General features: G+C 39.4%; 49 protein-coding genes (1 of these 49 running past the window's edge). 22 read left to right on the top strand and 27 right to left on the bottom strand.

Translation table 11 applies throughout. The features are described from left to right. The 3 genes from ACWIT3_RS00245 to ACWIT3_RS00235 form a co-directional block, all read right to left on the bottom strand. Positions 1-329 carry the 5' portion of a TIGR04211 family SH3 domain-containing protein gene (locus ACWIT3_RS00245; protein ID WP_457160857.1) on the bottom strand. Its footprint begins 283 nt before the window's first position, so 329 of the gene's 612 nt are visible here — the first part of the coding sequence; it begins with the start codon at positions 327-329; its stop codon lies beyond the left edge, outside the window. A 75-nt stretch (positions 330-404) separates the two neighbouring features. Beyond that, the gene (locus ACWIT3_RS00240) at positions 405-1667 is read right to left on the bottom strand and encodes an inorganic phosphate transporter (RefSeq protein WP_046339329.1); all 1263 of its coding nucleotides are present in this window, start codon (positions 1665-1667) and stop codon (positions 405-407) included. A gap of 27 nt (positions 1668-1694) precedes the next feature. After that, entirely contained in the window at positions 1695-2375 is a 681-nt protein-coding gene (locus tag ACWIT3_RS00235) for a TIGR00153 family protein (RefSeq protein WP_457160856.1), read from the bottom strand. Positions 2376-2549: 174 nt separating this feature from the next. Between ACWIT3_RS00235 and ACWIT3_RS00230 the strand changes: the two genes are divergently transcribed. Both ACWIT3_RS00230 and radA read left to right on the top strand, forming a co-directional pair. Then, positions 2550-3623 carry a CYTH domain-containing protein gene (locus ACWIT3_RS00230; RefSeq protein WP_457160855.1) on the top strand — a complete coding sequence of 358 codons (1074 nt, stop codon included), beginning with the start codon at positions 2550-2552 and terminating at the stop codon, positions 3621-3623. Continuing rightward, positions 3623-5002 carry a DNA repair protein RadA gene (gene radA, locus ACWIT3_RS00225; RefSeq protein ID WP_457160854.1) on the top strand — a complete coding sequence of 460 codons (1380 nt, stop codon included), beginning with the start codon at positions 3623-3625 and terminating at the stop codon, positions 5000-5002. The genes ACWIT3_RS00230 and radA overlap by 1 nt, the downstream gene beginning before the upstream one ends. 18 nt (positions 5003-5020) lie before the next feature. On the opposite strand, the gene ACWIT3_RS00220 is transcribed toward radA, so the two are convergent. Next, positions 5021-5362, bottom strand: coding sequence for a hypothetical protein (locus tag ACWIT3_RS00220; RefSeq protein WP_457160853.1), 342 nt, complete (start codon positions 5360-5362; stop codon positions 5021-5023). Positions 5363-5543: 181 nt separating this feature from the next. On the opposite strand from ACWIT3_RS00220, the gene lrp reads away from it, so the two are divergent. The 5 genes from lrp to serS all read left to right on the top strand — a co-directional run bounded on the left by lrp (position 5544) and on the right by serS (position 12284). Next, on the top strand, positions 5544-6008 hold the full coding sequence (gene lrp, locus ACWIT3_RS00215) for a leucine-responsive transcriptional regulator Lrp (protein ID WP_046339324.1): 465 nt from the start codon (positions 5544-5546) through the stop codon (positions 6006-6008). A 4-nt stretch (positions 6009-6012) separates the two neighbouring features. Further along, on the top strand, positions 6013-8787 hold the full coding sequence (locus ACWIT3_RS00210) for a DNA translocase FtsK (RefSeq protein ID WP_457160852.1): 2775 nt from the start codon (positions 6013-6015) through the stop codon (positions 8785-8787). A gap of 10 nt (positions 8788-8797) precedes the next feature. Beyond that, complete coding sequence (gene lolA / locus ACWIT3_RS00205; protein ID WP_457160851.1) at positions 8798-9412, top strand: outer membrane lipoprotein chaperone LolA; 615 nt, start codon at positions 8798-8800, stop codon at positions 9410-9412. 12 nt (positions 9413-9424) lie between these two features. After that, positions 9425-10762 (top strand): replication-associated recombination protein A, encoded by a 1338-nt coding sequence (locus ACWIT3_RS00200; protein ID WP_457160850.1) that lies wholly within the window; start codon positions 9425-9427, stop codon positions 10760-10762. A 232-nt stretch (positions 10763-10994) separates the two neighbouring features. Beyond that, positions 10995-12284 carry a serine--tRNA ligase gene (gene serS, locus ACWIT3_RS00195; protein ID WP_457160849.1) on the top strand — a complete coding sequence of 430 codons (1290 nt, stop codon included), beginning with the start codon at positions 10995-10997 and terminating at the stop codon, positions 12282-12284. A gap of 153 nt (positions 12285-12437) precedes the next feature. Here the strand turns inward: serS and cdd are convergent, their stop codons facing one another. The 6 genes from cdd to potA all read right to left on the bottom strand — a co-directional run bounded on the left by cdd (position 12438) and on the right by potA (position 18643). Beyond that, positions 12438-13334: a cytidine deaminase gene (gene cdd, locus ACWIT3_RS00190; RefSeq protein WP_457160848.1), complete on the bottom strand. Its 897-nt coding sequence runs from the start codon at positions 13332-13334 to the stop codon at positions 12438-12440. Between the two features lie 103 nt (positions 13335-13437). Next, positions 13438-14484 carry an extracellular solute-binding protein gene (locus tag ACWIT3_RS00185; RefSeq protein WP_457160847.1) on the bottom strand — a complete coding sequence of 349 codons (1047 nt, stop codon included), beginning with the start codon at positions 14482-14484 and terminating at the stop codon, positions 13438-13440. A 259-nt stretch (positions 14485-14743) separates the two neighbouring features. Then, positions 14744-15790, bottom strand: coding sequence for an extracellular solute-binding protein (locus tag ACWIT3_RS00180; RefSeq protein WP_457160846.1), 1047 nt, complete (start codon positions 15788-15790; stop codon positions 14744-14746). A 129-nt stretch (positions 15791-15919) separates the two neighbouring features. Continuing rightward, the gene (gene potC, locus ACWIT3_RS00175; protein ID WP_457160845.1) at positions 15920-16687 is read right to left on the bottom strand and encodes a spermidine/putrescine ABC transporter permease PotC; all 768 of its coding nucleotides are present in this window, start codon (positions 16685-16687) and stop codon (positions 15920-15922) included. Then, positions 16687-17541, bottom strand: coding sequence for a spermidine/putrescine ABC transporter permease PotB (gene potB / locus ACWIT3_RS00170; RefSeq protein WP_457160844.1), 855 nt, complete (start codon positions 17539-17541; stop codon positions 16687-16689). Before potB ends, potC begins: the two co-directional genes overlap by 1 nt. Then, a complete protein-coding gene (gene potA / locus ACWIT3_RS00165) occupies positions 17531-18643 on the bottom strand; it encodes a spermidine/putrescine ABC transporter ATP-binding protein PotA (RefSeq protein ID WP_457160843.1) in 1113 nt (370 codons plus the stop codon). Before potA ends, potB begins: the two co-directional genes overlap by 11 nt. 323 nt (positions 18644-18966) lie before the next feature. Between potA and pepT the strand changes: the two genes are divergently transcribed. Next, positions 18967-20205: a peptidase T gene (gene pepT, locus ACWIT3_RS00160; protein ID WP_457160842.1), complete on the top strand. Its 1239-nt coding sequence runs from the start codon at positions 18967-18969 to the stop codon at positions 20203-20205. A 74-nt stretch (positions 20206-20279) separates the two neighbouring features. Here the strand turns inward: pepT and ACWIT3_RS00155 are convergent, their stop codons facing one another. Continuing rightward, on the bottom strand, positions 20280-22934 hold the full coding sequence (locus ACWIT3_RS00155; protein ID WP_457160841.1) for an MlaD family protein: 2655 nt from the start codon (positions 22932-22934) through the stop codon (positions 20280-20282). Next, a complete protein-coding gene (locus ACWIT3_RS00150; RefSeq protein WP_457160840.1) occupies positions 22912-24165 on the bottom strand; it encodes a PqiA/YebS family transporter subunit in 1254 nt (417 codons plus the stop codon). Before ACWIT3_RS00150 ends, ACWIT3_RS00155 begins: the two co-directional genes overlap by 23 nt. Positions 24166-24385: 220 nt before the next feature. Between ACWIT3_RS00150 and proQ the strand changes: the two genes are divergently transcribed. From proQ to ACWIT3_RS00125, 5 genes are all read left to right on the top strand, one after another. Then, positions 24386-25021, top strand: coding sequence for an RNA chaperone ProQ (gene proQ, locus ACWIT3_RS00145; protein WP_457160839.1), 636 nt, complete (start codon positions 24386-24388; stop codon positions 25019-25021). A gap of 96 nt (positions 25022-25117) precedes the next feature. Continuing rightward, positions 25118-27163, top strand: a complete 2046-nt coding sequence (gene prc, locus ACWIT3_RS00140; protein ID WP_457160838.1) for a carboxy terminal-processing peptidase — start codon at positions 25118-25120, stop codon at positions 27161-27163. Between the two features lie 75 nt (positions 27164-27238). Then, positions 27239-28750 (top strand): L,D-transpeptidase family protein, encoded by a 1512-nt coding sequence (locus tag ACWIT3_RS00135; RefSeq protein ID WP_457160837.1) that lies wholly within the window; start codon positions 27239-27241, stop codon positions 28748-28750. A gap of 143 nt (positions 28751-28893) precedes the next feature. Continuing rightward, positions 28894-29454 carry a DUF882 domain-containing protein gene (locus ACWIT3_RS00130; protein WP_457160836.1) on the top strand — a complete coding sequence of 187 codons (561 nt, stop codon included), beginning with the start codon at positions 28894-28896 and terminating at the stop codon, positions 29452-29454. Positions 29455-29534: 80 nt separating this feature from the next. After that, positions 29535-30164, top strand: a complete 630-nt coding sequence (locus ACWIT3_RS00125) for an MBL fold metallo-hydrolase (RefSeq protein ID WP_457160835.1) — start codon at positions 29535-29537, stop codon at positions 30162-30164. 69 nt (positions 30165-30233) lie between these two features. Here ACWIT3_RS00125 and dctM read toward each other — a convergent pair whose 3' ends face one another. The 4 genes from dctM to ACWIT3_RS00105 all read right to left on the bottom strand — a co-directional run bounded on the left by dctM (position 30234) and on the right by ACWIT3_RS00105 (position 34789). Further along, positions 30234-31517, bottom strand: a complete 1284-nt coding sequence (dctM, locus tag ACWIT3_RS00120; protein ID WP_457160834.1) for a C4-dicarboxylate TRAP transporter large permease protein DctM — start codon at positions 31515-31517, stop codon at positions 30234-30236. Further along, positions 31514-32140, bottom strand: a complete 627-nt coding sequence (locus tag ACWIT3_RS00115; RefSeq protein ID WP_457160833.1) for a TRAP transporter small permease — start codon at positions 32138-32140, stop codon at positions 31514-31516. The genes dctM and ACWIT3_RS00115 overlap by 4 nt, the downstream gene beginning before the upstream one ends. Before the next feature lie 69 nt (positions 32141-32209). Further along, positions 32210-33208: a TRAP transporter substrate-binding protein gene (locus ACWIT3_RS00110; protein WP_457160832.1), complete on the bottom strand. Its 999-nt coding sequence runs from the start codon at positions 33206-33208 to the stop codon at positions 32210-32212. Positions 33209-33496: 288 nt separating this feature from the next. Beyond that, the gene (locus tag ACWIT3_RS00105) at positions 33497-34789 is read right to left on the bottom strand and encodes a citrate synthase (RefSeq protein ID WP_457160831.1); all 1293 of its coding nucleotides are present in this window, start codon (positions 34787-34789) and stop codon (positions 33497-33499) included. Positions 34790-35107: 318 nt separating this feature from the next. On the opposite strand from ACWIT3_RS00105, the gene sucA reads away from it, so the two are divergent. From sucA to sucD, 5 genes are all read left to right on the top strand, one after another. Then, positions 35108-37903, top strand: a complete 2796-nt coding sequence (gene sucA / locus ACWIT3_RS00100) for a 2-oxoglutarate dehydrogenase E1 component (RefSeq protein WP_457160830.1) — start codon at positions 35108-35110, stop codon at positions 37901-37903. A gap of 70 nt (positions 37904-37973) precedes the next feature. Next, entirely contained in the window at positions 37974-39194 is a 1221-nt protein-coding gene (gene odhB, locus ACWIT3_RS00095; RefSeq protein WP_457160829.1) for a 2-oxoglutarate dehydrogenase complex dihydrolipoyllysine-residue succinyltransferase, read from the top strand. An 88-nt stretch (positions 39195-39282) separates the two neighbouring features. Continuing rightward, the gene (locus ACWIT3_RS00090; RefSeq protein WP_457160828.1) at positions 39283-39663 is read left to right on the top strand and encodes a VOC family protein; all 381 of its coding nucleotides are present in this window, start codon (positions 39283-39285) and stop codon (positions 39661-39663) included. Positions 39664-39771: 108 nt separating this feature from the next. Then, positions 39772-40938 carry an ADP-forming succinate--CoA ligase subunit beta gene (gene sucC, locus ACWIT3_RS00085; RefSeq protein ID WP_457160827.1) on the top strand — a complete coding sequence of 389 codons (1167 nt, stop codon included), beginning with the start codon at positions 39772-39774 and terminating at the stop codon, positions 40936-40938. A gap of 1 nt (position 40939) precedes the next feature. After that, positions 40940-41809 (top strand): succinate--CoA ligase subunit alpha, encoded by an 870-nt coding sequence (sucD, locus tag ACWIT3_RS00080; protein ID WP_457160826.1) that lies wholly within the window; start codon positions 40940-40942, stop codon positions 41807-41809. 66 nt (positions 41810-41875) lie between these two features. On the opposite strand, the gene adk is transcribed toward sucD, so the two are convergent. The 3 genes from adk to galE all read right to left on the bottom strand — a co-directional run bounded on the left by adk (position 41876) and on the right by galE (position 44978). Further along, on the bottom strand, positions 41876-42520 hold the full coding sequence (adk, locus tag ACWIT3_RS00075) for an adenylate kinase (RefSeq protein ID WP_046339295.1): 645 nt from the start codon (positions 42518-42520) through the stop codon (positions 41876-41878). Between the two features lie 155 nt (positions 42521-42675). Continuing rightward, on the bottom strand, positions 42676-43959 hold the full coding sequence (locus ACWIT3_RS00070) for an AmpG family muropeptide MFS transporter (RefSeq protein ID WP_457160825.1): 1284 nt from the start codon (positions 43957-43959) through the stop codon (positions 42676-42678). A 2-nt stretch (positions 43960-43961) separates the two neighbouring features. Further along, positions 43962-44978 carry a UDP-glucose 4-epimerase GalE gene (gene galE / locus ACWIT3_RS00065; RefSeq protein ID WP_457160824.1) on the bottom strand — a complete coding sequence of 339 codons (1017 nt, stop codon included), beginning with the start codon at positions 44976-44978 and terminating at the stop codon, positions 43962-43964. A 210-nt stretch (positions 44979-45188) separates the two neighbouring features. Here galE and ACWIT3_RS00060 point away from each other — a divergent pair, with 210 nt between their 5' ends. Together ACWIT3_RS00060 and ACWIT3_RS00055 are read left to right on the top strand one after the other, a co-directional pair. Continuing rightward, entirely contained in the window at positions 45189-45593 is a 405-nt protein-coding gene (locus ACWIT3_RS00060; RefSeq protein WP_457160823.1) for a DUF805 domain-containing protein, read from the top strand. Between the two features lie 152 nt (positions 45594-45745). Beyond that, positions 45746-47059, top strand: coding sequence for an NCS2 family permease (locus ACWIT3_RS00055; protein ID WP_457160822.1), 1314 nt, complete (start codon positions 45746-45748; stop codon positions 47057-47059). A gap of 61 nt (positions 47060-47120) precedes the next feature. On the opposite strand, the gene tilS is transcribed toward ACWIT3_RS00055, so the two are convergent. The 4 genes from tilS to accA are packed head-to-tail and all read right to left on the bottom strand — an operon-like array spanning position 47121 to position 51069. Next, positions 47121-48428, bottom strand: a complete 1308-nt coding sequence (gene tilS / locus ACWIT3_RS00050; RefSeq protein ID WP_457160821.1) for a tRNA lysidine(34) synthetase TilS — start codon at positions 48426-48428, stop codon at positions 47121-47123. A 55-nt stretch (positions 48429-48483) separates the two neighbouring features. Beyond that, entirely contained in the window at positions 48484-49344 is an 861-nt protein-coding gene (pdxY, locus tag ACWIT3_RS00045) for a pyridoxal kinase PdxY (protein ID WP_046339289.1), read from the bottom strand. Position 49345: 1 nt separating this feature from the next. Continuing rightward, entirely contained in the window at positions 49346-50062 is a 717-nt protein-coding gene (locus ACWIT3_RS00040; RefSeq protein ID WP_457160820.1) for a DUF4850 domain-containing protein, read from the bottom strand. A gap of 53 nt (positions 50063-50115) precedes the next feature. After that, on the bottom strand, positions 50116-51069 hold the full coding sequence (gene accA, locus ACWIT3_RS00035; RefSeq protein WP_046339288.1) for an acetyl-CoA carboxylase carboxyl transferase subunit alpha: 954 nt from the start codon (positions 51067-51069) through the stop codon (positions 50116-50118). Between the two features lie 268 nt (positions 51070-51337). Between accA and ACWIT3_RS00030 the strand changes: the two genes are divergently transcribed. Beyond that, positions 51338-51691: an MliC family protein gene (locus ACWIT3_RS00030; protein WP_457160819.1), complete on the top strand. Its 354-nt coding sequence runs from the start codon at positions 51338-51340 to the stop codon at positions 51689-51691. 62 nt (positions 51692-51753) lie between these two features. Here ACWIT3_RS00030 and guaA read toward each other — a convergent pair whose 3' ends face one another. The 3 genes from guaA to guaB form a co-directional block, all read right to left on the bottom strand. After that, a complete protein-coding gene (guaA, locus tag ACWIT3_RS00025; RefSeq protein WP_457160818.1) occupies positions 51754-53325 on the bottom strand; it encodes a glutamine-hydrolyzing GMP synthase in 1572 nt (523 codons plus the stop codon). Between the two features lie 66 nt (positions 53326-53391). Further along, positions 53392-54015, bottom strand: a complete 624-nt coding sequence (locus ACWIT3_RS00020; RefSeq protein ID WP_457160817.1) for a DUF1919 domain-containing protein — start codon at positions 54013-54015, stop codon at positions 53392-53394. Positions 54016-54089: 74 nt separating this feature from the next. After that, positions 54090-55553, bottom strand: coding sequence for an IMP dehydrogenase (gene guaB, locus ACWIT3_RS00015; protein ID WP_046339284.1), 1464 nt, complete (start codon positions 55551-55553; stop codon positions 54090-54092). Between the two features lie 170 nt (positions 55554-55723). On the opposite strand from guaB, the gene birA reads away from it, so the two are divergent. Then, positions 55724-56659 (top strand): bifunctional biotin--[acetyl-CoA-carboxylase] ligase/biotin operon repressor BirA, encoded by a 936-nt coding sequence (birA, locus tag ACWIT3_RS00010; RefSeq protein WP_457160816.1) that lies wholly within the window; start codon positions 55724-55726, stop codon positions 56657-56659. A 57-nt stretch (positions 56660-56716) separates the two neighbouring features. On the opposite strand, the gene ACWIT3_RS00005 is transcribed toward birA, so the two are convergent. Further along, positions 56717-57556 carry a DUF5718 family protein gene (locus tag ACWIT3_RS00005; RefSeq protein WP_457160815.1) on the bottom strand — a complete coding sequence of 280 codons (840 nt, stop codon included), beginning with the start codon at positions 57554-57556 and terminating at the stop codon, positions 56717-56719. Positions 57557-57671: the final 115 nt, after the last annotated feature.

Below are 57671 nucleotides of genomic sequence, written 5' to 3'. Positions count from 1 at the left end.
AAACGATTTAACTTCATCGTGAGTTCTTGGATTTGCATTTTTAGTTTTGGGTTTTCTTCGCGACTACTTGGTGTTGAGGTTAACTCACTGGTTAAAATCCAAGCATCACGGTTTTTGTTATCACGGATTAAAGTATATTTCTCTTTTTGATCTAATACGGTAACGAGTTCACCAGCACGAATAGCACCAGCAATTTTATATTGTTCGCCTGCACCTTTGCGCAAGAACGTACTTAAATTTTCAGTCACGTACTTTGTTTCAGCGTGTACTGTTTGGATAGATATGCCGAAGAAAAGGCAAGAAAGTAGAATGTTAGCGATTTTCTGCATAAAAAAATAGTATCCTATGAAATCAAAAATATAAAAAAGTGCGGTGAGAATTACACCGCACTTTAAGCAAAAAGATTAGTGGAAAATCAGGCTTAACACATAATAAATGATAATCGAGAAAAATGCACCTGCAGGTAAGGTGACAATCCACGATGCAATAATGTTACGGATGACATTTAAGTTTAATGCGGCAATACCTCGAGCAAACCCAACGCCTAACACGGCACCGACTAAGGTTTGTGTCGTCGAAATCGGTAGACCTGTGCCTGAAGCAAGTACAACCGTAATAGCAGTTGCAAATTGTGCAGCAAATCCACGGCTAGGGGTTAAATCTGTAATACCCGTACCAATCGTTGCCATCACTTTGTAGCCCATGACAATAAGACCAACTACAATTCCCGCCGCACCTAGAGGTAAGATCCACCAAGCAAGTTGTGTTTTGGGTAGAATTTGACCGCCGTGTTCAACAATAGAGACGACAGCAGATAGCGGTCCAATGGCATTGGCAACGTCGTTTGAACCATGAGCAAATGCCATTGCACAAGCGGTTAATAACATTAAGATACTAAATACTTTTTCTACCGCACCGAAGGTACCTTTTTGAACTTTTTGGATGAAATTCGGGCTTCTAAAATAGAAATGACAGATAACAATCGAAATAATGCCAATGACTAAAGAGATTAAAAAGACTTCAAAACCATTTAAGTGTAACCCAATGTGTTTTAAGCCCTTTGTTAGCGTTACGATACAGAGAATGAATGCCGTGATCCCCATATAGTAAGGACCATATTTTTGTGCATTTTTAAGGGGTTCATCAGTATCAAAAATCAATTTCTGCGTGCTTGCAAAAATGCCGTAAGCAACAATTCCCGCAATGACAGGCGTAATAAACCAGCTGCCAACGATATTTTTGATGGTTCCCCATTCTACTGCTTCTTTACCCACTGTCACGCAAGCAAACCCAACAACGGCTCCAACAATTGAGTGAGTGGTTGAGACAGGCCATCCCATGCGTGAAGCAATAAGAAGCCATATACCAGAGGCAAATAATGCTGCCATCATACCTAACACAAGTACATCTGGCGTTGCGGCAAATTGCATTGGGTCGATAATACCGCTTTTGATCGTTTCTGTGACTTCTCCACCCGCTAAATATGCACCAGCAGATTCAAAAATCATTGCAATAATAATGGCTTGCTTGGCAGTGATGGTACCCGAACCAACGGAGGTTCCCATTGCATTAGAAACATCATTGGCACCAATACCAAATGCCATGAAGAAACCGAAAACGGCAGTAATGAAAACGAGTACGGTACCATATTGATTAAGTAGTTCCATTTTTGTTCTTCCTATAAAACCAATGGGTTATGAACGAGCTAACATTAACTCTATCCGTGAGCCTACACGCTGTGCTTGATCAGCTAAAACACCCACCCATTCGAGTGTTTTGTATAAAAACATGACATCAATCGGGTTATAGCGTGATTCAATACCAAGCAGCATTTTTCTTAGCTGGATCTGCATTTGATCTGTGTCATCTTCAATCGCATCTAGCTCATTGATCATACGATTGACCAAATCGAGCTCACGACCTTTGAAACCTGTTTCAAGTAGTTGTTCCATTTCATCAATAACGCGATGTGCTTGGATAATTGCATCTAAACTGCGTTTTAAATATTTTTCAAACTCAGGTTGCATCTCTTCTGGGATCGCAAAGTGACGACCAATCATCCGACCCGAAATGTCTTTCGCAAAGTTAGCTAATTTATCTTGTTGGGTGACGAGCTCTAATAAGTCCGTACGATCAATCGGCATGAATAACCCACGAGGTAATTTCAAACGAATTTCTCGTTTTAATGTGTCAGCTTGACGCTCACACTCCGAAATTTTGGCGCGTAATTCTTCTGCTTTATCCCATTCTGAACGGAAAGTGTGTTCAAAGAATGGAATCAGCAAATTACAACATTCAGTCACTTTTTCTGAATGCTTTTGTAATGGTTTGAGTGGCGAATGTGCAAATAATCCAAGGATATTATTGATTGCCATAGGAGACTCCCCGATAGAGATTGATGTAATTTTCAGGCGAATATTACCCTATGTGAGTTAAAAATTCACGATTTTAATCGAAAAAGTTCAGCATTTATTAGATAATGCAAAAAGTAGGGTACTGTTCTCTTTCTGATATTTTTTCTAATTATTTGAAACAAAAGGAATTTTATCATGCCTAATGAAGTGGAGTTAAAGTTATCTGTTGAACCTCAGTTTATAGACTTTTTACACCAAGAAATCACACATTTTCGTGTTTTACATACCGATACACAATTTTTAGGAAATTGTTATTACGATACGCGTGATCGTACGTTGGCAAAACAAAAAATGGGCTTACGCGTACGCCAGCAGAATGAACGCTATACTTTGACATTAAAAACAGATGGTGAAGTAAAAGGTGGGTTGCATATTCGTCCTGAATATAATGTAGATTTGCCTAATTCGCAGCCTAATGTAGCATTGTTGGCTGAACAGTGTGGTCTCAATTTGGATCATTTGACACAACTGACGTTGCAGCCTGTTTTTAGTACGGATTTTGAGCGGCAATTGTGGTTAGTTGAATGTGGCAATGGTACATTGATTGAAATTGCATTTGATTTAGGCAGTATTATTGCTGGTGACAAACGTGCACCAATTTGTGAAGTTGAATTTGAACTGAAATCAGGTAAAACGCATGATCTTTTACGTTTTGTCAGCACTTTTACATTAGAAAATGGGGTACGTTTGGGATCAGCATCAAAAGCTCGGCGTGGTTACCTATTAGCAAGTGAACAACCGCTTGTGCCAAGTGATTGGTTGGAAAAGTGGCGTGATTTTTTACAGTTTGCCCAACATGAGACGGATGCGTTACAGAAATTAGATGCCCTATTTCAATTAGAACAAGCATTAATCGAAGAAACTTTTCTTGTTGAGACGGAATATTTTGCAACAGACTTTTTACGTACTGTGGCACAAATTGGGGCATTCTTTAATCTCTATCATTATTATCAAGATAACGGAAAGTTACTGGAAGCATGTGTAAATCAAGCTTCATCTCAATACGTGCGACATGATAATACGCAAGTATTGGCAGATTTACTGGAGAGTAATCAGCAGCTATTTGCACAAATTCGTGACATTATCCGTTTACATAGTGAAACAAAAGACAATGTGCTGGCGTTACAACGATTAAAACAAGTATTACAAACGGGACAGTACGTAAAACGGATGATTCAATTAATTTCATTAACAGTGAGTGAACTATAATGGCAAAGGCAGTAAAAACCGCTTATGTTTGTCATGATTGTGGCGCGGAGTTTTCACGTTGGCAGGGACAATGTGCTGCATGTAAAGCGTGGAATACGATCAGTGAAGTGCGTTTAGTTTCAAGCGCAACAACCGCAAAAGGTGATCGCTTCAGTGGTTATGCAGGCGAAACGCGCGCCAAAATTCAAACATTATCTGATATTTCTTTGCAAGAAACCCCGCGCTTTTCCAGTGGGTTTAATGAGTTAGACCGAGTGCTAGGCGGTGGCGTGGTACCAGGAAGTGCGATTTTAATCGGGGGGCATCCTGGCGCAGGTAAAAGTACTTTATTGTTGCAAGTCATGTGTGGTCTTGCACAACATATGACCGCACTTTATGTGACGGGGGAAGAGTCCCTACAACAAGTTGCTATGCGAGCCAACCGCTTGGGGTTGCCCGCAGATAAGTTACATATGTTATCTGAAACTGCGGTAGAACAAATTTGTTCTTTAGCCGATCAATTAAAGCCCCAGATTATTGTCATCGATTCCATTCAAGTCATGCACTTAGCAGATATTCAGTCTTCGCCTGGTAGTGTAGCCCAAGTTCGTGAATGTGCTTCTTTTTTAACGCGTTATGCCAAAACAAGACAAGTTGCTATTGTGATGGTTGGTCATGTGACTAAGGATGGTACATTAGCTGGACCGAAAGTATTAGAACATGTGATTGACTGTTCTTTATTACTTGAAGGGGAAGCTGATTCACGCTACCGCACTTTGCGTAGTCATAAAAATCGCTTTGGTGCAGTGAATGAATTAGGGGTTTTCGCGATGACGGAGCAAGGCTTGCGTGAAGTCAAAAACCCATCAGCGATTTTTTTAAGCCGTGGCGAAGAACAAACATCAGGCAGTTCGGTGATGGTCATTTGGGAAGGTACACGCCCATTATTGGTAGAAATTCAAGCGTTAGTTGACCACTCCCTGTTAGCGAATCCCCGCCGTGTTGCTGTCGGGCTCGACCAAAACCGTTTGGCACTTTTATTGGCTGTGTTACATCGACATGGTGGTTTACAAATGGCGGATCAAGATGTGTTTGTCAATGTCGTCGGGGGGGTAAAAGTGAGCGAAACCAGTGCGGATTTAGCGTTGTTATTGGCATTAATTTCGAGTTTCCGTAATCGTCCATTGCCACAAGATCTTGTTGTTTTTGGAGAAGTGGGGTTAGCGGGCGAAATTCGTCCTGTACCAAGTGGGCAAGAGCGAATTAGCGAAGCAGCTAAACATGGATTCAAACGTGCCATTGTGCCATTCGCGAATCGGCCTAAACAAGCGTTACCTAATATGCACGTGTTTACCGTGAAAAAATTAGCAGATGCGTTATCCCTTTTAGATACTTTTTAAGTATCGCTTACGTGGCGGTTACATACAGCCGCCACAGCTGCCACAACGCCAATCTTCTTGATTGACAGCTTGATAGAACTGGCGAAATAAGGATTCTTCGAGTGGAATATTGGCATTGATAAAGACGTTAGAAAGCCAATCAATATTTGCCAGAATCCAATCATCTTCCTCTAAACCTTCTAAATAAAGCGTATCGTCTGGATCAATAAAATTATAAATTCCTCGTGTTCCCATGTCTTTTTCAGCACGCTCTGTTGGCAGTACAATTAATTTATCGAAATAGTGAATTTCCCAGTGTCCTAAACATAGCGTATTACCTTTGGCTGTCCAATTCGCACGAAAGGGGTTCGTCGCATGCATTGTGTGCTCCTGTAATTTGATATGTGGATAGTGTAGAAGGTTTAAAGATGGAAAGCGATATAGAAAGTAGGAAAGCATCATTTAAGGCAAAGAAAACAAATTAAATTTTGAAAAATGGTGTAAAATTAGTTAATCTCACTGGCATAGGTAGCGTTTGACGGCTTAGGACTTAGGAAAATTCATGAAAGCACTTGATAATATTGATATAAACATTTTGAATGAACTACAACGTAATGGAAAAATCTCAAATATTGAGTTATCCAAAAAAGTGGGGTTATCGCCAACACCTTGCTTAGAACGGGTGAAACGTCTTGAGAAGCAAGGCATTATCATGGGTTATCGTGCGTTATTAAATCCTGAGCTATTGGATTCGCCACTTTTAGTGATTGTAGAAATTACGTTAATTCGTGGTAAACCAGATGTGTTTGAAGAATTTAATGCCGCCGTTCAACAGCTCGATGAAATTCAAGAATGCCATTTAGTTTCAGGTGATTTCGATTATTTACTGAAAACGCGTGTAGCCGATATGGCAGCCTATCGTAAGTTACTTGGGACAACGTTGTTACGTTTGCCTGGTGTGAATGACACTCGCACTTACGTTGTGATGGAAGAAGTTAAACAAACGAATTTTTTGCAATTGAAGTAAGAGCATGATTAAACGAATTTCTGAAAAGTTTAGCCCAAAGCAGTATTTATTGGGATTTTTCTTTATGTTAACCGCACTTTTCGGTCTTTATTTGATCGTAGCGTGGTCAAGTTATTCCCCATTAGATAGTTCATGGGCATCATCAAGTTATATTGAGAAAACTATCAATAAAGCAGGTGCTTTCGGCGCTTGGTTTATTGATTTATTTTTTGTGCTTTTGGGACATATTGGACACTTGATTCCTTTTGTGATTTTTATCACATCTGTTTATTTTCTGCGGAGTAAAGCAAGAACTTCCTTCCATTTCTGGCGTTTTAATCTAGGCTTATTTGGTTTTGTTGTTTTTTTGTGTGGCGCTTCGATCATGGCAACTTTATTGTTATCTAATACACCTTATTATTTAGCGGGAGGGGTGTTAGGGGGATATTTAGTGGCTACATTTTTCCCTGTCTTAGATTTTGTCGGGTTAATGCTAATAGGTGGGGGACTAAGTGTCGTTGGATTTATGCTTTGTTCAGGCACCTCGCTAATTCGTTTCGTCATGGCATTTTTTGCTTGGCTGGCGATGAAAAATCATGATAAAGCCGAAGATGCTCCCCCACAATCTGTACCTGTTCAACAGGAGTTGGCGTTACCACTGGAAGAGAATGAGCGTCAATTATCGGAAATTGCACAAAGTATGGAAGAGACCCACCTTACCGCTGATTCTTCACCTGCGCTCGTAAATGTTGAAAATTTTATTCATATTAATGGGTTAACACCTGAAACAAACTTAACAGAGCAGAACATTGACTCCGTTGAATCTATTGAATCGACATTGGACCGTGCGGAAGTTGCACAATTAGGTGGATATGCGGTTGAGCAGGATATATCCTTACCTACAGTGAGTGTTCAGCACAATGAGATTGAACCAGAGCGTTTAAATGCGCTCGTACCAGAAACTGTTACGACGACAGCATGGCAAAATAGTACGGACGTGTTATCTCCCGATTTGGTAAATATTCCCACTGTATCGTTATCGCCTTTACCAACACACACTACTGAGCAATTGAGTGTACTGGATGAGGGAAATGATTTAGCTCGTCAATTTGCTGCACAGGAACAACAGCGTTTGGATGAAATGGCATTACGTGCCAAAGAACTGAATGCGGAAGACGCATTACAGACCATTTTTGCGGAACCCGTTGCGGCAGATGATGCGTTGCTCTCCGCTACGCCAACCTATAAACCATATGGTGATTCACTGATTCACCCCGCGTTACAGCAAAAAGTCACGACAAAAGTAAAACCCACGACACCGATGCCAAGTCTCGACTTATTGGAGTATCGTCCAAGCCAAGCACACCGTATTACACAAGATGAGATTATTGATACATCGCAACGTATTGAACATCAATTACGTAATTTTGGGGTGAAAGCCAGTGTAAAAGATGTATTAGTCGGTCCTGTAGTGACGCGTTATGAACTTGAGCTACAACCCGGTGTCAAAGCTGCCAAGGTCACCAGTATTGATACGGATTTAGCACGTGCGTTGATGTTTCGTTCTATTCGTGTGGCAGAGGTGATTCCTGGTAAGCCATATATCGGTATTGAAACACCAAATGTCAATCGTCAAATGGTGACCTTACGCGAAGTCCTCGACAGTGATGAATTTCGTCAATCTCATTCCGTATTGTCGATGGCGTTAGGTAAAGATATTAGTGGTAAGCCTGTTGTAGTTGATTTAGCCAAAATGCCACATTTATTAGTGGCGGGATCCACTGGCTCAGGTAAGTCCGTTGGGGTGAATACCATGATTTTGAGTTTGCTCTTTAGAGTGAAGCCTGAAGAAGTCAAATTCATTATGATTGACCCTAAAGTTGTTGAATTATCTATCTATAATGGGATTCCTCATTTGTTAACTGAGGTCGTGACGGATATGAAAAAAGCCGCGAATGCATTGCGTTGGTGTGTGGATGAAATGGAACGTCGCTATCAACTTCTTTCTGCATTACGTGTGCGGAATATTGAAGGTTACAATGAAAAAATTGATGAATATGACGCCATGAATATGCCGATCCCGAATCCTTTATGGCGACCTGGTGACACAATGGATGCGTTACCCCCACCATTAGAGAAACTGAGTTATATTGTGGTGATAGTGGATGAGTTCGCTGATTTAATGATGGTGGCAGGCAAACAAGTCGAAGAATTAATTGCTCGTTTAGCACAAAAAGCGCGTGCAATTGGGATTCACTTAATTTTAGCGACACAGCGTCCTTCTGTTGATGTGATTACGGGGTTGATTAAAGCGAATATTCCAAGTCGAATCGCATTTACAGTGGCAAGTAAAATTGACTCGCGTACAATTTTAGACCAGGTGGGCGCGGAAGCGCTACTTGGACGTGGAGATATGTTATATTCTGGTGCTGGCTCATCGGATTTAGTTCGTGTGCATGGCGCATTTATGAGTGATGATGAGGTTGCACGAGTAGTGGATGATTGGAAAGCACGTGGTAAACCAAATTATATTGAGGCAATTTTAGATGGCTCAGACGAGGAGGATGAGGATTCGTTTTCTTCTGCGACCGATTCGGATGAACTCGATGACTTATTTGATGAAGTTGTTGAATTAGTTACCACAACAGGCAATGCTTCCACATCTTACGTTCAACGTAAATTCAAAGTAGGGTTTAACCGTGCGGCAAGAATTATGGAGCAATTAGAAGAACAAGGGATTGTTTCAGCGATGCAGAATGGTAAACGTGAAGTCTTAACAAGACGTTCTTCAGATTTTTAGGAAAGTAAAGATGAAACTATTATTAAAAACGACCGCGCTTTTATGGGTAGCGATGAGTTCTGTTGCTTGGGCAGATGCCGCGAAAGAGCTACAACAACGTTTAGCTAAAGTGGACATGTTAAGTGCAGATTATGCACAAACAGTGAGTGCCGCGGATGGTAAAAATGTGCAACAAGGGAGCGGAAAGCTTCAAATTAAACGTCCAAATTTATTCCGTATGGATAACAAAGAACCACAAGAAAGCCAAATTATCTCAGATGGCAAAACATTGTGGTTTTATGATCCTTTTGTTGAACAAGTTACGGCAAACTGGGTAAAAGATGCAGTGAATAATACCCCTTTTGTTTTGTTGACTACGGATGATAAAAGCCATTGGGCACAATATACAGTAGAGCAAAAAGCCGATACATTTACTCTTGTCCCTAAAGCGAAGAAAAGTCATATTAAGCAATTCACGATTCGTATTGATCAAGAAGGCGTGTTGCGTAATTTCAGTACCACTGAAAAAGATGGTCAATCGAATCTTTATGTATTACGCAATATTACTAACCAGACCTTAGCAAGTAGTTTATTTCACTTTACTGTTCCTAAAGGCGTAGAAGTCGACGATCAACGTAAAAAATAACGAGAATTGAATATGGCTAACTTAAGTTTGGATTTTGAGCAGAGTGACTTTCGTCCTTTAGCTGCCAGAATGCGACCGACGACTTTGGCACAGTATTTTGGTCAAGCGCATTTAGTTGGTGAAGGTAAACCGCTGCGTAAAGCCATTGAAGTGGGACATATTCATTCGATGATTTTCTGGGGACCACCAGGTACAGGCAAAACGACACTGGCTGAAATGATTGCACAACGAATTAATGCTGAGGTTGAGCGTATTTCGGCGGTTACCAGTGGGGTAAAAGAAATCAGAGAGGCGATTGAGCGCGCCAAACAACATCGTTTAGCGGATCGTCGGACGGTCCTGTTTGTTGATGAAGTGCATCGTTTTAATAAAAGTCAGCAAGATGCTTTTTTACCTTATATTGAAGATGGCACTATTATTTTTATTGGTGCAACGACAGAAAACCCGTCTTTTGAATTAAATAGTGCGCTTTTATCACGTGCACGTGTCTATATTCTCAAACCCCTTACAACACAGGATATCATGCTTGTTTTGCAGCAGGCATTACAAGATAAAGAACGCGGTTTAGGACAAGACGTTTTTATTTTAGAAGACGGTTTGCTTGAAATGCTGGCTGAATATGTCAATGGTGACGCACGTTTGGCTTTAAATAGCTTGGAATTGATGGCAGATATGGCGGATGAAAGTGAAAAAGGAAAACGTTTAGACCGCGCTTTGTTACAGGCTGTATTGGGTGAGCGTCAAGCCCGTTTTGATAAACAAGGCGATCGTTTTTATGATTTCATTTCAGCCTTGCATAAATCCGTGCGAGGCTCAGCCCCTGATGCCGCACTATATTGGTATGCGCGTATTATTACAGCAGGAGGGGATCCGCTTTATGTTGCAAGACGCTTATTGGCGATTGCGTCAGAAGATATCGGTAATGCGGATCCAAGAGCAATGCAAGTTGCGCTTGCTGCTTGGGATTGCTTTACTCGTGTTGGCGCCGCAGAAGGAGAAAGAGCTATTGCACAAGCAATTGTTTATCTCGCAATTGCACCAAAAAGTAATGCTGTTTATCTTGCTTTTAAGCAAGCTAAAAAACATGCCAAAGAATTACCTGATTATGATGTTCCTGAGCATTTGCGTAATGCGCCTACAAATTTGATGAAATCGTTAGGTTATGGGGCAGAATATCGCTATGCTCATGATGAGCCGAATGCGTATGCAGCAGGTGAAAATTATTTTCCTGAACCACTGAAAACGACACAATATTATTTTCCAAGCAATCGCGGGCTAGAAATGAAAATGAAAGAAAAGCTAGATTGGTTGAAAGAGCAAGATCAAAAAAGTCCTAAAAAGCGTTATTAAATTTGTTTATTTGTGATGGATTTCTGCTATTTGCTAAGTGTGTGACGAGTCATTTTTCTTTATTTTGGTGAGCCATAAACAAAGCTTTTAGTTTGAGAAAAATCGATATTTTTGAATGGATAAGCCAGATTTTAAACTGGTTTATTGTGTTATTTCGATCTAAAATATAATAATTATTTCGAGACAAAAGTGCGGTTAATTCCGCCTAAATTTTAACAAAAGTAGGTAAAACATGATCGATCCAAATCTATTGCGTAATAATCTTGTAGACGTGGCAGAGAAGTTAAAAATTAAGCGCAATTTCGTGTTAGATGTTGCTTTGTTAAGTGACTTAGAAGAACAACGTAAATCATTACAAGTGAAAACTGAAACCTTACAAGCTGAACGTAATGCGCGTTCAAAAAATATTGGTCAGGCTAAAGCGCGTGGTGAAGATATTTCGACATTATTAGATGAAGTCGACAGTATGGGAATTGAACTCAGTACGACTAAGGCAAAATTGGATGATGTCTTAGCGGAAATTAACCAAATCGCGTTAACGATTCCTAATTTACCAGCAGATGAAGTCCCTTTAGGAAAAGATGATAGTGAGAACCTAGAGGTATCCCGTTGGGGAACACCAAAAGTATTTGATTTTGAAGTGCAAGATCATGTGACATTAGGGGAAACTTTACAAGGTTTAGATTTCTCTGCGGGAGCAAAATTAAGCGGTTCTCGTTTTGCAGTAATGAAAGGACAAATTGCGAAATTACATCGTGCATTGTCGCAATTTATGCTTGATTTACATACTGAGCAACATGGATATATGGAAACGTATGTCCCTTATTTAGTGAATCACACAACTCTTTATGGTACAGGTCAATTACCTAAATTTGGTGAGGATTTATTCCACACTAATGCGTTAGAAGGTGAACAGCCTTATGCGTTAATTCCTACTGCCGAGGTGCCAGTAACAAACTTGGTGCGTGATGTCATTTTAGAAGAGGCAGATTTACCATTAAAAATGACCGCACATACACCTTGTTTCCGTTCTGAAGCTGGGTCTTATGGACGTGATACTCGTGGTTTAATTCGTATGCACCAATTTGATAAAGTAGAATTAGTGCAAATCGTTGCTCCAGAGACCTCAATGGACGCCTTAGAAGAATTGACTGGTCAGGCAGAAAAAGTGTTGCAATTATTAGAACTTCCATACCGTAAAGTCTTATTATGTACAGGTGATATGGGATTTGGCGCATGCAAAACATATGATTTAGAAGTGTGGCTTCCTGCACAAAATACTTATAGAGAAATTTCTTCTTGTTCAAATATGTGGGATTTCCAAGCGCGCCGTATGCAAGCTCGTTGTCGTACAAAAGGTGATAAAAAGCCACGTTTAGTCCATACTTTAAATGGCTCAGGTTTAGCTGTGGGACGTACTTTAGTGGCGGTATTAGAAAACTACCAAAATGCTGATGGTACGATTACTGTGCCGACGGTATTGCGTCCATATATGAATGGATTAACTGTTATTGGAAAATAATGTGTGTCTACTAAAAAAGGATAGCCAATTGGCTATCTTTTTTTATGTTATGGAAACATTAACAATGTGGCATCGTTTGTTTTCCTTTTACGTCTTAATTTGAAAATGCAGCCAATCAGTCATTGAACGTTGACTGCATTTTTATAAGATACATTAGAGTGCAATATATTCTAATTTCACATCACAAATACTTTCAATCAAGTCCTCACTCATTTTACGATAGCTAAGCGTGTTAGCTTGTTCGACCATCACAATGCTTTGAATATTTTCTATTTCCCCACCGTTTAAAAACACATGATTTAAGGCTACTTGTAAGGCCGGTAAGCTGGGATTAAAGGCGGCATTTTCAGCATAGCTGCCGATAAAAATACGTTGATCTTGTAGTTGGATAGCCACACCATGATAAGACTTCGAATAAGGCGCATGCGCGATATTGGCCGCTTCTAATGCCGCTAATGTCACTGGATTTTTAGTGTGGTAACTTAGATGATTACAATGTTCATCTAACAGAAGTAAGGCAATATTTAAATCTCTTGGTCCGAATGAGTCAGGTAAATATTGTTGTAACGGGTTATTTTGACTGTGTGGAAGATGAATATGGAGTTCTGATGCCGAATTCAATTCATTCATAAATTGGCGGCAGTGACCGCATGGGGTGTAGTTAACAACAATATCTGTAATGCCTTTCTCCTGTTTCATCCATGCATGTGAGATAGCACTTTGTTCTGCGTGAATTGTTTGTTGGATATTACTGTGAGAAAATTCTTGATTTGCACCAAAATAAAAATGACCACTAATCCCAATCGCAACTGCACCAACATGGAAATCTGAAATTGGAGCATGTGAGTAACAGGCTGCGATAGGTAATAATTTTAAAGCAAGTTGTTTATTATCAAGGTGATGTTTTTCACAAATATGCTGAACAACGAAATTGGGGAGGAAACCTACAAAATGTTGTTCTTCTAAAATATGCAACAGGTCCTGTCTAAGCATTTCTGGCTCTATCTGGTGCAGGGCTTGGGTGATTTTCTCTGAAATATGTTTATTCATATTAGCTCTCCTTGTCTGAATATTTTTACTTATATTAATGTACAAAACAGAAAAGATCTTCATTCAGAAGATCTTTTTGTGATTGAAATCAAGCTATGCTTAATTATTTTGCTGCTTTCAGTTTTTGATAGTAGCTATCGTATAAATCAATAGCATTATCGACATCGATTTGCCATTGACTACGGTCAATGACATCTTGAGTTAAAAACGTTGCTTGATCTTCTGTTAGCTCTTTTGGTAAGCGTTTTAGTGCTTCCAAATTAGAAGTTGGGTAACCGATATTTAATGTCAGTTTTTCGGATACGTCTGCGCTTAATAAATAGTTAATTAATTTATAAGCGTTTTCTGTATTTTTTGCGGTCGCAGGAATGGCTAAGTTATCAATCCATAGCATCGTTCCTTCTTTTGGATAAACCATATCCACTTGAGCACCTTCATTTTTAGCAATACGCACAGAACCATTCCAAAGTAAGCCAATATCTGTTTCACCTGAGATAAAAGTACTAGCAGGATTATCAGAGTTAAAAGAAAGAATATTTGGGCGCAATTTTAATAATTCTTCATAAGCTTCTTTCAGTATCGCAGGGTCTTGTGTATTAGGGTCTTTACCCATTTTTAATAACGCTATATTAAACAACTCTCGAGGATCGTCAAGCATTTGGACTTTACCTTTAAAGTCCGACTTCCATAAATCCGCCCAAGACTGAAATTGTGCAGGTGTTTGATTCGCGGTGTTATAGGCAATACCAGTTGCACCAAAGAGCTGAGGTAATGAATATTTATTTCCTTTGTCATATGGGCGATCAAGCATATTCGGGTCAAGCTCTTTAATAACGGGTAATTGACTGTGATCGAGTTCTTTTAACATTCCTTCACGAGCCATTTTTGAAACAAAGTAGCTTGTTGGTGCAATGACGTCATAACCGCCATCTTCTCCCATCGTTTTTAATTTTGCGTACATCGTTTCATTTGACTCAAGGCTTGAAACAATGACTTTAATCCCAGTTTGTTTGGTAAATTCATCTAATAAGCCTTCAGGAACATATTCTGTCCAAGTGTAAAGATAAACTTCATTATTAGCTGCGCTTGCAAGATTGCTTACGCCCAGCATCATCACGCCAGCAGTTAAAATGCCAGTTAATTTTTTCATTTATGTTGCTCCCAGAAAATGGGTGAAAAATATGTCAGTTAAACCCTTAGGTTGTCTGACCTGAAGATGCCGAATGGATACGGACAAGGACGGATTGTAGGCTAGAATGTTCATAATGTAAATGAATTGTTATATAAAATTTATGATTAAAAATTCATTTAGTGAGAAGATAAGAATATAAGTCGGGACAAGAAAAAGTGCGGTTAAAATATGTAAAATTTCAACCGCACTTGAGATATGTTACTCGTTTAAAAACAGATTATTTTGCTGCTTTTAATTGTTGGTAATAATTTTCGTAGTGTTCTACTGCATCACCAACATCATCTTGCCAGTGGCTTTTTTGTAAGATGTCAGCTGTCGGGTAGATGGCTGGATCTTGTGTAATTTCTGCTGGTAATAATTTTAATGCTTCAACGTTAGATGTTGGGTAACCAATTTCTTCCGTCAGTCTTGCAGAAACTTTTGCACTTAATAAGTAGTTAATTAATTTATGTGCACTGTCTGGATTTTTGGATGTTACAGGGATTGCGAGTGTATCAACCCAAAGTACTGGACCTTCTTTTGGAAAGACCATATCTAAAGGTGCTTGTTCTTTCTTCGCAATACGTACAGAACCATTCCATAATTGACCTACTTCAACTTCACCAGAGATGAATGAGTTAGCTGGGTTGTCAGAGTTGAATGACAACACGTTTGGACGTAGCTTTAATAACTCTTCGTAAGCTTGTTTGATGATAGCGGGATCTTTCGTATTTGGATCTTGACCTAATTTTAATAAGGCAATATTAAATACTTCACGAGCATCATCAAGTAATTGTACTTTACCTTTAAATTCAGGCTTCCATAAGTCACCCCAAGCAGTAAAGTTTTCACCTTTGTAGCTGTCAGTGTTATACGCGATACCCGGCGCACCTAATAATTGTGGTAACGAATACTTATTTCCTTTATCGTAAGGTTTATCTAACCAGTCTGGATTCAACTCTTTGATAACAGGTAATTTGCTGTGGTCTAGCTCTTTTAGCATACCTTCACGCGACATTTTTGACACAAAATAGTTTGATGGTGCAATAACATCATAACCACCTGTTTCACCTTGTGTTTTCAATTTCGCATACATAGTTTCGTTGGATTCTAAACTAGAAACGATAACTTTGATGCCCGTTTCTTTTGTAAATTCATCTAATAAACCATCTGGGACATATTCGGTCCAAGTATAAAGGTAAACCGTGTCATTGGTTGCATGTGCATTAGCGGTTAAGCCAAGTGTCATGATTCCTGCAGTCACAAGACCTGCAAATTTTTTCATTTCTATCATCTCCTGTTAGAGGTAAACGTTCTCTTTTATATTAGAGGCATAAAAAAACGCCTTGTTTTAAGGCAAGGCGTATTCTATTTGGTATTGGATTGTTTGTGAAGTATTATTTTCCTACAACTCTTATTTTCCTTTTCTTGCAACAATTTGGCTTAAGATGACCAGTGCTAAAGAGAGAATGATCATAATTGTTGCTAAAGCATTCACTTCAGGCGTGACGCCTGTTTTCACGAGTGAGAAAATTTTCAGCGGTAGGATTTCATAGCTGACTCCACTCACGAATGACGATACTACAACGTCATCTAACGAGATGGTAAAGCTAAGTAACCAACCTGAAATCACTGCGGGAAGTGCTAATGGGAAAATGATTTTACGTAAAATTGTCACTTCTCCAGCCCCTAAATCTTTTGCGGCTTCTAGCATTTTTGCATCAAACCCTTTGAGGCGTGAAAAAATTGTGACAACGACATACGGCAAACAGAAAGTAATGTGTGCTAAAAGCAATGACCAAAACCCTAAGTTAATGCCTACAATCATAAATAAGGCTAATAATGATACTGCCATTACGATATCAGGTGACATCATGACGATGAATAACATACCACTTACTGCTTGTTTCCCACGGAAACGGTAGCGATAAAGTGCGATTGCAGTAAGTCCTCCAATGATCGTTGCGATCGTTGCAGCAAAAAATGCGATCGTGACAGAGTGGATTGCCGCTTGGATTAACGTATCGTTATTAAACAAGCGCTCATACCATTTCCAACTAAATCCTTTCCAAGTTAAGCCATAGCGATCGTCATTAAACGAGTTGGTTACGAGGATGATAATTGGGATATACAAATAAGCGTATACCACCAGCATAAAAATATTACGTAGTAAACGGCTCATTATTCCAACTCCATTTTCTTATTCATTAACTTACTCGCTTTGTAGTAAACAAAGATGAGTAATGCCATTAAGATTGTCAGACCGATACTGATCGCAGAACCAAATGGCCAGTTACGTGAAATTAAGAATTCACTCTTAATTACGTTACCCACTAGCAATACTTTTGCACCACCTAATAAATCGGCAACATAGAACATTCCCATGGCAGGCAACAGGACTAATAAACAACCTGCAATAATCCCTGGCATTGTGAGTGGAATAATCACTTTAATGAAACGTTGGAATGCATTTGCTCCAAGGTCTTTTGCCGCTTCGAGTAGACGGTAGTCTAATTTTTCGATAGCTGCATAAAGTGGTAAAATCATGAATGGTAAGAGCAAATACACCAAACCAATGACGACCGCAACTTCAGTATTTAAAATACGAATAGGTGTATCAATAATACCGAGCGTCATTAACGTGTTATTCAAGATACCTTTGACACCCAAAAAGATTTTCATACCATAAATACGAATTAGTGAGTTAGTCCAGAAAGGTAACACCACGAGAAACAGCAAAAATGGACGGTATTTAGGATTAATTTTTGTGAGTAAAAAGGCGAATGGATAGCCAATAATTAAGCAAACAAATGTTGCTAAACCTGACATATACAGTGAATTCCATACGACTTGAGCATAAAGTGGCTCAAATAAGCGTGTATAGTTTTCAAAGGTAAATGGCAACGCATAAAAATTACTGCTATCGCGAGTTAAGAAACTCACGATAAGCACTAATAAGTTTGGCACAAGTACAAAGAAGATCAACCAGCCGAAAATGACGGCAATAGTTGATTTCTGAAAAGCGTTATTCTTCATCGCTCAGCACAACCTCCCAGCCTTCGTGCCACGTTAATGCCACTTTTTGACCTAAAGAGTGATCGATGTTTGGATCGTCTTCATTAAAGAATTCGCTAACTAAAACAGACATGCCATTATGATCTAATGTAATGTTCGATTCTAATGTCATCCCTTTATAGTTACGATCGGCTACGTGACCAATAATTGCTTTAGAACTTTGGTTTTCATCCAGTTCTTCGATGAGAATATCTTCTGGGCGTAGTAATACTTTCAGTTTTTGCTCAGGTACAACGTCAAGTGCGGTATAAATTTCGCAAATTCGACCTTCTACATTCGCAAGTACGCGTTTTTCATCAAGGCGTTCTAATACGGTCGCATTGAAAATGTTGATTTCACCGATGAATTTGGCAACGAATAAGTTTTTCGGCTCTTCATAAATTTCACGTGGTGAACCGTCTTGTTGGATATGACCTTTACGTAACACAATGATACGATCAGACATTGTTAATGCTTCTTCTTGATCATGAGTAACGAAAATAAAGGTAATTCCAAGTTTACGTTGTAATGCTTTTAATTCGTTTTGCATTTGCTTACGTAATTTATAATCTAACGCAGAAAGTGATTCATCAAGTAATAACACTTTAGGTTTATTGACTACCGCACGGGCAATTGCAATACGTTGTTGTTGTCCACCAGAAAGTTGAGCAGGTTTGCTGTCCGCATATTCTTCTAATTGCACCATACGTAATGCTTCAAGTACACGAGGCTTAATTTCCTCATTGGGTACTTTTTGCATACGTAAACCAAATGCCACATTTTCGAAAATCGTCATATGTGGAAATAGGGCATAACTTTGGAAAACAGTATTAACGTAGCGCTGTTCAGCTGGCACGTCAGTAATGTCCTCACCGTCAAGAATAATATGACCAGAGTCTAATTCTTCTAAGCCAGCAAGTAAGCGTAAAACCGTTGTTTTACCACAGCCTGAAGGACCTAGAATGGTTAAAAACTCACCATTATTGATAGTTAAATTAAAGTTTTCAATGATGGTTTTATTACCATAAGATTTCGTAATAGAACGAAGCTCAATAATAGGCTTGTTTTGAACTGAACTTTCCACTAGCTTTGGTTTTCTCCCTAATGTACCGACTTCGGTATTGAGTAGAAACAAATGCCAACAGAAAACCTGTTGGCGCTTACGATTAAAAAATAAATGCTAATGATATAGCGATTGCTTAATAATTAAAAGTGGTTTTATAAAAAAATTAAGCAATCTTGGGAGAATCACTTCATCATGAAAATACAATCACAAAGTGAATTGAGCGTTACAGTGAAGGAAATGTGATGTTTTCTAAAAAGAAACGAAAAAAATTGTGATATATCAAGGAAGATCTTGTTATTTGCCGTTAGACTTAAGGTATGCTTTTCGGGAGAGTAAATTTTATGTTGAATTCAGATCAAGAATATCGCTTATTAGAACGTTTTCTTCACTATACGACTTATGACACTCAATCTAAAATGGGTGCTAAACTTTCACCAAGCTCGCCAGGGCAACTCAAATTGGCGAAGCATTTGCAACAAGAGTTAATCGCATTAGGCTTGGAGAATGTTGAGATATCTAAGCACGCAGTCGTCACTGCGTTTTTGCCCTCGAATGTGAACCCTAATGCACCAACAATAGGCTTGATTGCCCATCTAGATACTGCGACGCAATGCAGTGGTAAAAATGTACAGGCTGAAGTCATTGAAAATTATCGTGGCGGTGATATTTCGCTAGGGGTAGGAGAGGCGTTTATTAGCCCAGCACATTATCATTTTTTGCATCAACTTGTTGGTAAAACGTTAATTGTTGCAGATGGTAACACTTTATTAGGTGCCGATAACAAAGCTGGGATTGCGGAAATTATGACTGCACTTGCATTATTAAAAGAAAATAATTTACCGCACTGTAATATCCGAGTGGCATTTACACCTGATGAAGAAATCGGTTTGGGGATGCAATTTTTCCCGTTTGATTCCTTTGCGTGTCATTGGGCTTATACGATTGATGGGGGGGAAGTGGGCGAACTCGAATATGAGAACTTTAATGCAGCAAGCGCCAAAGTGACAATAGAAGGTGTGAATATGCATGCTGGCTCAGCAAAAGACAAAATGGTGAATGCATTGACTTTAGCTTGTGAGTTTCAGCAAGGTTTTCCTGTTGATGAAACACCAGAGACAACAGAGGGAAGACAAGGCTTTTATCACCTGAATAGTTTTCATGGTGATGTCGAAAAAGTGGAGTTACATTATTTGATCCGTGATTTTGAACAAGCAGGATTCACTCAACGTAAAAATTTTATTCAGCATTTAGTGGCTGAATTTAATATGAAAAAACACTTGAAAAAGCCCGTCGTTGTTGAAATCACTGATAGCTATAAAAATATGAATGAAATGGTTAAGAAAGTGCCTCAAGCAGTGGAACTTGCGGATAAGGCCATGCAACAATGTGGTATTAAGCCTATTCATAAAGCGATTCGTGGAGGAACTGATGGTGCATGGCTAGCGGAAAAAGGGTTAGCTTGCCCAAATATTTTTACAGGGGGATATAATTTCCATAGTAAACATGAACTCATTACATTAGAAGGCATGAAAAGTGCCGTGAATGTCATTGTTACAATTGCAGCACTGGCGTTAGAGTAGTTTGTGTCATCAGGGACAGAAAAATAAACCGCACTGAGTTTGTCGTGTGCGGTTTATTTTTTATCTGCCTCTGATTATTGTGGTAAGGCACCAGAGTTCCATTGCTGTGCATTAACAGGCTTTTTCACTTGCAGTAAAAAGTGTTGGTTAGCTTTGGCAGCAGGTTGAATTATGTGGCTAGGCGGAGTCGAAAATGCAATACCACCTTTTAGTAATTGCTGGATTGAGCCGGTATTCACCTCTGCACCACTGAAACTCAAGTTAAGGTCATAACCTGCGGCAATCCAAAACGCTGAGTTTTGGCGTACTAAGTGTTTATATTTTTGTGCAATGAGAATATGTACAAAAACACGATCGCCCAGTTCATTCAACGTAATCTGATTGATCGTACCAACTTCAACACCACGGTATAAAATAGGCGAGCCTGTTGTGATATTGAGCGCATCATGGGTTTCTAATACTAGTGGGAAACCTTGCGCGTATTGATTGTTTTTCCGTGGCGCAGATTGGAACAGTGGGAAGTGTGTTTTAGTTTTCCCATTACCGATCTCTACATCAATATAAGGTTGTAATAAGCTGTCCAAATTCTCGATCGCTGCCGCAGACAATTGAGGTGAGATGACTGTAAATCGGCTTCCTTCTTTGGCGATTAATGACATATATTGCGGATTGATCAACGCTTTTGCGTTGATTTTTTTCGTTTTACTCTCTAAATTGACTTGTTCAATTTCACCAATGGTTAATCCGAGGTAACGTAAGCTCATCCCTTTGGTTAAATTGGTGGCATCATCCGTTGTAAACGTAATTTGCTGTCCTGCAGATTTCGCACGTAATTCATTGCTATAAAGAATACGTGGTGAGCCTGTGCTTATATTGTCAAAACTGACCGCACCTTTTAGTGTTCGCGCTAATGGGGCGGCTTGGATACTAATCCCTTTCGTACTTATATCAATTTGTGCCGCACTTTCTACCCAAAATACGCTTTTATCCGTGAGAAGTGCTTGGTGTTTCGGATAAATAAAGACTTCGACTTCGAAGGCATTTTTTTTCGGGCGAACATCAAGAATTTTGCCCACTTCATATTGACGATAGAGTACTAATGAACCTTGACTAATGCTAGGTAGTGATGTCGTAGTTAAGGTGATTGTCGGGGCTAATTTTCCATCAGTAATACCCGATTCAGCATGAGTCATGTCTTTATATAATGGATAAGTCGTTAAAGGCTCTCCTTGATTTTGGGAACCTGCAATCACGCGAATTCCACCTTGTAACCATTTTTGAGGAGACGCGGCTTCAAGGCGTAATCCATTGGCATCAATATTGATATCGAAATTAGATGCAGCAATAAAGCGTGTGTCCTGATGGATCAAATGGCGATATTTTTCTGCAATGGCAATTTTCAAGGTAACGTGCTCAATATCAAGCGATTGCTCAATGATTTCACCAATCGTAATATTGTTATAATAGATAGGTTGTCCTTCGTTAACACCATAAGTTTCAGGTGCAGTTAGAGTTAAAACCAGCGTATTTGGCTGTTGTAATAATAACTCGTTTTCTTTAATGACGGTAAACTGCGTTTGTGGTTCGCCCATGCCTGCAAGAATATCAAAATATTCACCACGTAATAGGTGTTGAATATTAGTTAAATCACCCAAATTAAGCGTTTTATTACGTAATACGATTTGTGTATTGCGGGTAAATAAATCTTGGTGAAGGGGATCTACTAGAAGCTTACCAGTTAACAATTTAGGATTATTTTCAACACTACTCAGTTCAGAGAGTAAACCAATTTGTTTATTTTGGTGATATACGTGGGTTTGCCCTGTTTGTAGTCCAGAGCTATTAGGCACCGTAATATCGATGGTGATTCCACGTTTTGCAGCATTGAAATTAGCATAAAGTGTGAATTTATCATGATGTTGAGCGGGTTCACTCTTAGCAGGGGAGTCAAAAGCGACCGCCCCTTGTACGATGGCATTTAAACTATCCACATTAATATTGATCCCAGATAAACCTATTTGTGCATCAATCCCGCTAATATTCCAGAAATGGCTGTCTTTTTTAACAAAATGTGCATATTTTTTATCAATTACAATACTAATTGAGACTTTTTTGCCTTCTTCCACGAAGCGATAATCGTAAATTTTACCCACAGGAAGCTTTTTAAAATACACTGACGCGCCAATAGAAATTGATCCGAGATCATCTGCTAATAAATGGACTAATAAATCACCATCATCGACTTGTGCAATAGGTCCCTCTGTTTCAGCGATAAATTCATCTTCTGTTTCGCCATCACCAGGTTGTAAAGTGATGTAGTTTCCTGACACCAATGCATCAATACCTGAAATACCAGCTAATGATGCACTTGGTTTGACTAACCAAAATTTCGTATTTTTACGTAAAACGGTTTTTGCTTCAGGGTAAATATTAGCGATTACTTCAACTTGTTTTAAGTCATCAGTAAAGTTGACTTTTTTTACTACACCAATCTGCAGACCTTGATAACGGACTTGTGTTTTACCTGCAATTAACCCTTCACCACTCGCGAAAGTAATCCGAATGGTGTGACCTTGTTCTTGGATGATTTGAAAAAACAATAATGCACCGATGCAAAAGGCAATAAAGGGAAGTAGCCAGAAAGGCGAGATACGTCTAACTTGCTTTAAATTTGCATTTGTTTCGGTATAACGTTGTTCAACATTGTCATTTTGATTGTGTTGTGTCATAAATTTTCCAAATTAAGCGACTGTCAAATTGTGAAGTAGAAATCATGGTTAAGAATACAGCTAAGCCAAAGTAAAAGGCGGCAGGTCCAACAGAAAAATCAATTAATTGACCCCGTGCAACTAAAGACATCATGAGCGCTAAGACAAAGAGATCGAGCATAGACCAGCGTCCGACAAAGTGAACAAAGTGTAATAAACGCATTTGCCATTTTATTGAGTGTTTTAATCTAAAATGCACGCAACTGAGTAAGTAAAGCATAATCAGGATTTTACTGATAGGAACAAAAATACTGGCGACAAAAACGATGAAAGCAATGAAATAGCTTTCCATATCGATAAAGCTTAATACACCCGACATCAAGGTATCTTCGGTCGGGGCGCCATTCAGATAGACAATGGACATAGGTAAGAGATTAGCTGGGAAAATCATAATGATCCCAGCAAGAAGTGTTGCCCAAGTTCGCTGTAATTTAATATCGTCAGATGAATGGAGGCGAGAAGCACAACGTGGACAAATTACACGATGTTGATTATCTAGATTGGTCTGCCTAAAGCTGTATTGGCACTCTGTGCAAAAATGTGGACGGATATTTGAGCGCTCAAAGAGCGGTTCGTGATTAGGATAAAAATCATTCCATAATGCCTTTGGATTGAGCTTGATAAAAAGTAATGTCGTGAGTAAGGATGTGAAGATGAATGCAATCAAATAAATATCTATCTCGAGCTCTGCATACTCTCTGACTTTAAACATCGTCACAGCAAGAGCAACCAAATACACATCAAACATAACCCATGGCTTGATATGATTTAATGATATTAACAAATTACGTGGTTTGATACCGATTAGCTGACAAATGCGCAGTAATATCACTAATAATGCAAAAGAAATGGGCATAAACACGGCACAAATAAACACGAGAAACGCGGTGTATGGGTAACCATTCGTGGCCATTTTCCAGATGCCTCCCCAAACAGAAGCGTCAATTTTAGAACCTAAAAGGTCAATGCTGAGTAAAGGATAATTGAGGGCAAAAGGCATTAGAATTAAGATTGAGAGAGCAAGCATAGCACAGCGATGTAGACTCCAACGATCTGTCGAACGAATCGCATTATGACAACGTGGACATTCTGCATATTGTTGTGGCTGTAACTGAGGAAACGCTACCACCGCATTACAATCAGCGCAACAGGCAAGCTCATTTTGGTGTGTGGGCGGCGTTGTTTTTATCATCTCCAGTACAATAGACCCTGTTTAATTGGTAAAGAGCAGACATTTTATACTGTCCAGAATATTTTGGAAATAGCTATTATTGCCTCTTCGCAAAGTGTGAAGATTTGGTCTAGAAAAGTAAATTAACGTATTTATGTGATTATATAATTGTCATTTTTTCTCAAAGTGAGCTAAACTATGCCGAGTTTTTTTATTAAAAATAAATACCCAGGATGAGAGAATGAGTGAACTCCAGAAATTAACAAATAATAAAGAAATTATTGCGTATTTAGTGGAAAAATTCCCACTTTGTTTTTCATTGGAAGGCGAAGCAAAACCCTTAAAAATCGGCTTGTTCCAAGAATTAGCAGAAACCTTAAAAGATGATGAGCGAGTCAGTAAAACTCAACTACGTCAGGCTTTACGCGCGTACACGTCAAATTGGCGTTATTTACATGGCTGTAAAGTGGGGGCTGAGCGTGTTGATTTACAAGGTAACCCTTGTGGCGTATTAGAGCAAGAACATGCAGAACATGCAGCAGCGCAATTAGCGGAAGCAAAAGCCAAAGTCGCTGAGAAAAGAGCGGCAGAAAAAGCAGCAAATCCAGAAAAAAAACGTCCTGCTCGTCGCCCAAATAATAAAGTGACGGCAACAAAAGAGAACAACATGAATAGTAAAAAAAATGTTGTACGTAAGCCGAAAGTGAAATTAAATGCCATTGATTTTACCCGTTTACAGAAAGGGGAAGCGGTGAAAGTGAAGGTCGGTGGTAGTCCAAAACATGCTGTTGTGCTTGATATTGTCAAAGATTCTGCGCGTGTACAGCTTGATAACGGTGTCGTGATGAGTGTGACTGCCGAACACCTTTTCGCATAATTTAACAAGTAAAATAAAATGCCATCTTGTTCGATGGCATTTGTGCATTTGAAATCAATAAGTTATTAGCCATATTTTCTTTTTTAGGAAGATGAAATGAAATTAAGTAGAACTAAAAGTTACTTAACCGTGTTTTTGTTAAGCACTTTTTTAATGAATGTGAATATTGCCGAGGCAGTACAGCCTAAAATTAAGCAAAGTGATATTCTCATTCCACAACCTACAGAAGAAAATCAATTAGCCACTAAACGTGTTGCAACGCGTTTAACTCAGAGTCATTACCGTAAATTCCAATTAGATGATGCGTTTTCACAGAAAATTTTTGATCGTTATTTGAAAGCACTGGATTTCAGTCGAAATACGTTTTTGCAAGCGGATGTTGATGAAATGAAATCAAAGTTTGCGACTAAATTTGATGAGTCGTTAAACGAAGGTGATCTTTCTATCGCGTTTGAAATGTATGACTTAATGATGAAAAAACGCTATGAGCGTTATAAATATGCACTTTCATTATTGGATAAAGAACCAAATTTATCAGGTGATGATCAAATCGAAATTGATCGTGAACATGCGGCTTGGCCAAAAGATAATCTGGAATTAGATGCTTTATGGGAACAACGGGTCAAAAATGACGTGATCAATCAAAAGTTAAAAGGCAAAAAGTGGTCTGATATTAAGAAAACATTGACTAAACGTTATGATCTGGCGATTCGACGTTTAACGCAGACCAAAGCGGATGATATTTTACAAGTGTATTTAAATGCGTTTGCGCGTGAAATCGATCCACATACCAGTTATTTGGCACCCCGTACTGCAAAAAGCTTTAATGAAAGTATGAATCTTTCTTTAGAAGGTATTGGTGCAACATTACAACAAACCGAAGATGATGGGACAACCATTAAATCACTCGTGCCTGGGGCACCTGCTGAGAAAAGTAAGAAGTTGAAAGCTGGTGATCGCATTATTGGTGTGGGGCAGGCAACGGGTGAAATAGAAGATGTCGTCGGTTGGCGATTAGAAGATATTGTTGACAAAATTAAAGGTAAAAAAGGAACAAAAGTTCGTTTAGAAGTAGAACCTGCTAAAGGGGGTAAGTCGAAAGTCATTACATTGACCCGCGATAAAGTGAGAATCGAGGATCAAGCGGCTAAACTGACGATTAGTAAAGTAGACGGACAAACTGTTGCCTCGATTAAAATTCCAAGTTTTTATATTGGTTTAACACAAGATGTACGTAAGTTACTGGCGGACATGCAAACCAAGAAAGCAAAAGCGTTAATTATTGATTTGCGTGAGAATGGGGGCGGCGCATTAACTGAAGCTGTCGCATTAAGTGGCTTATTTATTAGTGATGGACCGATTGTTCAAGTCCGTGATGCGTTCCAGCGCATTCGTATTCATGAAGATCCCGATAGCGCACAAGTTTATTCTGGACCCTTATTCGTGATGATTAATCGTTTTAGTGCTTCAGCATCAGAAATTTTTGCCGCGGCAATGCAAGATTATAACCGTGGTATTGTGATCGGACAGAATACATTTGGTAAGGGGACGGTACAACAAAGCCGCTCATTAAATTTCGCTTTTGACGCGAATCAAGATCCATTAGGTGTGATTCAATACACTATTCAAAAGTTTTACCGTATTGATGGCGGGAGTACCCAGTTAAAAGGTGTTGCCGCAGACATTGACTTCCCTGCCGCGATTGATATGAAAGAATATGGTGAAGAGAAGGAAGATAATGCGTTACCATGGGATAAAATTCCAGCGGCTAATTATCTGGAAGTCGCACAGGCTCGTGATGCTGTACATGTCTTAAATGAAAAGCATTTGGCACGTATGGCAAAAGATCCTGAGTTTGTCGCCTTAAATGAAGAGCTAAAAATTCGTGATGCGCGTAGAGAGCGTAAATATTTATCATTGAATTATCAGCATCGTAAGGCAGAAAATGATAAAGATGATGCAAGACGTTTGAAAGAGTTAAATGCCCGATTTAAACGAGAAGGTAAAAAGCCACTAAAAGAATTGGACGATTTACCAAAAGATTATGAAGCGCCAGATTTCTATTTGAAGGAAGCCGAAAAGATGGCAGCGGATTTAGTTAAATTTGAAGCGGAAAATAACCGTAGAAAACAAGAAAAATAAAATTAGATTCATAATTGACCGCACTTTGAACAAAAAAGTGCGGTCACTTTCTAATTATTTTTAAGGAACGATATTATGTTAATCACAAAACCATTTAAGCTTGCACAGTTTGCGATGTTGGTGTTTGTTTCTTTATATATTGAGACAACCTATGCAGAAGTATCAGCCCAAAAGACCGTTATTTCGACTCCTGAATCTACGCAAGAAATAGATTTACTTGCGAGTAAACAGCTTGAGCTTGAAGCAAAAGCGATCGAAGCACAGCTTGCTGCCGAGAAAAAAGCTGAAGAAGCGCGTTTGGCGGCAGAAAAACAAGCACTTGCTGAAGCAGAACTGAATCTTAAGTTAGGTGAAGTGCCACTACAGTTTAAATCAATGGTTGCGAAAATTTATGCTGAAAATGATTTTCAATTGATTTGGACAGATAACGCAACAGAAAAACAATTTTTGCGCGAATATGCCATGGTGGTTGTGAGTGGTGTTTCAAAAAATGCCGCGATGATATTGGAACAAATCGATCGTCTGGAAAAGGGGAGCTTTGAACGTGATGCTCTGTTAACAGATACTTTTTTAGATTATATGTATTACAGCAGCAATATTTTAAAATCAGCACAAAAATGGCTTTATTCAGCAAACAACTATAAATCCAGTTTACCTACTGAATTACAAATTATTGATTGGTTAAATGCGGTAAAGGAAGGAAAAACACTTGATTTTCTAGCTACACTTTCTACATCAAATAGTTGGTATAAAGAGACGTCAGCTGCATTACCTGCCCTAGTGAATGTGCCGAATTTAGATAAAGACGCGTTAGCTAAATTGTATAAAATGGCAATTAATGCTCAACGTCTACGTGTAATTCCTGCCTTTGAAGAGGGGGTATTTGTCAATATTCCTAGTTACGAATTAAATTACTATCGTGATGGGAAGTTAGTGCTGAGCTCAAAAGTGATTGTTGGTAAAAAAGCGCGTAAGACACCTGTCCTATATAGCAAACTGAGTAATGTTGTCGTAAACCCGCCTTGGAATACACCAACACGTTTAATTAATGAAGATATTATTCCAAAAGTGCGTAAAGATCCGAGTTATATTTATCGTAATGGTTATACGATTATTGATAGTAAAGGAAAAACCATCGACCCTTATACAATCGATTGGGAAAATATGACAGCGAAAAAATTCCCATATCGTTTACGTCAAGCACCTGGAGACAGTGCTTTAGGGAATTTTAAATTTAATATGCCAAGTTCAGATGCGATTTTCTTACATGACACACCAAGTAGAGGCTTATTCGCGAAAAAAGATCGTGCATTGAGTTCAGGCTGTGTCCGTATTGAAAAATCAGATGAATTAGCCACTATTTTGTTGAAAGAAGCGGGTTGGACAGAAGAAAGAAAACGTAGTACGTTGCAGAGCCGTAAAACGACATCAGAGAACATTAGTTCACATAATCCTGTCTTTTTATATTATGTGACGACCTGGGTAAATGGTAATAAAACCCATACACTACCTGATATTTATGGTTATGATGCCACACCAAACTTAAGCTATATAAATTGGGATATTATTAAAAAATACCTCAATTAATGTGATTTTTGTCATAATTTGAGCAATTTCCCCTTTCTTTTAGCAAGGAAATCAGTAAAATTGGGGCAATTTTGTTATTGTGAGAACAAATCGTCATTACGTTGGTCAAATTAAACATTGAATAACATAGAGACATAAAGATAATGAATAGTATTAACCATAGTCGTCGTAAGTGGTTATCCCTAGGTGGAATTGTATTGGGTGCCTCTTTATTGCCTAATAGCTTGTTAGCGGCTGTTTCAACGCCAAAACCACGTATTTTGCGTTTTAGAAATATTAATACAGGCGATAAATTCAGTGGTGAATTTTTACCAAGTAAAGGGTTTTCATCTGCAGCACTGAAGCAATTGGATTATTTAATGCGTGATAAACGTAATAATCAAATTCACCGTATGGATCCACAACTCTTTGCTAAGTTTTACCGTTTACAGACACACTTAGGTTTACGTAATACAGAAATTCAAATTATCTGTGGTTACCGTTCTCCATCGAGTAATGCAGCAATGCGTCGTAAGAGTCGTGGTGTTGCAAGTAATAGTTACCATACGCGTGGTCAAGCGATCGATTTTCGTATTGATAGTGTGCCATTAGCCAAGCTTCGTCAAGCAGCTGAAGGTCTAGGGAATGGTGGAGTAGGCTATTATCCACGTAGCAATTTTATTCATATTGATACAGGCCCTGTTCGAACGTGGCGTGGTAGCTGATAAAAATAAATTATCAAATTTTAAAAAATGAACCGCATGTTGAGTGCGGTTTTGTTGTTATTTAGCGATAGAGAAATATCATGAATATTGAAATCATTCCCGTCACACCTTTTCAGCAAAATTGTTCTTTAATTTGGGATGAGCATAAACATGCGGCAATCATTGATCCAGGTGGTGAGGCGGAGAAATTAATTAAACGCATCGAAGAACTTGAATTAAATTTAAGCTTGATCTTATTAACGCATGGGCATCTTGATCATGTTGGTGCTGCACCGAAATTAAAGCAACATTTTCAGGTCGAGATCGTCGGTCCACATCATTTAGATGAATATTGGTTTCAGCAGTTACCTGAGCAGTCAAAAAGGTTTGGCTTAGCCGAGATTGACGCCTTTACGCCAGATCGCTGGCTTAATCAGGAGGGCGAGATTATTGATGTCGGAGAGATGAAGTTTGAAGTGTTACATCTGCCAGGTCATACGCCAGGACATATTGGATTTATCGAGCACAATAAACGTATCAGTTTTACGGGGGATGTATTATTTAAGCAGAGTATAGGCAGAACAGATTTCCCAGGAGGTGATCATCAAACGCTGATAAATGTGATTCGTGAGAAACTTTATTCTTTAGGCGATGATATGATTATTGTGGCAGGACATGGTCCTTATACTACTATCGGTCAAGAAAAACAGCATAATCCATTCATTCGCTAATTTTACTTATCAGAAAGGAAAAATGCCCCAAAATACAATGGGGCATTTTTTATGTTACACGTGATGATTTTAATTAATTCCCATCCAATTTGGCAATGCCATTGAAATGGCAGGAATATACGTAATGGCAATTAGGAATGCTAATAGTAGCATCAGCCATGGCATCGAGGCACGAATAACCGCAGTTAAAGGCATTTTTGATACTGCAGATGCAACGAACAGGTTTAAGCCAATTGGCGGTGTAATCATACCAATTTCCATGTTGACCACCATGATGACCCCTAAATGAATTGGATCAATTCCTAGTTGTACGGCAATTGGGAATAAAATTGGCGCGAGGATGAGGATAATTGCGGATGGCTCCATAAATGCGCCTGCAATTAAGAGAACAATATTCACGGCAATTAAGAACGCCCATGGTGAAAGCTCCATGCGTGTTACCGTTTCCGTGATTAATTGTGGAATTTGTTCTGTTGTTAATACATGCGCAAATAGCATCGCATTGGCGATAATAAACATCAGCATAATGCTAAGTTTGGCAGATTCTAATAAAACACGTGGGCATTCACTCAGTTTGATGTCTTTATAAATAAAGACAGCCACAACAAAGGAGTAAACCGCGGCGACGGCAGCTGCTTCAGTTGGGGTAAATATACCGCTATAAATACCACCAAGAATGATGACCATTAAGAGCAGTCCCCAGATCGCCTTACGTGCTGCACGGAACCATTCTTTAACAGAGGCGCGAGGTTGAGCTGGGAGATTTTTAATCCGAGCAACGACATAGATTGCGACCATTAATGCCCCACCAAGTAATAAACCTGGTACTACGCCTGCCATAAATAATTTACCTACTGAAGTCTCTGTGGCGGCGGCATAAACCACCATGACAACAGACGGCGGAATGAGAATCCCTAAGGTACCTGCATTACAGATAATCCCTGTCCCAAACCCTACAGGATAGCCAGAACGAACCATCCCAGCAATCGCGATCGAGCCTACTGCTGCAACTGTCGCAGGGCTTGATCCTGATAAAGCCGCGAATAACATACAAGACATGACCGAAGCGATCGCTAAGCCACCGCGAATATGTCCGACAGTCGCATTAGCAAAATCAATTAAACGTTTTGCGACTCCTCCAGTCGTCATGAAGGCACCTGCAAGCAAGAAGAATGGAATGGCTAATAATGTGTAATGTTCTGATGTTTCAAATAACTTAATTGCCAATGAGCTGAGAGAGTCTTGGCTAAAAAACATAATAACAATTGCACCAGATAGGCCTAATGAAATCGCAATAGGCACACCTAGAAACATTAAAAGGAATAATAAAATAAAGAGCACAAATACGGTCATTTTTCTTCTCCTTGTGCTAATTTCATGGCATCGACACTTTCGTCAGCTAAACCTAACCCAGTTTGTTTACCACGTAAAATACGGACTAAAATTTCAATAAAGCGGATGGCAATCAGTGTAAAACCAATCGGCATAATCATACCGATTTGCCATAACTTAATATCAAAATGGTGTAAATCATCTGCACCAATGTTAGCGACATACATTGCGTGGATCCATTCATAGCTTGCTGTTGCGATTAATACGCCATAAATAATGCAGACAATACAAGCAATCAAACCAATCATACGTTGAGTATGACGTCCAAATAATTTTACGACAGCATCCACACCAATATGTCCAGCTGTACGAACACCATAAGAGGCACCAAAGAAAATTAACCAGCCGAAACAGGCTTTTGTGACAGCAATACTCCATGTCATTTCTTGAGCCATGTTCATAATAAATTCACCCGTTGGTTCCGCAAAGCCTGCTAAACTTGGATAATTATCGGCTAAATCAAAGAAAACGTTATATAAATTATTGAAAACCACATAGAAGAATGTCACAAGCGTCATGACGGCTAATAAAATTGAGATCAAACATTCCTCAAAACGTTCCCAGAGCCATTTTAGTGATGTCATTGTTCCTCCAACAATATAAAAAGGTGCAATGACTTTTCAGCCACAGCACCTTAAATTCAAAATGCGTAATTATTTTTTATTTGAGGCTTCTGCAGCTTTGATTAAATCAGCACCGATTTCGCCTTCGAATTGTTTCCAAACTGGACGCACTGCATCACGCCATTTTTCACGTTGTTCAGGTGTTAACGTAATAACAGTAGAGGCTTTTGAATCAATAATTTTTTGTTTATCTGCTAAGTTTAAATCATGTGATTTTTTATTTACTTCGACAGAAACCTCATCAAGAATTTTGCTTAATTCAGCACGAATGTCTTCAGGAACGCTGTTCCAGAAGTTGGTATTCACGATTACCATGTAAGACAATAAACCGTGGTTTGATTCAGTAATGAATTTTTGTACTTCATGGATTTTTTGTGAATAAATGTTTGAGTATGGGTTTTCTGCACCATTTACTACACCAGTTTGTAAACCTTGGTACATTTCACCAAACGCCATTTTACGAGGCACCGCTTTTAATGCTTTAAATTGTGCATCTAATACTTCCGAGTTTTGTACACGGAATTTTAAGCCACGTGCATCTTTAGGTTCACGTAATTCTTTGTTGGCTGAGAGTTGTTTTAAGTCATTATTCCAATAACCTAAACCAGTGATACCTTTATCTTCCATTGATTTTAACAACGATTTACCTGCTTCACTTTGTTCAAAGCGTTGCACTGCTTCAATGTCATCAAATAAGAAAGGTAAGTCAAAAATTTGAATTTTTTTCGTGTATTTATCAAATTTGGCTAAAGAAGGGGCAAGCATTTGTACGTTATTGAGTAAAAGTGCTTCCATTTCTTTACCATCACCGTAAAGTGATGAGTTCGGATAGACTTCGACTTTTACTTTACCAGCAAGGCGTTCTTCAACTAATTTTTGGAACATTAATGCGCCTTGACCTTTTGGTGTTTCATTTGCCACAACGTGTGAAAATTTAATCACGATAGGGTCAGCCGCCCAAGCTGAGAGTGAAAATGTTGCACTCACAACTAATGCGGTGAGGGCTTTTTTAAGAGACATTTTTAACATTATTGTATCCTCTTGGTTAGGGGTTGTATGAGTTGTATAAGCTGTCAACATAGCGGAAATCGTGATACAAAGTAAACTCTCTTGTTGCAAATTTGTGAACAAGATCTCTATTTTTTATCATATTTTTAACAAGGAAGAAGATGCCTGTGTGGTTTTAAATAAAAGTGCGGTGAGTTTGAGGCAATTTATTGTTTAAGGTAGGGGGCGTAAAAAGTACAGGCAACCCATACAGGTTGCCTGATCGGAAAGTAATCATTACGCTAAATGTGATAATGAATAATATCACGTTTATAACTTGCTTTTATCCATAGCATCAAACGGGCGCTGTGTTTCCCCGATGTAAAGTTGGCGAGGACGGACAATTTTCATATTGCCTGGTTTAAACATTTCTTTCCAGTGTGCAATCCAACCGACCGTTCTGGCGAGCGCAAACATTACGGTAAACATAGACGTTGGGATACCAATTGCTTTCAAGATGATACCAGAATAGAAATCTACATTTGGATATAATTTATGCTCAATAAAGTATGGATCGCTTAGGGCGATACGTTCTAATTCCATCGCGACATCAAACAATGGATTTTGGATATTCAATTCTTTCAAGACTTCATGACAAGTCTGACGCATGACTTTGGCACGTGGGTCGTAGTTTTTATAGACACGGTGACCAAAGCCCATCAAACGAAATGGATCATTTTTATCTTTGGCACGTGCAATGAATTCAGGAATACGATCAACGGTGCCAATTTCTTCTAACATATTGATACAAGCTTCGTTTGCACCACCATGCGCAGGTCCCCAAAGCGATGCGATACCTGCCGCAATACACGCAAATGGGTTTGCACCAGAAGAAGCTGCTGTACGCACTGTTGAAGTAGAGGCATTTTGTTCGTGATCAGCGTGAAGGATAAAAATACGATCCATCGCACGTTCTAACACTGGATTAACGACATACGGTTCACAAGGAGTAGCGAACATCATATATAAGAAGTTACCTGAGTAAGAAAGGTGGTTTTGCGGGAACATAAATGGTTGCCCAATAGAATATTTGTAACACATCGCCGCTAATGTTGGCATTTTCGCCAATAAGCGAATCGCAGTGATTTCGCGGTGTGAAATATCGTTAATATCTAATGAATCGTGATAGAACGCTGCAAGTGCACCACTTACACCACACATAATTGCCATCGGGTGAGAGTCACGACGGAAGCCATGGAAGAAGCGAGAAATTTGTTCGTGAACGAGAGTGTGGCGGCGGACAAGTTGTGTAAAGTTTTTATATTCTTCTGGACTAGGGCGTTCGCCAAATAAGAGGAGGTGAGCAACTTCGAGATAATCTGCATTTTTAGCAAGTTCGGCGATAGGATAGCCTCGGTGTAATAAAATCCCATTATCGCCATCAATATACGTAATTTCTGAGCGACAAGACGCCGTTGACATAAAACCAGGATCGTAAGTAAATAATTTGTTTTTTACTAAAGATTGCACATCAACGGCATCATAACCAAGTGAGCCTTGGTGTACAGGTAGGTCATATTCACGTCCATCGCTGAGGGTTAATTTTGCAGTTAATTCAGACATAAGTCATCCTTCCTTTATTGAGTTGTGTTTTATTGCATGTCAATTCACTATAACGCGTAAAAAGTCAAGTGTCTTTATTATTGTGAAAAAAAAATTGTAAATAAATTGTTATTTTCTAAAAGTGCGACAGAGATCAAAAAATAGCAAAAATGTTAATGCCGTGTTACATAATTGTGTTGCTTATTAAAGCATTTTGCTTTTTAATCATAGTTAACTCTGAGTAAAGAAAGAAAAGAATATTCTGACTAAATCCGCTGTATAATAGCCAGAATACTCTTCTCTATTATTGTTACCCAATCATTATGTCAGGTGGTTATAATGCAACAAAATAAACCCATTAGCGAATGGTTAACTTCAACTGCTCTTGGTGGTATCAACCAGTCTTATATTGAAGAACTTTATGAAGATTACCTTCGCGATCCCGACTCTGTCGATGCCAGTTGGCAAGCTATTTTTAACTCCCTTCCGAAATCCCATGTTGCCGTTGAGCAACCTCATTCTCAAGTCCGTGATTATTTCAAACGTTTAGCCCGCGATAACTCTCCTAATGGTGTCGGGGTCATCGACCCTAATGTGAGTGCGCGTTTAGTCAAATTACTTCAATTTGTTAATGCTCATCGTAATCGTGGTCACTTGCATGCGAATTTAGATCCATTGAATTTATGGCAGCGAATGGAAGCTCCAACATTAAATTATAAGTATCATGGTTTTACGGACAGTGATCTGGATGAAGTTTTTGATCTTGGTGGTGAAGTGGCGAATAAAGGGAAAATTTCGCTACGTGATTTAACCGATTTATTAAAGAAAACCTATTGTGGCACCATTGGTCTTGAATTTATGCACGTCAATGATGTGGAAGCAAGAACCTGGCTACAAAATAAATTAGAAGCACGTTTAACTCAATCCTTCAAAAAAGAAGAACAGTTAAAATTCTTAGAGGAGTTGACGGCGGCAGATGGGTTAGAGCGTTATTTAGGGGCTAAATTCCCAGGGGCAAAACGTTTCTCATTAGAGGGGAGTGATGCGTTTATTCTCCTCATGAAAGAAATTGTGCGTCATGGTAAACGCAATGGTATTGATGAAATTGCGATGGGGATGGCACACCGTGGGCGTTTAAATATGCTAGTGAACGTGTTAGGTAAAAAACCATCAGAGTTATTTGATGAGTTTGCAGGCAAACACCACGGCAATGGTACAGGTGACGTAAAATATCACCAAGGTTTCTCTTCTGACTTCATGACGGACGATGGTATGGTACATTTGGTGCTTGCCTTCAACCCATCTCACTTAGAAATTGTTAGCCCTGTTGTTATTGGTTCTGTTCGTGCAAGACAAAAACGAATTAACGATCACGAAAACGCTAAAGTTTTACCTGTCACCGTGCATGGTGACTCTGCGGTTATCGGACAAGGCGTTGTCCAGGAAACTTTAAATATGTCGGATACACGCGGTTACAGTGTGGGGGGGACTATTCGTGTCGTGATTAATAACCAAATCGGTTTTACTACATCCAATCCAAATGATACTCGCTCAACAGAATATTGTACTGATATCGCGAAAATGATCGAAGCGCCTGTTATTCATGTAAATGGCGACGATCCTGAAGCTGTGGCGTATGCTGCACGTATGGCGGTGGAATATCGTACGCTATTTAAACGTGATATTTTCATTGATCTTGTTTCTTATCGTCGTCATGGTCACAACGAAGCGGATGAACCCTCTGCGACACAGCCATTGATGTACGATCGTATTAAAAAACATCCAACTCCACGTAAAGTGTATGCAGATCGTTTAGTGGCACAAGGGGTGATTCGCGAAGAAGACGCAACAGCGTTAGTCAATCATTATCGCGATGCATTGGATCGGGGAGATTGTGTTGTTGCAGAATGGCGTGAAATGGATTTGACCACAAAAGATTGGACAAAATACTTGAGCCGTGAATGGACTGAATATGAAAGTAAATTCGATGCAGCGCGTTTTAAAGGCTTAGCCAATAAAGTATGTGAATACCCAGCCAATCATGAATTACATGCTCGCGTAAATAAAATTTATGCTGACCGCACGTTAATGGCGAAAGGTGAAAAACTGTTTGACTGGGGAATGGCAGAAATCATGGCGTACGCAACCTTATTAGATGAAGGTTATCACGTACGTTTATCTGGTGAAGATGCGGGACGTGGTACATTCTTCCATCGTCATTCAGTGTTACACAACCAAAAAGACGCAACACTTTATATCCCATTAGCCAACTTACACGGTTCACAAGGTCGCTTTGAGGTTTGGGATTCAGTATTGACTGAAAACGCTGTATTAGCCTTTGAATATGGTTATGCGACAACCGATCCGAAAACGTTAACAATTTGGGAAGCACAATTCGGTGACTTCGCAAACTGTGCGCAAGTAGTAATGGACCAATTTATCAGTTCAGGCGAACAAAAATGGGGCAGAATGTGTGGTTTAGTGATGTTGTTACCACACGGTTATGAAGGTCAAGGTCCTGAGCACTCATCAGCACGTTTAGAACGTTATTTACAGCTTTGTGCGCAACAAAATATGCAAGTTTGTGTACCTTCAACACCAGCACAAATTTATCACTTATTGCGCCGTCAAATGTTACGCACAGTGCGCCGTCCATTAGTGGTGATTTCGCCGAAATCCTTGTTACGTCACCCATTAGCGGTGTCTTCAATGGATGAGTTAATTAATGGCAAATTCCAAAATGTGATTCCAGAAGTCGATACGTTAGATCCAAAACAAGTGAGACGTGTAGTGATGTGTTCTGGCAAAGTGTACTACGATTTATTGGAACAACGCCGTAAAAACAATCAAACAGATGTGGCGATTATTCGTATTGAACAGCTTTATCCATATCCACACGAGGAAATGAAAGAAATCTTAGCCCCTTATAGTCATGTTACTGATTATGTGTGGTGTCAAGAAGAACCATTAAACCAAGGTGCGTGGTATTGTAGCCAGCATAATTTTGTCACCTCGATTCCAGAGCATGCCAAATTACGCTATGTAGGGCGTCCAGCTTCTGCTTCGCCTGCTGTGGGATATATGTCGTTACACAATGAGCAACAAACTGCACTTGTGACCGAGGCTTTAGCTTAATTTAGACTAAAAGTGCGGTGAAAATGACCGCACTTTTCAGAACAATAAACCTGAGAAAAGGACAGAAACAATGAGCAATTTTGAGATTATTACACCGGATTTACCAGAATCCGTTGCCGATGCAACCGTGGTAACGTGGCATAAAAAAGTGGGTGATAGTGTAAAACGTGATGAAATCTTAGTTGAAATTGAAACAGATAAAGTCGTGTTAGAAGTCCCAGCCGTGTCAGATGGCGTGTTAGAAACTATCATTGAAGCAGAAGGCGCAACTGTGGTGAGTAAACAGTTATTAGGTAAACTTTCTGCGGCAGCTGTTGCGGGTGGCGTGACAAAAGAAAGCGTAGCAACACAAGAGTCAACGCCAGCAGATCGTCATAATGCAACATTAAGCAGTGAATCTGTTGGTTCAGATTCGGTTAGCCCTGGTGTACGTCGTTTAATTGCAGAGCATGACTTAAATGCTGAAGAGATTAAAGGCACTGGAGTAGGCGGTCGAATCACGCGTGAAGATGTGGAAAAAGTATTAGCAGCGAGAGCACAATCAGCAAAAGCAGACAACAAACCAGCACCAGCAAACTTCAATGTGGGGAATCGCGAAGAAAAACGTGTACCAATGACCCGTTTACGTAAACGTATTGCAGAGCGTTTATTAGAAGCGAAAAACAGCACTGCGATGTTGACCACATTCAACGAAGTGGATATGGCGCCAATTATGAAATTGCGTAAAACCTACGGTGAGAAATTTGAAAAACAACATGGTACCCGTTTAGGTTTTATGTCGTTCTACATTAAAGCAGTGGTGGAGGCCTTAAAACGTTATCCAGAAGTGAATGCGTCGATTGATGGTGATGATATCGTTTACCACAACTATTTTGATATCAGTATTGCCGTTTCAACCCCGCGTGGCTTAGTCACTCCAGTGTTACGCAACTGTGATAAATTAAGTATGGCGGACATTGAAAAAGAAATTAAGGCGCTAGCGGAAAAAGGCCGTGACGGTAAACTTACTGTTGAAGATTTGACGGGGGGTAACTTCACCATTACTAACGGTGGTGTGTTTGGTTCATTAATGTCAACACCAATTATCAACCCACCACAAAGCGCGATTTTAGGGATGCACGCCATTAAAGATCGCCCAGTAGCAGTGAATGGTGAGGTGGTGATTCGTCCGATGATGTATCTTGCATTGTCATACGATCACCGTTTAATTGATGGACGTGAGTCAGTCGGTTTCTTAGTAACGATCAAAGAGCTACTTGAAGATCCAACTCGTTTACTCTTAGAAATTTAATTACCTACCAAGTGCGGTCGATTTTAAAAACGTTTTAAAATTTGACCGCACTTTTATCATTCTTTGCAATATCTGTTAAGAGGCGAATATGGGCAATCCTGTGTCTTGGTTTGAAATCCATGTTGATAATTTGCAACGAGCCAAAACGTTTTATGAAGAGGTGTTTCAAGCACCATTAACAATGGGAGATTGCCCGTCAGGTGCTCCTGTCAGTGTTTGTTTCTTTTCAACAGACTATGAGCAATATGGTATTGGTGGAATGTTATACGAAGATAAAGAGTTTCCTGTTGTTAGAGGAAATAATTTCACTATTTTCTTTTCTTGTGAAGACTGTACGGTTGAGGCTGAACGCGCCGTAAAATTCGGTGGCAAGTTATTACAAGGAAAAACAAGTATTGGTGATGAAGGGTTTTATGCGGTTATTGAAGATTCCGAAGGGAATCGAATTGGCTTGCATTCAATGCAGTAATTCAAACAATTTGATAACGTAAAATAACGACACTTTAACCATTTCTTGCGATAAACAAAGCGAGCTGTAAATACGAGCTGATAATATGACAATGAGGAATACAACGCTATGAATCTACACGAGTATCAAGCGAAGCAAATTTTTGCTGAATATCAATTGCCAGTTGGCAAAGGTTATGCGTGTAAAAACGCAGACGAAGCAGCGGATGCGATTAAAAAACTCAATGGTGATGTTTGGGTAGCAAAATGCCAAGTTCACGCAGGTGGACGTGGTAAAGCAGGTGGCGTGAAATTAGTACGCAGTGAAGCAGAAGTGCGCGCTTTTGCAGACCAATGGTTAGGCAAACGCCTCGTGACTTTCCAAACCGATGCAAATGGTCAGCCAGTAAACACCATTTATGTGGAAGAAGGTTCTAATATTGAGCGTGAACTTTATTTAGGTGCAGTATTAGATCGCGCTTCACAACGTGTTGTATTTATGGTTTCCACAGAAGGTGGGGTGAATATCGAAGAAGTGGCAGAAAAAACACCGCACTTATTACATAAAATGGCGATTGATCCATTAACCAGTGGAATGCCATATCAAGGTCGTGAGCTTGCATTTAAATTGGGTTTAAAAGGTGACCAAATTAAACAATTCGCACATATTTTTGTACAAATGGCAAAAATGTTCGTGGAAAAAGATTTAGCGCTTCTAGAAGTGAACCCATTAGTGGTGACCAAAGAAGGCAACTTGCTTTGTTTAGATGCGAAAATCGTGGTTGATAGCAATGCGTTATACCGTCAGCCTGCATTAAAAGCCATGCAAGATCCAAGCCAAGAAGATCCACGTGAAGCACTAGCGGAATCTCATCAATTAAACTATGTGGCTCTTGAAGGTAACATCGGTTGTATGGTGAACGGTGCTGGCTTAGCGATGGGCACAATGGACATTATTAAATTACACGGCGGTCAACCAGCAAACTTCCTTGATGTAGGTGGTGGTGCAACGAAAGAACGTGTAGCAGAAGCCTTCAAAATTATTTTATCTGACAGTGCAGTAAAAGCGGTGTTAGTGAATATCTTCGGTGGTATCGTGCGTTGTGATTTAATTGCTGAAGGGATTATTGCCGCAGTGAATGAAGTGGGCGTAAACGTGCCTGTTGTTGTGCGTTTGGAAGGTAACAATGCACCTTTAGGTCGTGAAATTTTAGCAAGCAGTGGCGTAAATATTATTGCGGCAAACACATTGACTGATGCTGCGATTCAAGCAGTGAAAGCAGCGGAGGGAAAATAATATGTCTATTTTAATTAATAAAGATACAAAAGTGATTTGCCAAGGTTTTACTGGCGGTCAAGGTACATTCCACTCTGAACAAGCACTTGCTTATGGTACGCAATTAGTGGGTGGTGTTTCACCGGGCAAAGGTGGCACAACGCATTTAGGTTTACCTGTATTTAATACGGTGCGTGATGCAGTTGAAGCAACAGGCGCAACTGCAACCGTCATTTATGTACCAGCTCCAGGTTGTAAAGATGCGATTTTAGAAGCAATTGATGCAGGCATTAAATTAGTGATTTGTATCACTGAAGGTATTCCAACATTGGATATGCTACAAGTGAAACAGCGCCTAACTCAAGCTGGTGTACGTATGATCGGGCCTAACTGCCCAGGCGTGATTACCCCTGAAGAATGTAAAATCGGGATTATGCCGGGTCATATCCACAAAAAAGGTAAAATCGGTATTGTTTCACGTTCAGGTACATTAACTTATGAAGCGGTAAAACAAACCACGGATGAAGGCTTTGGTCAATCGACTTGTGTGGGTATCGGTGGCGACCCAATTCCAGGTTCAAGCTTTATTGATATTTTAAAACTCTTCCAAGATGACCCACAAACTGAAGCGATCGTAATGATCGGTGAAATCGGTGGTTCTGCGGAAGAAGAAGCCGCTGCCTTTATTAAAGAGTATGTGACAAAACCCGTTGTGAGTTACATTGCTGGTGTGACTGCACCGAAAGGCAAACGCATGGGCCACGCAGGCGCAATTATCAGTGGTGGTAAAGGCACTGCGGACGAAAAATTTGCCGCACTTGAAGCTGCTGGCGTGAAAACGGTGCGCAGTTTAGCGGAAATCGGCACTGCGTTAAAATCGCTTTTAAAATAGACCGCACTCGGCTCAGATAACAAAAAAGGCTGTTTAACACAGCCTTTTTTATTTGGTCAAAGTAAATTAAGCAAGGATTGAATCTAATTCTTGGCTTACTTCTTCTACTTTTTTAGTCCCGTCTAAACGGAAGTATTTTGTGTTGCCAGCTTTTGCTTCTGCTTGGTAGTAGTCCACTAATGGTTTTGTTGTGGAGTGGTACACTTTTAAGCGATCTAATACCGTTTCAGGTTTGTCGTCTGCGCGGATAATTAAGTCTTCGCCAGTTACGTCATCTTTACCTTCCACTTTTGGTGGGTTGTAAACCACGTGGTAAGTACGGCCTGAAGCTTGGTGAACACGACGACCACTCATACGTTCTACGATCACTTCATCTGGTACATCGAATTCTAAAACGTAGTCAATTTGGATACCCGCAGTTTTTAATGCATCTGCTTGTGGAATAGTACGTGGGAAACCGTCTAATAAGAAACCTTTTACACAGTCATCTTGTGCAACACGCTCTTTTACTAATGAAATGATTAAGTCATCAGGCACTAATTGACCTGCGTCCATTAAGGTTTTTGCTTGTTTACCTAATTCAGTTCCCGCTTTGATTGCTGCACGCAACATATCACCAGTAGAGATTTGTGGGATACCAAATTTATTCATAATAAATTGTGCTTGTGTACCTTTACCAGCACCTGGCGCACCTAATAGGATGATTTTCATAATGACCTCATTGATTAAAATAATCGGATTTTTGACCGCACTTTTTATCGAAAACTGACAAAAGTGCGGTGGAATTTTTACTTGTTTTCTGACAAAACAAAACGGTTAATAGTTGCTGAATTTGATAGAAATGTCAACCATTAAGCCTGTGAAGCCTAGTTTTGCGTTTTAGCTTCAGGTTCTGCACGCCAAGGTGCAACTTTAAACAGCATTAACATTCCCGGAATTGCTGCAAAGAAACAAATCCAGAAGAATGTGTAGTAACCGTAATCAGACACAATCACACCTGAAAATGCGCTGAATACTTTACTTGGAATCGCCGCTAAACTAGTGAAAATCGCAAGTTGTGTGGCGGTATAAAGTGGGTTAGTTTCTCTTGCCATAAATGCCACAAACGCCGCTGTTCCTAAGCCCACACCAATATATTCACCAATAATCACCGTAGTTAACACGAAAAATTCAAATGAACCGATGGTTTCGAATTTGCCGTAACTTGCCATCCACACAAAACCGAGAATCGTGATTAATTGCACAAGACCAAATAACCATAATGAACGGTTAATGCCGATACGTAGCATTAAAATGCCACCTAACATTCCCGAAATGATCGACGCCCATAGCGAATTGATTTTTACCACAGTACCGATATCCGTTTTGCTGAATCCCATATCCAAAATAAATTTGGTTTGCAATGACGTTGCGAGAGAATCACCAAATTTATAAAGGAAGATAAAGAGAATTAAACCCAATGCAGAAGCCACGCCTTTGCGAGTGAAGAATTCTTTAAATGGAAGCGCAAAAGTATGATAGAACGGCAAAGAGCGGTCAATTTGCGGCACGTTTGGTTCTTTACTGAGGAATAACGAAAGAATCAAACCCGGGATCATAAACAACGCTGTGAAGATGAACACCATATCCCAAGGTAAGCTATCTGCGAGGATTAACGATAAACCGCCTGGAATTAACCCAGAAATACGGTAAGCGTTAACGTGGATAGAGTTACCTAAACCAAGCTCTTCATCACTTAAAATTTCACGACGGTAAGCATCGATGACAATATCTTGCACTGCAGAAAATACCGCAATTGTCGTTGAAATGATGGCAACAGTTTGGATATTTTCCACAGGGTTATATTGACCAAGTAGTGCAATCAACCCGAGCAAGCCCACTTGGGTCATAAACATCCAACTACGGCGACGACCTAAAAAGTGAGGATAATAGCGGTCGAGTAGTGGTGAAATGATAAATTTCCACGTATAAGGGAAGCCAATCAAGGTAAAGAAACCAATGGTTTTGACGTCCACATTACTGGAAGACAACCACGCAGGCACCATTTGGAAAAGCAAATATAAAGGCAAACCAGAGCTAAACCCTGTAAAAATACAGAGCAGCATATTACGGCTAAATATTTGCGACAATAAGCTTGGTTTATTTTCCATAATTAATCTCGATAGCCTTTCGGGTTATTTTTTTGCCAATTCCACGTGTCTTTCATCATTTTTTCAAGACCACGATCTGCTGTCCAACCTAATTCGTTTTTCGCTAAACTTGGGTCTGAATAGCAAGTCGCAATGTCACCTGGACGACGATCTACGAATTTATAAGGAATTTTGATGTCGTTAGCTTGTTCAAAGGCTTTCACCATATCCAATACGGAATAGCCAGTACCAGTTCCCAAGTTATAAATGTGTAAACCAGAATCACCTTCGTGATGATCAAGCGCTTTAATATGACCAATAGCAAGATCCACTACGTGGATATAATCACGTACGCCTGTGCCGTCGTGAGTATCGTAATCGCTACCAAAAATAGAGAGTTGTGGTAATTTTCCGATGGCTACTTGGCTGATATAAGGTAATAAGTTGTTTGGAATACCGTTTGGATCTTCACCAATTAAACCACTTTCGTGTGCGCCAACTGGGTTGAAGTAACGTAAGATGGTGATACTAAATTCAGGGTTTGCTTTAGCAACGTCTGTTAAAATTTGTTCCACCATAAATTTTGATGTGCCGTAAGGGTTGGTAGTGCCGCCCACTTTGCAACTTTCAGTAATTGGAATAATTTCAGGGTCACCATAAACAGTGGCAGAAGAACTAAATACAAAATTCCACACGCCTGCTTTTTTCATTTCTTGGATTAACACTAACGAACCAGTTACGTTGTTCATATAGTATTCTGCTGGTTTTTGCACACTCTCACCAACGGCTTTTAATCCAGCGAAGTGAATCACCGATTGAATTTTGTTTTCTGCAAAGATTTTTTGTAAAAGTGCGGTATCTAAAATATCGCCTTGATAGAATTTGACAGTTTTACCTGTGATTTGAGAAACACGTTCGAGGGATTTTGGGGAGGAGTTACAAAGATTATCTAAAACAACGACTTCCTTATTTGCATTAAGTAGTTCAACAACAGTATGTGAGCCGATATAACCTGCCCCACCAGTTACGAGAATTGCCATAGTTCTATCCTTAGTTGCTTTAATTTGTTAATGTTATTTATGAATAAAAAACTGTTCACAGTATAAAACTTTCTGCTCTGAAGGGAAAGAAATAGGATAAAAATTAGTAAAGTCACCATTTACTATTACAGGTTTTTTCAGTAAATTGAAAAGTATATTTAATGAACTCATCTCGTTTAACAATGATTATTTGATTGAGGGAGAAATGCAATGAATTGGTATTTAACGGTCTTAAAAAATTATGCAACGTTTAGTGGAAGAGCAAGACGAAAAGAATTTTGGATGTACAGTTTGATTCATTTCCTGATTATTTCAGTATTGGTTTTTATTGATATCAACCTTGGTACTTTCGATATAGAACGGAAAAATGGGGTGCTTTCTAGTATTTATATTCTTGCTACTTTTTTGCCAACGTTAGCGGTTTCAGTCCGTCGCTTACATGATATTAATTATCGTGGTTGGTGGATTTTGCTTAATCTGATTCCACTTGGTTCGTTAGTCCTTTTAATTTTATGGTGTTTATCGGGTACACCTGGTATGAATCGTTTTGGTCAAAATCCTAAAGCACGTGATTTTGAAAATGAATCTCACAATAAAACAACGTTAGTCAGTTAAGGTTGTTTTTCATTTCTCCATTGGCACCTAGAGGGTGCCAATTTTTTTGCTTTTTTAACCAAAATCAGTCACGCAAACGTTTACTATTGGAAAATTTAGCGTAGAATATGCGCTTATTTTTTTACTTTACTACTTTGATTTAAGGAAACAATATGTCTTTAGAAAAACATTTTGAAGTCACTAAACGTGGTTCAAGTGTTCGCCAAGAGGTGATCGCTGGACTCACAACGTTCTTAGCGATGGTGTACTCAGTGATTGTTGTACCAAATATGCTCGGTGCAGCAGGCTTCCCACCTGAATCTGTCTTTATCGCAACCTGTTTAGTCGCGGGTTTAGGTTCTATTTTAATCGGCTTATGGGCAAATGTGCCAATGGCGATTGGTTGTGCGATTTCATTAACCGCCTTTACTGCATTCAGCTTAGTATTAGGTCAACAAGTGAGCATCCCAGTGGCATTAGGCGCCGTATTCTTAATGGGGGTAGTGTTTACACTCATTTCTGCAACTGGTATTCGCGCTTGGATTTTACGTAACTTACCAATCAGCATTGCACACGGTGCGGGTATCGGTATCGGTTTATTCTTATTATTAATCGCTGCAAACGGTGTAGGTTTAGTGGTAAGCAACCAAGCGGGTTTACCCGTGAAATTAGGTGAGTTCACTTCATTCCCTGTATTAATGTCATTAATCGGCTTAGCATTCATTATCGGCTTAGAAAAAATACAAGTAAAAGGTGGCATCTTATGGGTGATTATTGCGATCACTATCGTAGGCTTAATCTTCGATCCAAATGTCAAATTTGGCGGTGAAGTGTTTAAAATGCCAACTTTTGGTGAAAACTCATTATTCTTACAATTAGACATTATGGGCGCATTACAACCTGCAATTTTACCTGTGGTATTTGCCCTTGTGATGACAGCGGTATTCGATGCAACAGGTACAATCCGTGCGGTAGCGGGTCAAGCAAACTTATTAGATAAAGATGGTCAAATTATCAACGGCGGTAAAGCGTTAACTTCTGACTCTGTAAGTAGCATTTTCTCTGGTGTGTTCGGTACCGCGCCAGCAGCAGTGTATATTGAATCAGCAGCAGGTACAGCGGCAGGCGGTAAAACAGGTATCACTGCAATCGTGGTGGGTGTGTTATTCTTATTAATGTTATTCTTCCAACCATTAGCCTTCTTAGTACCAGGTTATGCAACTGCACCAGCATTAATGTATGTGGGTTTATTGATGTTAAGCAACGTGAGCAAATTAGACTTCAATGATTTCATCGGTGCAATGAGCGGTTTAGTTTGTGCAGTATTTATCGTATTAACAGCGAACATCGTCACAGGTATTATGTTAGGTTTCGCAACATTAGTGATTGGTCGTTTAGTATCTGGTGAATATAAAAAATTAAATATCGGTACTATCGTGATCGCGGTTGCATTAGTGGCGTTCTATGTAGGTGGTTGGGCGATTTAATTAGCTCACACTGAACTGGCTAAAATAAAGGGCAGAATATTCTGCCCTTATTTTTTCTTCCTTATTCGTTATTTTCATCGAAAACTTTAAACAAACCGACCGCACTTTTTAACTTATCACCATAGAAAATCAATGGAATACGTTGGCGTTGCCACACTGGTACATTAAAGTTTTGCCAAATCTTTTTCATTTCTTTATTGGCAGATTTTTCCGTTAAACGCACTTTGCCAGCGTAGCTAAAACGCACTTGAATAGGCGTATTTGTCAAAGGTAACTCTTGTGTCACGAGCCGTTCATTTTGCCATTGCACCAGTAATTTATCAGTTTGCTGCGTAAGCGTTAACGTACCTAAATTATCAGGTAAGCAAACTGCTTTCCCTATTTTAATATCAATTTTATGCGTTGCAGTATCGGCAAATTGTGGCGTTAAATACAATTTTTGTTGATGACGGCGAACCACTTTTTCACCCAATTGGAACAGTGGATTGCTGTCGGCTTTAGCAAAAATGACATCTTGAATAATTTGTTCAAGTTGAACCAATGAAGGCATTGGCAATTGCCATTCATTCAGCCATAAGCGCAATAAGGCTTTCTGTTTAGTCGCAGAATATTGTGCGAATGGCTGAATATTGAAAGTGCGGTCAGTTTTATCAAAGTTTTGTGCAAATTCATCGGCTAATAATTCATTGATTAATTGTTGTTGTTCAAAACAATGTTGTGCAGAACGTTGCACTGCCAAATCAAAATGCGCCCAACGTTGGCGTAGCTCAGGTAAAATTTCATTACGCAGAAAATTGCGCTCATAGCGGCTATCGCTATTGCTTTCATCTTCTACCCAATCCAATTTTTCCGCTTGCACAAACTGCTCTAATTCAGGGCGAGTAAAATGGAGTAGCGGGCGAAAAACAGGCAAATTACAGACCGCACTTTGCACTTGCATTGCACCTAATCCTTGTAAACCACTGCCACGTTTTAAGGCAAGGAAAAACGTTTCGGTTTGATCTTGTAGATGATGCGCAGTCGCCAAAACTTCATCAGGCAAAATATGTTGAGCAATCGCTTGATAACGTGCTTCACGCGCTCCCGCTTCAATACCATTACTGCGATCCACTTGCACTTTTTCAATAATGAATGGCACGTTTAACTGTTCACAAATTTGTTTGCAGTGTTGTGTCCAACTATCTGCGTTTGCACTTAACCCGTGGTGAATATGAATGGCTCGTAGTTGTAAGTGCGGTCGATTTTTACGAAGTTTTGTGAATAGCAAAAGCAAAGCAGTGGAATCCAAACCACCACTAAAACCAATCAGAAATTGCTTTTGTGTAGAGAGGTATTTATCAATTTGGGCTTGGAATCTTGTTAATAACATAAACGAGCGTTCTGAAAATAAAGGGCGTTCATTGTCACGCCCTTTAAGGTTGGGATTAAGCGATTTTTACCGCTTTATATTGGCTAATTGGATTCATAATGTAATCACGTGCGGCGATAATTTGCAGTTCGTAATTATCTTTTTGTTGTGTCACAGTCATCACATCATTCACCGCATTGGCGGTATGTTCAAAAGCCTCGATGTCAGATTTTCCATTAAGTAGATTTGCGATAAACAAGCCGGCAGTTAAGTCGCCCACACCCACAGGTTCTTTTCGGAATTGGTGTAATGGGCGGCTGATGTGCCACATACCGTCTTGATTTGCTAAAAGCATTTCAAATTGTGTCGCATCTTTGCCCACTTTACTTAAGTGTTTCACTAACACTTTTTTCGGCCCTTTAGATAAGATCACTTTTACTGCGTCCAATGCTTGTTCAAAGTTTTCAACAGGTAAGCCACTTAATTCACGTAATTCCACTAAATTTGGGGTGATTAAATCAGCTTCAGCCATCGCTAAATTCACTAAGCCCTCTTTCACGCCGTCAGCCACAATACAGCCTTTATCAGGATGACCCATGACAGGATCACATAAATAGAGCGCGTTTGGATTTTTCGATTTTACAAAACGAACCGCATTGATAATTTCTTCTACTTGTTCTGCAGAACCAATGTAGCCAGATACAACAGCATCACATAAGTGCAGAGAGTCAATGGCATCAATGCCACGTACAATCTCACCAATTTGTTCTTTAGGAATGACCATTCCTGTCCATTTGCCATATTGTGTATGGTTGGAAAATTGAACCGTATTCAATGCCCAGACATCAACGCCTAAAAGCTGCATAGGAAAAGTGGCTGATTTATTACCTGCGTAGCCATAAACGACGTGGGATTGTATTGAAAGAACGTGTTTCATTCTAGTTTCCTTTTCGAATAAATTGATTAAGTAATGGAGTCGCTAATTTTTGTTGATGTTCGGGTAAATATATTTCAGCTTGCCAAAATGGCTCGTCACTTTCGATATTGTAATAAGCGACACCATCAAGACGTTTTTTCCCTTGATTCGCTTGATAAGCAATTAAATGTGGATTGAGAGAAACTTGCGAAACAGGGAAATTCGTTGAAGTGTAAAATAAAAAATCATTCTCTTGTGCATGTTTCTTCGCGTCTGGGAAAAATGCTGACGCTGCCATCATGGCACAACCGACACAACTTGCCGCATGATAATAAGAAAAATAACCTACTCTGTCCTTTGGAGCAAATACGTAGGAGGTTGAGCCGTTTGCGCCTACGCTACCATTGAGTAATTGCCAACCTTTGGGCACGAGCAACATTTGTTCATAGGGCATGGCATAGAGGTCAAAATGTGCTAGGGTTTTCGCCTTTAATTTTGTTGAAAAAGGAACAATATCACTTTTTAACCATCCGCCCTCAATATTATCTTCATATTCTGTTTGATAAACGTTGATTTTTTGCTGATTCAGCGTCATTTCTTTCATAAATTTTGCTTTCATCATCACGGGATCAGTCAATTCACGAGGCTCAAATGAAAACTGATATTCGTCGGCGAAAGTGAGAGTGGGATAACCTGAAAAGCAAATTGCTGGCAATAAGAAGAATAGAATACGCATCATGATGATCTCCAAAAAAAGTGCGGTATAGTTTACCGCACTTTTTCGTTAAAGATTTAGCAATAACCGTAGTCCATCAGACGATGATAGCGGCGATGTAATAAATTATCTTGGTCAAGCATTTCAAGATCTTTTAAATCGTCTAATAAACGTTGTTTTAGATTTTGCGCCATCGCATCAAAATCACGATGTGCACCACCGAGTGGCTCTTCAACGATATTGTCGATTAAATTTAATTCTTTTAAGCGGTTTGCAGTTAAGCCCATTACTTCTGCTGCCGTTGACGCTTTGTCCGCGCTCTTCCATAAAATAGAGGCACAGCCTTCTGGCGAAATGACCGAATAGGTACTGTATTGCAACATATTCACTTTGTCGCCGACACCAATGGCTAACGCACCACCTGATCCCCCTTCACCGATAACGGTACAAATGACAGGGACTTTTAGCGTTGCCATTTCACGTAAGTTACGTGCGATGGCTTCTGACTGACCACGTTCTTCTGCGCCCACACCAGGATATGCTCCAGGGGTATCGATAAATGTAATGATAGGAAGTTTAAAACGTTCCGCCATTTGCATTAAACGCAATGCTTTACGGTAACCTTCTGGTGCAGGCATACCAAAATTACGTTTTACTTTGTCTTTTACGGTACGTCCCTTTTGATGACCAATAACCATCACAGGTTTCCCGTTTAAACGTGCTAAACCACCGACGATCGCTTTATCATCTGCGAATGCACGATCGCCCGCTAATTCTTCAAATTCAGTAAAAATACGTTCAATATAATCAAGAGTATAAGGACGGTTTGGATGACGAGCCATTTTTGACACTTGCCATGCATCTAAATTAGCAAACGTTTTTTGCGTCAGCTCCGCGCTTTTTTTCTGTAAACGTGCAATTTCATCATCAAGATTGATTTCGTTATCTTCACTTGCAACAGAACGTAACGACTCAATTTTTGCTTCAAGTTCTGCAATCGGTAATTCAAAATCTAAATATTCTGGGCTCATTTTTCTTCCTGTTCTCAAATTAGCACAACGTTGTACGGCACTTTATCAAGATTTTTATGATGGTGCAAACATAGGCTGTATTGTATGCCTTTTTTTGTTAAAAATCATGCGATGTTTTACTTGTTCTACCATTTACTACAGGCTTAGCAACGACAATTATACGGCAATTATATTGTTGCTTATTGGGGCATTAAATGAACTTTATGCTTCAAAAGTATGTCAAAGGGACAGTCTTGATAGGTATAACCCAATTGATTTAGGCGTTTTTATGAAATTAAATAAAACCACTTTAATGGCAACACTTGGTGTTTTTGCGTTTACAGCCTTCTCAGCACATGCCACATTTTTAGCATCAAGCTCAAAAGGTGAGCTAACGAAAATGCTTTACAGTTGTGAAGGCAAAAAAACATTAGAGGTGATTTTTATCAATACCGCTAAAGATTCTTTCGCCATTATTAACCAAATGGATGAAATGGTTCCTATGGAAATCGTGAAATCTGCTTCAGGTGCAGTGTATAAGGCGATTAATAAAGACTATACATATGAATTACAAACTAAAGGTAATCAAGCAACATTATTTGGCGATGGGAAAGTGGTGATAGGGGAATGTGTCTCAGAATAATTGATTAGTTTTGATAAATAAAATATGCCCTGATAAATCAGGGCATAATTAGTTTATGAGTGTTATTCCCATTCAATTGTTGCAGGTGGCTTACCGCTTACGTCGTAAACAACACGTGAAATGCCGTTTACTTCGTTGATGATGCGGTTAGAGATTTTACCTAAGAGTTCGTAAGGTAAATGTGCCCAATGTGCGGTCATAAAATCGATCGTTTCTACCGCTCTTAAGCTCACAACCCAGTCGTATTTACGACCATCACCCATTACACCTACGGATTTTACTGGTAAGAATACAGTAAATGCTTGGCTCACTTTGTAATACCAGCCTGAGGCGTGTAATTCTTCCATAAAGATTGCGTCAGCACGACGGACTAAATCACAGTATTCTTTTTTGATTTCACCTAACACACGCACGCCTAAGCCTGGGCCTGGGAATGGGTGGCGGTTTAACATTTCTGCAGGTAAACCTAATGCTAAACCAATTTTACGCACTTCATCTTTGAATAATTCGCGTAGTGGTTCAACTAACCCAAGTTTCATATAGTCAGGTAAGCCTCCAACATTGTGGTGTGATTTAATCACATGCGCTTTACCTGTTTTACTTGCCGCAGATTCGATCACGTCAGGGTAGATTGTGCCTTGTGCTAACCATTTTACGCTTGATAGTTTTTTCGATTCATCATCGAATACATCAACGAAGACTTTACCGATAGTTTTGCGTTTTGCTTCTGGTTCATCAATGCCTTTTAAGGCATCTAAGAAACGATTTTCAGCGTTAACGTGAATGATGTTTAAGCCGAATTTATCGCCAAACATCTCCATCACTTGTTCAGCTTCGTTTAAGCGAAGTAAACCGTTGTCGACAAACACGCAATGTAAGTTTTTACCAATTGCGCGGTGTAATAAAAGTGCCGTTACAGAGGAGTCAACACCACCTGATAAACCTAAAATTACTTCGTCATCGCCAACTTGCGCTTTGATGCGAGCAACGGCATCTTCAATAATATTTTCTGGTGTCCAGTTACGTTCACAGCCACAGATATTCACTACAAAGTTGGTTAATAATGCTAAGCCACTTTTCGTGTGTGTCACTTCTGGGTGGAATTGTACGCCGTAAAAACGACGGCTTTCATCAGACATTGCGGCGATTGGGCAAGTTGGCGTTACACCTGTAACTTGGAAGTTTTCTGGTAAGCGAGTGACTTTATCACCGTGGCTCATCCAAACGTCTAATTTTGGCGCTGCACTTGTTAAGTCATCATTTAATTTTGCGAATAGTGCATCAGTTGCTTTTAAATCTACTGATGCATAACCGAATTCACGATGATCTGAAGTTTCAGTCAAGCCACCTAATTGCATTGCCATGGTTTGCATACCATAGCAGATCCCTAACACGGGCACGCCTGCCTTGAACACATATTCTGGTGCGCGTGGGCTGTTTTTTTCAGTGGTACTTTCAGGACCACCAGAAAGAATGATCCCCGTTGGATTGAATTCACGAATATCAGCTTCGCTCACGTCCCACGCCCAAAGTTCGCAGTAAACACCAATTTCACGCACACGACGTGCAATTAGCTGAGTATATTGTGAACCGAAGTCCAAAATTAAAATTTTATGATTGTGAATGTTGTTCATTTAAGTTCTCTTTAAGTGTTGAAAGCCAAATTAGATTCTGCTTGCGTAAATGTATTTGATTTATGTTTAATTTGCCTTGTTAAACCAAGCAACATAATCAAATTGATCGTAATAACGTTTGCCGTTAAATCCAGTGTACTCAGATAGATCTCCGACCATCTCTTCTTGTTCAAACCCTGAAATTTTGACCGCACTTTTTAATTCAGGATAAGATTTGCTTGTGAACACGACTTTATTGTTAAAAGAAAGTGTATCAAATTCTACAAGGTCTTGATAAGTACACCCATCACGATCCGTCATAATGATAAATAAGTTCTCCAAATTCATGCGTTGACTACGTTGTTGCCATTTTTCATGTGCTTCTTGCTCATTGTGATAATGCATAAAATGAATATGAAGATCAGCAAGTTTCCCTACTGGATAAGCCTTTTTAGTTTGAATAAATTCCAAAGGTTGACTTTGGTAAAACTCAATGTTTTGCAGGTAACGAATAAAATCTTTTGCTGTTAAATATAAATTGATAAAAGGGGAGTTAAAACGCAAATTTAAGTCGTGCAACATAAAACCACCGAGACAATTACTTGAAATAATAGTGATATCTCGCTTTATTAATCGCTTTCTTTTTTCTTGGTTAAGAAAATAGCGGATGTAGGCGTTAAGTTTATTACAAATGCGTTTTCTCAGTAACATTGTGTATGTCAATTATCAAGAAATGACTTAACTGCATTAAACAAAGTCCCCGAATGAATCGGGGACACTTTCTTTTAGCCCATACGATAGTTTGGAGCTTCTTTCGTAATCGTTACGTCGTGAACATGGCTTTCTTTCATCCCTGCGCCACTGATACGTACGAATTGTGCTTTAGTACGTAATTCCTCGATCGTTGCACAACCCGTTAAGCCCATACAAGAACGTAATCCGCCCATTTGCTGGTGGATAATTTCTTTTAAGAAACCTTTGTAAGGGATACGACCCTCAATACCTTCTGGTACTAATTTGTCAGCAGCGTTATCTGATTGGAAATAACGGTCGCTTGAGCCTTTGCTCATTGCACCTAATGAGCCCATACCACGATAAGATTTAAAAGCACGACCTTGGAACAATTCAATTTCACCTGGTGCTTCCTCTGTACCTGCAAACATTGATCCTACCATGACACAAGAGGCACCCGCAGCGATCGCTTTTGAAATATCGCCAGAGAAACGGATACCACCGTCAGCAATGACTGGAATGCCACGATCTTTTAATGCTTCTGCTGCATCTGCGATCGCACTAATTTGTGGAACACCCACACCTGTGACGATACGCGTTGTACAAATCGAACCAGGACCGATACCGACTTTTACCGCACTTGCGCCTGCATCAGCTAACGCAATAGCACCTTCTGCTGTTGCGACGTTACCCGCAACGATTTGTAAGTCAGGATATTTCGCACGTGTTTCACGAACACGTTGTAAAACACCTTCTGAATGACCGTGTGATGAGTCGATTAATAACACATCGACACCTGCTTTCACTAATGCATCAATACGTTCTTCGTTACCTGGACCAGCGCCTACTGCTGCACCAACGCGTAAACGACCAAATTCATCTTTACACGCATTCGGTTTTTGTTCAGATTTTTGATAGTCTTTTAACGTGATCATTCCTTTTAATTTGAAATCATCATTCACAACGAGTACTTTTTCTACGCGATGCGTGTGCATTAAACCAAAGATTTCATCACGGCTTGCATGGCGTTTAACCGTAACTAACTTCTCTTTTGGTGTCATAAAATCGGCGACTGTTTTGCTTAAGTCTGTCACAAAACGCGTATCACGTCCCGTAATGATACCCACTAGATTTTTTTGTTCATCGACAACGGGAAAACTCGCAAAGCCGTTTTTCTTTACTAATTCGGCAAGTTCAGATAAGGATAAATTAGGTGATACGGTGACTGGATCAGAGACAATCCCGCTTTCGAATTTTTTCACCTTGCGAACACGTTCAGCCTGGCGTTCAATGGACATATTTTTGTGAATAAAGCCGATACCACCTTCTTGGGCGAGAGAAATTGCCAGTTTTGCTTCTGTTACAGTATCCATTGCTGCAGATAGCATTGGAATATTTAAGCGGATCGTTTTTGTGAGTTGAGTTGACAGGTCTGCGGTATTAGGAAGCACTGTGGAATGTGCTGGAACAAGAAGGACATCATCGAAGGTCAAGGCTTCTTTTATTACTCGTAACATTGCAATATTCTCTCTTAGATTTGAAGTTGAAAATAAAAAAGGGTAAAAAATATTGCGGACGCATTATACAGATTTCATTCTTGTTTGAAAATGGATTTTTTTATCGATTTAGTACAAAATGCCATGTTCAAACACAATGAGAATACTCAGTTATATCAACTAGGTTTTTTATGCAAAAAATAATCGAAATTTTAGCGCAATCCCCTGAAACATCGCTATCTGAATTAGTCAAGAAGCTAAATTGCTCACCGTCTGAGGTATTGAGTGCAATCGCAAACGTCGAAAAGCAAGGTATCGTCATAGAAAAAAGTGCGGTTGGTTTCAAATTAATTCCTCAATTAGAACGTTTAGAGACGACTTATCTTGAAAACGCACTTTTCCCGCAGCCTATTATTGTAAAACCAGTTATTGATTCGACTAATCAATATTTATTAGAACAGATTGAGAAATTAGAAAGAGGAACGGTTTGTCTTGCAGAATATCAAACAGCAGGACGGGGTAGACGCGGGCGTCAATGGTTATCGCCTTTCGCAGGTCAAGTGATAATGAGTCTGTATTGGACAGTACCGCGCCATGTCAATTTAGAAGGATTAAGCCTAGCGGTTGGCATGGCGATTGCGGATACACTAAGACAACTAGGGGCAATGGGGGTATCATTGAAATGGCCAAATGATGTATTACTGAATTACCGAAAGTTAGCAGGCATTTTGATTGAAATTGCGAATCGTTCAGATGGATTACATCATCTTGTGATTGGTTTAGGGATTAACTTGGCGTTGCCTCACCAGAAAAATGCCATTGATCAGCCATGGGCAGAGTTAGTAGAAGTCTTACCCAATTTAAATCGTAATCAATTAATTGTTATGCTTATCAAAAAATTGACGGATTATTTAACGCGTTTCCAAGAAAGTGGGATTGATGAGGCATTCAAACAGCATTGGTTAGAATTGGATGCGTATTTGGGTGAGGAAGTCAATATCATCAGTGAAAATCAGATTACCACTGGTATTGAGCAAGGTATTGATGAGCGCGGGTATATCAAAATTGCGACGTCAGCTGGCATGATGTGTTTTAATGGTGGGGAAGTCTCACTTAGAAAAGCGTAGTTTATCGATAAAGAGCGGTGAAAATTTAAGAAATTTAGACCGCTCTTGTATGGAATGTTAAATAACTTTTTGTATCAGTGCAGAAATATCATTAGCAAAGCTTTCGTTCTGTGCCATTGTGACAATCTCTTCATGATTGTATTTTTGAGCATTATACACGACGACAATGCTAGTATCGCCCACTTGTAAAAAATTACGCTCACCAAATTCAGTATAACGTGTTGCCCCAATACTGATAATGGCTTGTTTCGGATAATTCGCTTTTGCCATTAATGCAGGAATATCATTCATCGGTCCCTGATCAGGCTGCGTATTCATTTTATTGACAATCCAATTTAAAAGCTTTTGGTGAAAATAGCTATAACCGAGCGCAGGGCTATCCACGCCATACTCTGTCAATGTATCATGGCGTTTATGAAAGCATGCAATATGAAACGGATCAATCTCGCTGCCTTCTGTAAATGAAGTTAATGGTAATAGTGTGTTTGAAAGCCCTTTGCTTTTTTCTGCCCAGTTTTTCTTTTCACTGATTTTTTTAGCGTTGGGACGGCGGATAGAGCAGTCATTATAGGCTGCAAAGAAACGTGGAATAAGTCCTGTCACAGTGTTATCACAATATTGAATATCACAAATTAACGCGATTTCAGGCTCAATTTGTAAATTATCTGCCCCAATTTCACTTGGAAAAGTTAAGTATTGATCGCTCAATGGATAAGTTGAAAGGAATTGATGTTCTGGATTTAGTGTATTACTTGGTACATAAAAAGGGAAAATAGCTTTAGGCTGAATAGCCTCTTCTGTTTGTACTGCAACAAAGTCAGCTGCTTCTCCTGCTTGTTCTAAATGACCTGCAAAATTTCCAGCCACACCAAAACCAATCATCTGTTTAAAATTCATTGGGTTCTCCTTTCTATTATGTTTGCTTATAAAATGTAAAACCAAGTTACTCTAGTCTTAAATGCAGTATAAAACAATCATTTTTGATTGCTTTATAAACAATTGAAGAAAAAAT

The sequence above is a fragment of the Pasteurella sp. P03HT genome (assembly GCF_054052285.1).
This window is presented reverse-complemented; position numbering and strand designations above follow the sequence as displayed.

What these genes read in the sequence shown, in the direction of transcription:
- ACWIT3_RS00240 (WP_046339329.1), bottom strand. Translation starts at nt 1,667, where the DNA reads ATGGAACTACTTAATCAATATGGTACCGTACTCGTTTTCATTACTGCC.
- ACWIT3_RS00235 (WP_457160856.1), bottom strand. Translation starts at nt 2,375, where the DNA reads ATGGCAATCAATAATATCCTTGGATTATTTGCACATTCGCCACTCAAA.
- ACWIT3_RS00230 (WP_457160855.1), top strand. Translation starts at nt 2,550, where the DNA reads ATGCCTAATGAAGTGGAGTTAAAGTTATCTGTTGAACCTCAGTTTATA.
- radA (WP_457160854.1), top strand. Translation starts at nt 3,623, where the DNA reads ATGGCAAAGGCAGTAAAAACCGCTTATGTTTGTCATGATTGTGGCGCG.
- ACWIT3_RS00220 (WP_457160853.1), bottom strand. Translation starts at nt 5,362, where the DNA reads ATGCATGCGACGAACCCCTTTCGTGCGAATTGGACAGCCAAAGGTAAT.
- lrp (WP_046339324.1), top strand. Translation starts at nt 5,544, where the DNA reads ATGAAAGCACTTGATAATATTGATATAAACATTTTGAATGAACTACAA.
- ACWIT3_RS00210 (WP_457160852.1), top strand. Translation starts at nt 6,013, where the DNA reads ATGATTAAACGAATTTCTGAAAAGTTTAGCCCAAAGCAGTATTTATTG.
- lolA (WP_457160851.1), top strand. Translation starts at nt 8,798, where the DNA reads ATGAAACTATTATTAAAAACGACCGCGCTTTTATGGGTAGCGATGAGT.
- ACWIT3_RS00200 (WP_457160850.1), top strand. Translation starts at nt 9,425, where the DNA reads ATGGCTAACTTAAGTTTGGATTTTGAGCAGAGTGACTTTCGTCCTTTA.
- serS (WP_457160849.1), top strand. Translation starts at nt 10,995, where the DNA reads ATGATCGATCCAAATCTATTGCGTAATAATCTTGTAGACGTGGCAGAG.
- cdd (WP_457160848.1), bottom strand. Translation starts at nt 13,334, where the DNA reads ATGAATAAACATATTTCAGAGAAAATCACCCAAGCCCTGCACCAGATA.
- ACWIT3_RS00185 (WP_457160847.1), bottom strand. Translation starts at nt 14,484, where the DNA reads ATGAAAAAATTAACTGGCATTTTAACTGCTGGCGTGATGATGCTGGGC.
- ACWIT3_RS00180 (WP_457160846.1), bottom strand. Translation starts at nt 15,790, where the DNA reads ATGAAAAAATTTGCAGGTCTTGTGACTGCAGGAATCATGACACTTGGC.
- potC (WP_457160845.1), bottom strand. Translation starts at nt 16,687, where the DNA reads ATGAGCCGTTTACTACGTAATATTTTTATGCTGGTGGTATACGCTTAT.
- potB (WP_457160844.1), bottom strand. Translation starts at nt 17,541, where the DNA reads ATGAAGAATAACGCTTTTCAGAAATCAACTATTGCCGTCATTTTCGGC.
- pepT (WP_457160842.1), top strand. Translation starts at nt 18,967, where the DNA reads ATGTTGAATTCAGATCAAGAATATCGCTTATTAGAACGTTTTCTTCAC.
- ACWIT3_RS00155 (WP_457160841.1), bottom strand. Translation starts at nt 22,934, where the DNA reads ATGACACAACACAATCAAAATGACAATGTTGAACAACGTTATACCGAA.
- ACWIT3_RS00150 (WP_457160840.1), bottom strand. Translation starts at nt 24,165, where the DNA reads ATGATAAAAACAACGCCGCCCACACACCAAAATGAGCTTGCCTGTTGC.
- proQ (WP_457160839.1), top strand. Translation starts at nt 24,386, where the DNA reads ATGAGTGAACTCCAGAAATTAACAAATAATAAAGAAATTATTGCGTAT.
- prc (WP_457160838.1), top strand. Translation starts at nt 25,118, where the DNA reads ATGAAATTAAGTAGAACTAAAAGTTACTTAACCGTGTTTTTGTTAAGC.
- ACWIT3_RS00135 (WP_457160837.1), top strand. Translation starts at nt 27,239, where the DNA reads ATGTTAATCACAAAACCATTTAAGCTTGCACAGTTTGCGATGTTGGTG.
- ACWIT3_RS00130 (WP_457160836.1), top strand. Translation starts at nt 28,894, where the DNA reads ATGAATAGTATTAACCATAGTCGTCGTAAGTGGTTATCCCTAGGTGGA.
- ACWIT3_RS00125 (WP_457160835.1), top strand. Translation starts at nt 29,535, where the DNA reads ATGAATATTGAAATCATTCCCGTCACACCTTTTCAGCAAAATTGTTCT.
- dctM (WP_457160834.1), bottom strand. Translation starts at nt 31,517, where the DNA reads ATGACCGTATTTGTGCTCTTTATTTTATTATTCCTTTTAATGTTTCTA.
- ACWIT3_RS00115 (WP_457160833.1), bottom strand. Translation starts at nt 32,140, where the DNA reads ATGACATCACTAAAATGGCTCTGGGAACGTTTTGAGGAATGTTTGATC.
- ACWIT3_RS00110 (WP_457160832.1), bottom strand. Translation starts at nt 33,208, where the DNA reads ATGTTAAAAATGTCTCTTAAAAAAGCCCTCACCGCATTAGTTGTGAGT.
- ACWIT3_RS00105 (WP_457160831.1), bottom strand. Translation starts at nt 34,789, where the DNA reads ATGTCTGAATTAACTGCAAAATTAACCCTCAGCGATGGACGTGAATAT.
- sucA (WP_457160830.1), top strand. Translation starts at nt 35,108, where the DNA reads ATGCAACAAAATAAACCCATTAGCGAATGGTTAACTTCAACTGCTCTT.
- odhB (WP_457160829.1), top strand. Translation starts at nt 37,974, where the DNA reads ATGAGCAATTTTGAGATTATTACACCGGATTTACCAGAATCCGTTGCC.
- ACWIT3_RS00090 (WP_457160828.1), top strand. Translation starts at nt 39,283, where the DNA reads ATGGGCAATCCTGTGTCTTGGTTTGAAATCCATGTTGATAATTTGCAA.
- sucC (WP_457160827.1), top strand. Translation starts at nt 39,772, where the DNA reads ATGAATCTACACGAGTATCAAGCGAAGCAAATTTTTGCTGAATATCAA.
- sucD (WP_457160826.1), top strand. Translation starts at nt 40,940, where the DNA reads ATGTCTATTTTAATTAATAAAGATACAAAAGTGATTTGCCAAGGTTTT.
- adk (WP_046339295.1), bottom strand. Translation starts at nt 42,520, where the DNA reads ATGAAAATCATCCTATTAGGTGCGCCAGGTGCTGGTAAAGGTACACAA.
- ACWIT3_RS00070 (WP_457160825.1), bottom strand. Translation starts at nt 43,959, where the DNA reads ATGGAAAATAAACCAAGCTTATTGTCGCAAATATTTAGCCGTAATATG.
- galE (WP_457160824.1), bottom strand. Translation starts at nt 44,978, where the DNA reads ATGGCAATTCTCGTAACTGGTGGGGCAGGTTATATCGGCTCACATACT.
- ACWIT3_RS00060 (WP_457160823.1), top strand. Translation starts at nt 45,189, where the DNA reads ATGAATTGGTATTTAACGGTCTTAAAAAATTATGCAACGTTTAGTGGA.
- ACWIT3_RS00055 (WP_457160822.1), top strand. Translation starts at nt 45,746, where the DNA reads ATGTCTTTAGAAAAACATTTTGAAGTCACTAAACGTGGTTCAAGTGTT.
- tilS (WP_457160821.1), bottom strand. Translation starts at nt 48,428, where the DNA reads ATGTTATTAACAAGATTCCAAGCCCAAATTGATAAATACCTCTCTACA.
- pdxY (WP_046339289.1), bottom strand. Translation starts at nt 49,344, where the DNA reads ATGAAACACGTTCTTTCAATACAATCCCACGTCGTTTATGGCTACGCA.
- ACWIT3_RS00040 (WP_457160820.1), bottom strand. Translation starts at nt 50,062, where the DNA reads ATGATGCGTATTCTATTCTTCTTATTGCCAGCAATTTGCTTTTCAGGT.
- accA (WP_046339288.1), bottom strand. Translation starts at nt 51,069, where the DNA reads ATGAGCCCAGAATATTTAGATTTTGAATTACCGATTGCAGAACTTGAA.
- ACWIT3_RS00030 (WP_457160819.1), top strand. Translation starts at nt 51,338, where the DNA reads ATGAAATTAAATAAAACCACTTTAATGGCAACACTTGGTGTTTTTGCG.
- guaA (WP_457160818.1), bottom strand. Translation starts at nt 53,325, where the DNA reads ATGAACAACATTCACAATCATAAAATTTTAATTTTGGACTTCGGTTCA.
- ACWIT3_RS00020 (WP_457160817.1), bottom strand. Translation starts at nt 54,015, where the DNA reads ATGTTACTGAGAAAACGCATTTGTAATAAACTTAACGCCTACATCCGC.
- guaB (WP_046339284.1), bottom strand. Translation starts at nt 55,553, where the DNA reads ATGTTACGAGTAATAAAAGAAGCCTTGACCTTCGATGATGTCCTTCTT.
- birA (WP_457160816.1), top strand. Translation starts at nt 55,724, where the DNA reads ATGCAAAAAATAATCGAAATTTTAGCGCAATCCCCTGAAACATCGCTA.
- ACWIT3_RS00005 (WP_457160815.1), bottom strand. Translation starts at nt 57,556, where the DNA reads ATGAATTTTAAACAGATGATTGGTTTTGGTGTGGCTGGAAATTTTGCA.